The following is a 57,231-nucleotide window of genomic DNA, read 5'->3' as shown; positions in this document are numbered from 1 at the left end:
GCGCCCTCGGACACCGGCCCGGGCGCCACCGGCGGCCCGGCCGTCTCCCAGCTGCCGCAGGCCTTCCTCGGCACCTGGAAGGGCCCGATGACGGAGTCCACCACCGGGCAGCCGCACGGCGATCTGACGGCCGTGTTCAAGGCGGGCAACACCGGCGAGGACGTCCTGCGCACCTCCTCCAAGATCACGGTCCTGGGCACGACGGTGGAGTGCTTCGGGGTGGGCAGGCTGGTCTCCGGTACGGCCCAGCGGGTGACGATCGAGGAGCGCACCGACGGGACCCGGCAGAGCACGGCGGGCCTGTGCACCACGGGCACGGCCCAGCTGGTCTTCACCCGCAACTCCGACGGCACGCTCAAGTACGAGTCGAAGGAGCTGGGCGCGGGCAACCCGTACGCGACGCTGGTGAAGGAGACGGGCTGAGCGGACTCGACCGGGTGGGTTGTGCGGGTCGGGCGGGGCGGCTGTACGGGTTGTGCGGGTCGGGCGGACGGCCGGGCGGGGCGTGCGGGTCGAGCGTGCGGGCCGAGCGGGCGGGCTCGTACGGGCGAGGCCCGGTACCCGGGCCGAAGGGGGTCCGCCTCGCTGGCGTAGGCTGGTTCGGTCCGTCCGCAACCCTGCCGAAAGGGACACCCCGGTGACTGAGAAGGCCGACCTCCAGTCCGTCCTCGACCGTGCGGCGGCGGGTGGGCGCATCACCCCCGAAGAGGCGCTCGACCTCTACCGCTCGGCGCCGCTGCACGCGCTGGGCGCCGCCGCCGACGCGGTGCGCCGCCGCCGGTACGCCGGGACCGAGCACATCGCCACGTACATCATCGAGCGCAACATCAACTACACGAACGTGTGCGTCACGGCGTGCAAGTTCTGCGCCTTCTACGCGGCCCCCAAGGACACCAAGAAGGGCTGGACCCGCGACCTCGACGACATCCTGCGCCGCTGCGCGGAGACCGTCGAACTGGGCGGCACCCAGATCATGTTCCAGGGCGGCCACCACCCGGACTACGGCGTCGAGTACTACGAGAAGCACTTCAGCGCCATCAAGCAGGCCTTCCCGCAGCTGGTCATCCACTCCCTCGGCGCCTCCGAGGTCGAGCACATGGCCCGGATCTCCGGCGTCTCGGTGGAGGAGGCGATCCAGCGCATCCACGCGGCCGGTCTCGACTCCTTCGCGGGCGCGGGCGCCGAGCTGCTGCCCGAGCGGCCGCGCAAGGCGATCGCCCCGCTCAAGGAGAGCGGCGAGCGCTGGCTGGAGATCATGGAGACGGCCCACAACCTGGGCGTGGAGTCCACCTCCACCATGCTGATGGGCACCGGCGAGACCAACGCCGAGCGCATCGAGCACATCCGGATGATCCGTGACGTACAGGACCGCACGGGCGGCTTCCGCGCGTTCATCCCGTACACCTACCAGCCCGAGAACAACCATCTGAAGGGCCGGACGCAGGCGAGCGTCTTCGAGTACCTGCGGATGCTCGCGGTCGCGCGCCTCTTCCTCGACAACGTCGCCCACATCCAGGGCTCCTGGCTCACCGTCGGCAAGGAGGCGGGCCAGCTCTCGCTGCACTACGGCGCGGACGACCTCGGCTCGGTGATGCTGGAGGAGAACGTCGTCTCCTCGGCCGGCGCCAAGCACCGCTCCAACCGCATGGAGCTGATCGACCTGATCCGCAAGGCGGGGCGGGTTCCGGCGCAGCGCGCCACGACGTACGAGCACCTGCTGGTCCACGACGACCCGGCGAACGACCCGGTCGACGAGCGGGTCATGTCGCACATCTCGTCGACGGCGATCGAGGGCGGCACGGCGCATCCCGAGCTGAAGCTGCTGGCGACCAACTGACGCCGGGGTGCTGACGATCCACGCCCCTGCCGAGGGCGACGCGGTCCTGGTCGAGGGTGACCGGCTGGCCGCGATCGGGCCGTACGAGGCGCTGGTGGCGGCGCACCCGGCCGCGCGCGTGCGGCGGTGGCCGGGCCGTGTCACGCCCGGGCTCGTCGCCCCGGACGGGGTGGAGCTGCTGGAGCGCGCCTACCACCCCGACCCGCGCGAGGCGGACACCCTCGGCACGGAGCCGCTCGACCCGCCGCCGTTCGCCCTGGACGACGTGCGGCGGGGCGGGTCGGCGCGGCGGGGGGTGCAGCGGTTGCTGGCGCGGGGTGTGGTGGGGGTGACGGGGTCGCCTCGGTCGCGGGTGGTGGCGGAGGCGGTACGGCGCTCGGGGCTGGCGGTGCTGCCCGGCCCCGACCTGCCCCCACTGGCCGTGGGCGGCCCGGCCCGGTTCGCGGTCTTCGACGGCGGGGTGTGCGTGGTGACGGTGGTGGCCGGCCGCCTGGTACACCGCGAGAGATGACCCCCCACCGGCGGACGGCCGGTTCCCCACCCGCGCCCCGGTGGTGGGCTGAGCGCGCAGTTCCCCGCGCCCCTAGGCACTCAGGGGCGCGGGGAACTGCGCGAGAAGCGGCCAGGGCCCGCAGACGAGAGCGGGTTTAGGGGCGCGGGGAACTGCGCGAGCAACCCGCCACCGGGTCGCAGGGGAAAAGGGGCCGGGCCAACACGGGGGGCGTGGGCACTGGGGGCGTAGCCCCCAGGCACAATGAAGAAGTGACCCGCGCATCCCTGGACAAGCAGCCGCACGAAGTCGCCACGATGTTCGACGACGTCGCAGCGAACTACGACCGCACCAACGACGTGCTCTCGCTCGGCCAGACCCGCCTCTGGCGCAAGGAGGTCGCGAAGGCGGTGGACGCCCGCCCCGCCCAGAAGGTCCTGGACCTCGCCGCCGGCACCGCCACCTCCTCCCTCCCCTTCGCCGCCACCGGCGCGTACGTCGTCCCGTGCGACTTCTCCCTCGGCATGCTGAAGGTCGGCAAGGGCCGCCACCCCCACCTCCCCTTCACCGCCGGCGACGCCACGAAGCTCCCCTTCAAGGACGACACCTTCGACGCCGTCACCATCTCCTTCGGCCTGCGCAACGTCCAGGACACCGACGCCGCCCTGCGCGAGCTGTTCCGGGTGACCCGCCCCGGCGGCCGCGTGGTCATCTGCGAGTTCTCGCAGCCCACCTGGAAGCCGTTCCGTACGGTCTACAGCGAGTACCTGATGCGCGCGCTGCCCCCGGTCGCCACGGCGGTCTCGTCCAACCCCGACGCGTACGTCTACCTCGCCGAGTCCATCCGCGCCTGGCCCGACCAGCCCGCGCTCGCCGCCCGGCTCCAGCAGGCGGGCTGGTCCAAGGTCGCCTGGCGCAACCTCACCGGTGGCGTGGTGGCCCTGCACCGCGGCTACAAGCCCCAGTAACCGGACGCCGTACCGGAACCACCGTGGACTACCAGGCCGTCCTCCACCAGATCGCGGACGACGTCGCGCCCCTCGTGGGCCGCGGCACCCCCGCCGCGTACATCCCCGCCCTCGCCGACGTGGACCCGTCCCGCTTCGGGATGGCCGTCGCGGACCTCGACGGCAAGGTGTACGGGGTGGGGGACTGGCAGCGGCCGTTCTCCGCCCAGTCGATCACCAAGGTCTTCACCCTCGCGCTGGCGCTCGCGCGCGGCGGCGACAGCCTGTGGGAGCACGTCGGCCGCGAGCCGTCGGGCAACCCGTTCAACTCGCTGGTGCAGCTGGAGTACGAGAACGGGATCCCGCGCAATCCCTTCATCAACGCGGGCGCGCTGGTCGTGACCGACCGCCTCCAGACCCTGACCGGGGACGCCAGCAGCGAACTGCTGGAGTTCCTGCGCGAGGAGACGGGCAACCCGGAGCTGGCGTTCGACGCGGTGGTCGCGGAGTCCGAGTCCGCCCACGGCGACCGGAACGCCGCCCTGGCCCACTTCATGGCCTCGTACGGCAACATCGCCAACGACGTACCGACGCTGCTCGACCACTACTTCTGGCAGTGCGCCATCGAGATGAGCTGCGCGGACCTGGCCCTCGCGGCCCGCTTCCTGGCCCGCCACGGGCTGCGCGCGGACGGCACCCGGCTGCTGACGCGCAGCGAGGCGAAGCAGATCAACGCGGTGATGCTGACGTGCGGGACGTACGACGCGGCGGGCGACTTCGCGTACCGGGTGGGGCTGCCGGGCAAGAGCGGAGTGGGCGGCGGGATCGTGGCGGTCGTCCCCGGCCGGTGCACGCTGTGCGTGTGGAGCCCGGGGCTGGACGCGCGGGGCAACTCGGTGGCGGGCGTGGCGGCCCTGGACCGCTTCACGACCCTGACGGGCCTGTCGGTGTTCTGAGCCCCACCCCGCCCCTTCCCTAAAGCCCTCTGGCGGGCGGCCGGGTGGGGGCTTGGGGCGGGCTACCGGGGGCGCTGCCCCCGGACCCCCTGTGCTTTTGTCTGCGGACCGTGGCTGGCTGGCCGCGCAGTTCCCCGCGCCCCTAGCCACCTAGGGGCGCGGGGAACTGCGCGAGCAACCGGCCACCGGCCCGCAGACAAAGACCGGGCCGAGAAGGGGCGCGGGGAACTGCGCGAGAGGCGGCCACGGTCCGCAGACGAGAACGGGGTTAGGGGCGCGGGGAACTGCGCGCTCAGCCCACCACCGGGCCGCAGACGAACCGCACCACGACTTGGCCGAAAGACGCCCACCCCCACGGGTTTGGGGGCGCGACCAGCCCACAACGGTCCGCGGACAACAGGTCAGGTCACAGCGACAGCTGGAAGCAGTACCCGGTCCGCTTCGACGCCGGAGTCGTAAAGGTCTCCGACAGCGTCATCCCCAACCGCCGCGTCACCGCCACAGACCGCTCGTTCCGCGCGTCGACCATCGCCACCACACGCCGGACCCCGGCGCCCCGCACCCGCTCCACCGCCACCCGCGCCGCAGCGGTCGCATACCCCCGCCCCCACGCCCGCCGGGCGAGCCGCCACCCGATCTCGATCTCCCCGACCGGTCCCCACGCGTGCGGCCACGGCTGCGCCCCCGTGAAGCCGATGACCGAGTCGTCCTCGTCGAGCAGGGTCCACAGACAGAACCCCCGCTCCGCGTCATGGCGGCGCTGCCGGGCCGTCAGCTCCTCGTACACCGACAGCTCCGCCGCCGAACCCCCGTGGAACTCCATGACCTCCGGGTCGTCGAACACCTCGTGCCAGGCCCACGCGTCCTCCTCGGTCGGCACGCGCAGCCGTACGACGGGCAGGGACTTCTCCTCGGTGGAGCTCATGACGTCGGCAACCCTTCGCGATAACGATCAACACCCACCCATAGACTGCACATGTCCAGTGCTTTCCGGCACGCAAAATCGAGTCTTCGGGAGAACCCGCTGTGACCGAGCCCCTCTCCGAACACACCGCGGATGTGATCGTCGTCGGGGCCGGCCCCGCCGGGTCGACCACGGCGTACTACCTGGCCAAGGCCGGACTCGACGTACTGCTGCTGGAGAAGACCGCCTTCCCCCGCGAGAAGGTCTGCGGCGACGGGCTGACCCCGCGCGCCACCAAGCAGCTGGTGTCGATGGGCATCGACATCTCCGAAGAGGCCGGCTGGCTGCGGAACAAGGGCCTGCGCATCATCGGCGGCGGCGTCCGGCTCCAGCTGGACTGGCCCGAGCTCGCCAGCTATCCGGACTACGGACTCGTGCGCAAGCGCGACGACTTCGACGAGCAGCTGGCCCGCCAGGCGCAGAAGGCGGGCGCGCGGCTGTACGAGCGCTGCAACGTCGGCGCGCCGGTCATCGACGACCGTACGGGACGTATCACCGGCGTCCACGCCAAGCTCGGCGAGGAGAAGACCGAAGTCACCTTCCACGCGCCGCTCGTGGTCGCCGCCGACGGCAACTCCACCCGCCTCTCCCTCGCCATGGGCCTGCACCGCCGCGAGGACCGCCCGATGGGCGTGGCCGTACGGACGTACTTCCACTCGCCCCGCCACGACGACGACTACCTGGAGTCCTGGCTGGAGCTGTGGGACCGGCGCGGCCCGGGCGAGGACCGGCTGCTGCCCGGCTACGGCTGGATCTTCGGCATGGGCGACGGCACCTCCAACGTCGGCCTCGGCGTCCTCAACACCTCCGCCTCCTTCAAGGAGCTGGACTGGCGCGAGGTCCTGAAGGCCTGGTGCGCCTCCATGCCGAAGGACTGGGGGTACACCGAGGAGAACATGACCGGCCCCATCCGCGGCGCGGCCCTGCCGATGGCCTTCAACCGCCAGCCGCACTACACCAAGGGCCTGCTCCTGGTGGGCGACGCGGGCGGCCTGGTGAACCCGTTCAACGGCGAGGGCATCGCGTACGCGATGGAGTCCGGCCAGATCGCGGCCGACGTCATCGTCCAGGCCCACGCCCGCTCGACCCCCGCCCAGCGCGAACTGGCGCTGCACACCTACCCGAAGATCCTGAAGGACACCTACGGCGGCTACTACACCCTGGGCCGCGCCTTCGTGAAGCTCATCGGCAACCCGAAGGTCATGAAGATCGCCACCCAGCGCGGTCTGACCCACCCGATGCTGATGAAGTTCACCCTGAAGATGCTGGCGAACCTGACGGACCCGTCGGGCGGCGACGCGATGGACCGCATCATCAACGGCCTGTCGAAGGTGGCCCCGAAGGCCTGACCGTTCAACCGGTTCAGGTGAATGGGCTGGTCGGAGCGGATGTTCAGCCTGCGGAGCGAGTCTGCTCACTCCGTAGGCTTTCCCTCCTTCCGATGAAGAGTGCCGAGGAACGAGGGAGCGTCCTGCCTACCGCTAGCGCAGGAGTCTGCGCCGTACCGGCGGAGTAGGCCGTCTACGAGCAAAGAGCCTTCGCCAGCCGTACTGCTTGGCACTCTGCACCCTCCAGCGGAGCCTGGTGAGGTAGCGGTGGCCGGAGCGCGGGTCGCGGTAGAGGCGGCGCGAGTCGAGTTCCCGTATCCAGTCGATGCCGTCGCCATCGGTGAAGCTGATCGCCGCCGGAAAGACCTTGCGATCATTCATCCGTCTGTCGATCCGAGTCGTCGCCTCTTCTGTCGACGGAATGATGACGGCAAGCCCGAACCCCTCGAATCCGTCGAAGTCGCCGAGTCTCAGGTCAACCAGTACTGAAGCGTCGTAGATCGGTCGAGTCGAGGTGTTCAGTACGTGTACCACGTGCATGCCCTTGTCGGGCGAGTCGTCATAGCCGTACACCGACCAGCACACGACTTTGAGCGCTTCCTGTCGTTCTTCCTTCCTGCGGTCCCGCAGCAGGATGTAGAAGCCGAGGAGCAGTGATCCGCTCGTAAGGAACGCACTTGCCCATGCTGGGACGGTCCCCCAGTCCAGGTCTGTCATGGTGGGCGTTCTGCGTCCGAAGGGGGCCGGGTAAACGGCAATTGAGCGAGTTCTGAGCTGCCGATCAGCCGGGCGGCGAGGGCACAGGCGCCCTAGGTGGGCAGTGCCCAGCTCGGCCCGTGCGGTACGCGGAGCCAGACCTTTTGGGCGTCCGGGGTGATGGTCATTCCGAACTCGGACAGGAACGGCGAGCCGTTCCTCTGCCATGTGGCGATCGAGTCCTCGACCTTGTCCCAGAGGTTGAGTGGTCCGCGCTGGACCACGGTCCAGCCCTTGCCGCTGTCCGCGGTACGGGTCCGTGCCTGTGATCCGGTGGCGACATCGAGCAGCACCTGCTCGGCTCCCGCGCCGAGACGCTCCGCCGAGGGTGCGGCAAGCTGTGCGATGAACCGGCCGGTCCAGTCGTCGAGCAGGGCCGGGTCGATGCGGCTCGGGCGCTCATTCCCCGGCAGCAGCTCGAAGCGCCCGTGCGGCGGGCGGTCGTGCGGGCGGGCGATCATGAATGAGGTGTAGCCGGGAAGGAAGCGGCCTTGTGCGGCGCCGTTGTCCTCGACGGTGAGGCGCACGAGTCCGTGTGCGACGCCCCAGCCGGAGAGGGTGACGAGCAGCGTGCCGCCGGGGGCGACCTGCTGGAGCAGTCCGTACGGGACGTACCGCATGGAGCAGAAGGCGATAACGACGTCGTACGGGGCCCGGTCGGGATAGCCTCGTAGACCGTCAGCCGTGACGAGCGTGGGAGCGTAACCTGCCTCGCCGAGAGCCTTGAGGGCGCGCTCAGCCGCGTCCGGGTCGGTCTCGATCGAGGTCACGTTCTCCTCGCCGGCGACCTCGCAGACGTAGGCGGTGGAGAGGCCCGTACCCGTGCCGATGACGAGCACGCGTTTACCGCGGGCGATACCGGCCTGTTCGATCATCCACAGGACGACGCCGGGCAGGGTCGAGGACGAGGTCGGACTGCCGCCCGTAACGGGGCCGGTGGCGTTCTCGGCGAGTACGCCGTCGATCTGCGTCACCCATGTCTGATTCTCGTACGTGAGGCGCAGCCACTCGTCGGCCGGAGTGTCGTCGCGACGGGCGGCCGTCCAAACGGTGACCCCTGGGGGACTGCTCGGCCGGTAGATCGCGCTGCCGAGAAACACCTCGCGGGGCACGGCCTCAGCCGCGCGGCGCACCTCGGGATCGTGCAGCACCTCATCGGCGACGAGCTGCTCGACCAGCCGACGGCGCAGCTCGGCGGCGGTTTCCTGGGTCATGCGGTGTCGCCCTTCTGAAGGGTGTCGGCGAGTGCGCACGCGATGGCGCGGGTCGTGGACTCGTCGACGAAAGCCCATTGCCCGTTGGGGTTGCATTCGAGGAACCACCATCGGCCGTCCTCGTCCAGGGCGAAGTCAAAAGCGCCGAAGCGGAGCCCGAACGTATGAAGGAAGGTGCGCGCGGCGTCACGCACGGGGCCGGGGGCAGGGACGGGGGAGCAGGTGATCAGGCTTTGGTCCTGGCGCCAGTCGAGGTGATCGCCGTCGATGTCGATGCGGGTCGCGAATGCCTGATCTCCGACCATGGCGAGGCGGACGTCGGCGACCTTCGGCACGCAGGCTTGGAAGAGGTGAGGGCACAGGGCGATCGAGTCGTCGAGCTCGTCCGCCCGAACGGTGCGCACCCAGATGGTGCGGTTCCGGCCGTCCTCGCCTGCGAGGTGCACGCGGTGCACAGGCTTGTAGATCACGGTCTCGTGCTCGGCCGCGAACTTGGCGGCGTCCGCTGGGACGTCCGTAATGAGGGTGTTGGGGAGCGAGAAACCCAATCGGGCTGCGGTGGCAAGTTGGAGCACCTTGTTCTCGGCTTCTCGGTTTCGAGCCGGGTGGTTGACGTACGGGACCTCCGGCAGCGCGTGCAGGGCCCCCGAGTAGCCGTGGCGCGACTGCTCGACCGCGAACCGCTTTTCGGGAGTATCCGCCTGCTGCGGACTGCTGAACGGCGTCGGGCGACGCCAATAGACAGAGCGGACACTCGACAGGTCGAGGTGCCGGGTCGCGGTGGTGACCTCCCCGGTGAAGGCCCCGCCCTCGATCCGCGCACTCATGGAGGCGGTGTCGGAGAAGTCGCTGGCGGGATCGAGCCGTACGGCCGGAACGCCCCGGCCGTAGAGCTCGCCCAAAACCAGGTCTGCGGTGACGTCACCGAGTGCGGTGACGACGAGAACCGGCGCCTCGGACATGTCAGTCCGAGTCGTCGTCTGAAGTGAGGTCGGAGTCTGCGGGCGGGGGCGGGTTGGGGCCGCCACCGTCGGACGATGTCGACGTCTGGTTGGCGGTCGTGGTGCCCGTGCCGTGCTCACCCATGTCGACGCTGACGCCGTCCATGTCGAGGTAACGGGTCTTCTGGGTCTCGGGGTCTAACTCTTTTTGCGCATAAGGCACGTGGGTGAAGTTGGTGTACAGCTCCAAGCGCTGTACGCCCCAGGGCGCCGTCGCGGGATTGGGCACGGTTCTCCTCCGAGGGTAGACGTCCTCCGCGCGTAAGCGAGGACAACCGTTGGTGACTCTCCTCCAACAGGCCTGAGACTGCGGAGAGTTCTGCTGTCGCGGGGTCGATTTGCTGGACTCTCCGGACTGGCATCGCCTTGCGACCGTAGCGCTGGCTGAAGATCCGCATCAACCGTTTGTCGTCTAACGAGTGAGACGGCATATGCCATTTCGTGATACGGACCATGAAGGCCCCCGGCCGGTCGGGCGAGGGGCCAATGTCCCAAGGGGTTCGGTTACTTCGTGTAGCGATCGAACTCGCGTGCTTCCACGCCCCGGAAGAATGCGAGGAGCTTTGCCCGGCTGGTTCGGATGATCACGTCACTGTTGTCGCTCTCGCGAAGCAGTATCTCGTCACCAACCTCAGCGAGCTCCAGGCAGTTGCCCTCTGAGTCCGTTGAGAATGAGGACTTTTGCCACTGAATATCCACTATCTCCACGCCTTCATACTTGTTGTGCGATTCCGTGAATGAAGTCCCTTGACCTATCCGGAGTCAATGATCGCTCCTGTGTTCGATCAAGGACGGCCCGATAGTTCGCGAGGAGGGTTTCGGCGTCCAGGAACGCCGGGCCTGTTGGGGTGTCCATCTGCACGGTATCGAGCTGGGGTACGGGGCCATAGACGTAGAGGGTGGAGCTTCCGGCGTTCGGGAACCCGCCGATCGAGAACGGGATCACGCGCACGGTGACGTTGTCGCGCTCGGGCTCCTTGAGGAGGTGGTCGAGCTGGGCGCGGGCGATCTTCGGGCCGCCATACTGCATCCGCAACGCGGCCTCGTGAACCAGAAATGTGCACGGCAGGGGATCGGAGCGGTCGAGTACGTCGCGACGCTTCAGGCGGTGTGACAGGCGGGCACGAAGGTCGACCGGGCTGAGCGGAGGAACGGCTTCCTCGAACACGGCGCGGGCGTACTCCTCGGTCTGGAGCTGCCCGGGCATATGCATGATCGTGACGCTGCGCAACCCGCTGGCGTTGGCCTCCAACTCGGCAAGGTCGAGTGCTCCGGGCGAGAGCTTTCCCCTGTAGTCCTCCCACCATCCTCGGCCGCGTTCTTCGGCTACGGCCACCAGTGCCTCGATGTACTCCTGGGCCGGGCACTGGTACAGGCCCGCCCAGTGTCGGACGCGTTCGCCACTCACGCCGAACCGCCCGGACTCGCTGTTGCTGATCGCTGTCCGATCCGTCCCCAGAAGTGCGGCCGCGTCGGCGAGCGACAGGCCGGCGTGCTCGCGCATCTTGCGCAGTTCTGCGCCCAAGCGCCGCTGCCGTGCTGTCGGAGCCTTCCTAGGCGGCATCTGCCTCCCCTTCTGTCGGCCCTCAGTGTGGCCTCGTATCCCCACAGGGGTCCACCATGGCCCATGGTTTAGCCGAATGGGTATCACTAGTGAGACTAAGGCGCTACCTTCGGTCCAGCACCGCGTCGCATGCCGCTGAAGCGAAGTGCAGCCGCTGGGCGCTGAGTTGGCGCCCTTCAGAACGGCCATTGCCACGCCTCGCGAGCAGCGCGAGAGCAGACGATGGGAGACGATGAAGTGACGACCGCAGCCTTACCTCCCGCACCACCAGTGCCGACCTCGACAAGAACCTTGCGTGTGAGCACGGCGAACCGCGCCAGTGCGGCCGGTGAGATAAGGGTGCTGGTCGCGGCGCTGTTGACGTTCACCGGTCACCAGGGGCTCGTGGAGTCCGCGCGGTCGTGCACGAGCGAGCTGGTCGCGAACGTCTACCGCCACACGAGCGCGGTTCTGGTCCACATTGAGGTGACCGTGGCCCCCGCGTCCGTGACAGTCTACGTGTACGACGACCAACCTCGCGTACAGCCCGTGCCGCTCGAACCTCTGACGCTGCGAGAACACGGAATGGGGCTCAAGATCGTCAGCCTCATGTCCGACGAGTGGGGTGTCACGGTCTACGGCGGCATGGAACCCAGCTCCAAAGCGGTCTGGTTCACGATGAAAGCCGGCGGTAAGGGGGCGTCCGCGTGATCCGTCACCCGCTATGAAGCCGGGGGAGGGAGCCCTGCACGGCCGAAGGGCCGGTGCTCCCCCCGAGAGGAGCACCGGCCCTTCGCCGTATCTGAGAGCCTGTCTGAGCGCCGCGACTAGAGGACGCGGACCGCGCCGCTCGGGCGGTCCCAGTCCATGCTGCGCTCGACCACACCGGTCGAGGAGTTCTGCGCGCCGACGAACTTGCCGCCGCCGACGTAGATGGCCACGTGGTACGCGGAGCCCGCGCCGCCCCAGTAGAGGACGTCGCCGGGCTGGAGGTTCGAGAGCGAGACCTGGCGGCCCGCGGTCGACTGGTCCTGCGAGACGCGCGGCAGGTCGATGCCCACCTGGCGGTACGCGGCCTGGACGAGGCCCGAGCAGTCGTACGCGCTGGAGCCGGTGGCACCCGACACGTAGGCCTTGCCGACCTGGGCCAGCGCGAAGTTCACGATGGTGGCGGCGGAACCCGTGGCGCTGGAGGACGAGGTGACGGAGCTGCTGCCACCGGTCGAGGCCAGGGTGGTGCGCGCGGAGGAGCGGGAGGCGCGCTCGGAGGCCTCCGCCTTCGCCTTGGCCTCGGCTTCCGCCTTGGCCTTCTTCTCCGCCTCCGCCTTGGCGTCCGCGTCGGCCTTGGCCTTCTTGGCGACCTTGGCGGCGCTGGAGGCGGCCGCGTTCTGCTGGGCCTTCAGCTGGAGGTCGGCGGCGACCTGCTGGGTGGCCTCGGCGGAGGCGGCGGCGGTGCTCGCGAGCCCGGTCGTGAGCGTGGGCATCTCGATGGTCTCGGTCACCGGCTCGGCGGCAGTGGCCGGTCCGGCGGCGCCTGCCACCGCGATGGTGCTGAGGACGCCACCGGCAACTCCGGCACGGAGCGCGAGCTTGGAAGCGCTGCGGCGGGGCTTCCGGTGGCTGGGTATGTGAGCGGTGTGGGACATGAGAACAACCGCTATCAGGGGTTCACGGTTCCCTTCAAGAAACGTGTGCTGCGCCACAGTTGCGGCCGGAACGGACGAATCCGCTTCCTCTGAGCCCTTATTGACGCCGTAACGGGCAATACGGGCATGCGCGATCAGGGCTGTGATCATGTGGTTTTTATAAATAGTCCGAATTGCCCGTCGCCTACCATCCGTTCACACCGTTGGCCAAGCCCGGTTTCATCCGTGACCGTTTCGTGTGACGCAGGTCACTTCGTGGCCGAGCGTCGGCCGGTCCGTGACCGGGCCGTGATCAACGAGCGGCGAGGGCGGTCGGCGGGGCGGGCGCCGCGGAGTTCGTGAACGCGTGCACAGGTCCACTTCTTGGCGACGATCTCACCCGCACGAGTGAGCCGTGATCCTTTATCACCCGGACGCGTCCATCGCCAATTTGCCTGTAGGTCCCATGTCTTGATAGTGCCGCACCCCTTGCGACCAGCGGTAACAGGAGGGGATGCTACGCCTTGTGATCACTCGGCCGCTTCGGGTGTGAAGATCACTGCTCATCCGACTTCATGATCCTTCGTCAGGTGGTGGAGATCACAAAGCCGTTGGCGTACCCCGTGTCGCAGATCACAGACCACCGGGCATAGGATGCGGGGCAGTCGGGCTTGTGAACTGCCTCACATGTGCGCGATCTTCGCGCGGCGAGGAGGCGGCAGCGGTGCCCGTGTGCGGTCCAACGGTCAAGGACGACTGGAAGGAGCGAGGAGCGTGAATGCCTACGCGCCCATCCTCGTGCTCGGCGCCCTCGGGGCTGGGTTTGCGATCTTCTCCGTGGTCATGGCCACGCTTATCGGCCCAAAAAGGTACAACCGGGCGAAACTTGAGGCGTACGAGTGCGGCATCGAACCGACTCCCACGCCGGCCGGAGGCGGCCGCTTCCCCATCAAGTACTACCTGACGGCGATGCTCTTCATCGTCTTCGACATCGAGATCGTCTTCCTCTACCCCTGGGCCGTCACCTTCGACGCCCTGGGGGTTTTCGGGCTCGTGGAGATGCTGCTCTTCGTGCTCACCGTGTTCGTCGCCTACGCGTATGTATGGCGGCGCGGCGGCCTGGAATGGGACTGAGGGGCTGAGGGGCACCTATGGGACTCGAAGAGAAACTGCCGAGCGGCTTTCTGCTGACCACCGTCGAACAGGCCGCGGGCTGGGTGCGCAAGGCGTCCGTCTTCCCCGCCACCTTCGGTCTGGCCTGCTGCGCCATCGAGATGATGACGACCGGCGCCGGCCGCTACGACCTGGCCCGGTTCGGCATGGAGGTCTTCCGCGGCTCACCGCGCCAGGCCGACCTGATGATCGTGGCCGGCCGGGTCAGCCAGAAGATGGCGCCGGTCCTGCGGCAGGTCTACGACCAGATGCCCAACCCCAAGTGGGTCATCTCCATGGGGGTTTGCGCGTCCTCGGGCGGAATGTTCAACAATTACGCGATTGTGCAGGGCGTCGACCACATTGTGCCGGTCGACATCTATTTGCCCGGCTGCCCGCCCCGGCCCGAGATGCTGATCGACGCGATCCTCAAGCTCCACCAGAAGATCCAGGGCTCCAAGCTCGGTGTGAACGCGGAGGAAGCCGCCCGCGAGGCGGAGGAGGCCGCCCTCAAGGCGCTGCCCACCATCGAGATGAAGGGGCTGCTGCGGTGAGCGACGACCGTACTCCGAAGACACCGGGCGACGGCGCCCCCGGGACGCCCGAGGCGCCCGAGAGCGGCGGACTGCCCGCCCAGCGCGACGACACCGGCGACGTCATCGGCGTGCGCCGGGGCATGTTCGGCGCCGAGAAGGGCGGCGACACCACCGGCTACGGCGGCCTGGTCCGCACGGTGACCCTGCCGGGCGCCTCCTCCCGCCCCTACGGCGGCTGGTTCGACGAGGTGGCCGACGAACTCGAAGGCGCCCTGGAGGAGCAGGGCCTGCTCCCCGAGAACGCCATCGAGAAGACGGTCGTCGACCACGGCGAGCTCACCTTCCACATCGCGCGCGAGCACCTCGTCCGGGTGGCCCGGACCCTGCGCGACGACCCGGCCCTGCGCTTCGAGCTCTGTACGGGCGTGAGCGGTGTGCACTTCCCCGGCGACAAGGGCCGCGAGCTGCACGCCGTCTACCACCTGCGCTCGCTCACCCACGGCCGGCTGATCCGGCTCGAGGTCACCGCCCCGGACAGCGACCCGCACCTGCCGTCCCTGGTCGCCGTCTATCCGACCAACGACTGGCACGAGCGCGAGACCTACGACTTCTTCGGCCTGGTCTTCGACGGCCACCCCGCCCTCACCCGGATCATGATGCCGGACGACTGGCAGGGCTTCCCGCAGCGCAAGGACTACCCCCTCGGCGGCATCCCCGTCGAGTACAAGGGCGCCCAGATCCCGGCTCCGGACCAGCGGAGGTCGTACACCTGATGTCCACTTCACACGCCCACCCGTCGCCCGGCCACCGCCCCTCGACGAGTCCCTCCGGGACACCCCTGTCCTCCGCCAGGGAGACGACCGAAGGAACCGTCTACACGGTCACCGGCGGCGACTGGGACGAGGTCGCCCGCACCGCCGCCCGCGCCGACGACGAGCGCATCGTCGTCAACATGGGCCCCCAGCACCCCTCCACCCACGGTGTGCTCCGGCTGATCCTGGAGATCGACGGCGAGACGGTCACCGAGGCCCGCTGCGGCATCGGCTATCTGCACACCGGCATCGAGAAGAACCTCGAATTCCGGAACTGGACGCAGGGCACCACCTTCGTCACGCGCATGGACTATCTGACGCCGTTCTTCAACGAGACGGCGTACTGCCTCGGCGTGGAGAAGCTGCTCGGCATCACCGACCAGGTCCCCGACCGGGCCTCGGTGATCCGGGTGCTGCTGATGGAGCTGAACCGGCTCTCCTCGCACCTGGTCTGCATCGCCACCGGCGGCATGGAGCTCGGCGCCACCACGATCATGATCTACGGCTTCCGGGACCGCGAACTCATCCTCGACGTCTTCGAGCTGATCACCGGTCTGCGGATGAACCACGCGTTCGTCCGTCCCGGCGGACTCGCCCAGGACCTGCCGCCCGGCGCGGTGGACCAGCTCCGCGAGTTCGTGAAGACGATGAAGAAGAACCTGCCGGAGTACGACAAGCTCGCCACCGGCAACCCGATCTTCAAGGCCCGGATGCAGGACGTCGGCTACCTCGACCTGACGGGCTGCATGGCGCTCGGCGCGACCGGACCGATCCTGCGCTCGGCGGGCCTGCCGCACGACCTGCGCAAGACCGACCCGTACTGCGGCTACGAGAGCTACGACTTCGAGGTCCCCACCGCCGACAGCTGCGACGCCTACGGCCGCTTCCTGGTGCGCCTGGAGGAGATGCGCCAGTCGCTGCGGATCGTCGAGCAGTGCCTGGACCGGCTGGAGCCCGGCCCGGTGATGGTCGCCGACAAGAAGATCGCCTGGCCCGCCCAGCTGGCGCTCGGCCCGGACGGGCTCGGCAACTCGCTCGACCACATCAAGAAGATCATGGGCACCTCCATGGAGTCCCTGATCCACCACTTCAAGCTGGTGACCGAGGGCTTCCGGGTGCCCGTCGGACAGGCCTACGCGGCGGTCGAGTCGCCCAAGGGCGAGCTCGGGGTGCACGTCGTGAGCGACGGAGGCACCCGCCCCTACCGGGTCCACTTCCGCGACCCGTCCTTCACCAATCTCCAGGCCATGGCGGCGATGTGCGAGGGCGGCCAGGTCGCCGACGTCATCGTCGCCGTCGCGTCCATCGACCCCGTGATGGGAGGCGTCGACCGGTGACCGAGACCACGCCGACGAGCCTGGGCATGCCCCAGCTGCCCGCGCCCGACTACCCGGCCGACGTCCGAGTCCGCCTGGAGGCGGACGCCAAGGAGGTCATCGCCCGCTATCCGGGCAGCCGCTCCGCGCTGCTGCCCCTGCTGCACCTCGTGCAGTCGGAGGAGGGCCATGTCTCCCGTACCGGGATGCGCTTCTGCGCCGAGATGCTGGACCTCACGACCGCCGAGGTGACCGCCGTCGCCACCTTCTACACCATGTACCGGCGCAAGCCGTCCGGCGACTACCAGGTGGGCGTCTGCACCAACACGCTGTGCGCGGTGATGGGCGGGGACGCCATCTTCGACGAGCTCAAGCGCCACCTCGGGGTGGGCAACGACGAGACCACCCCCGACGGCAAGGTGACGCTCGAACACATCGAGTGCAACGCCGCCTGCGACTTCGCGCCCGTGGTGATGGTCAACTGGGAGTTCTTCGACAACCAGACCCCCGAGTCGGCCAAGCGCCTGGTCGACGACCTGCGCGAGGGCAGGCCGGTGGAGCCCACCCGGGGCGCCCCGCTGTGCACCTACAAGGAGACCGCCCGGATCCTGGCCGGCTTCCCCGACGAGCGCCCCGGCGCCGTCGCGGCGAGCGGTGGGGCGGGCCCGGCCTCCCTGGTCGGCCTGCGCCTGGCGAGGGGCGAGACCCCGCAGGCGCGCGTGGTCCACCCCCGTGGCGAGGGCCCGCACGCCGAAGGCCCGCACGCCGAGGGCCCGCACGCCGAAGGCCCACGCGGCGAAGGCCCCCGCGACGAGCCCCAGCCCGGCTCCCAGCACCTCAGCTCGCACGACGCACCGCAGCAGACCTCTGCGTCCGACCCCGCGCACCCGGCGGGCCCGGTCGACGAGGAGGGGGAGTGATGACCTTGGCAGCCGAACTCAGCGGCAACGGGAACGGAAGCAGCCCGGAGAAGCTGCTCGCGCCCGTACTGTCGGCCTTCTGGGACCAGCCCGAATCCTGGACCCTGGAGACCTACCGCCGGCACGACGGCTACGAGGGCCTGCGCAAGGCCCTGGCCATGTCACCGGACGACCTCATCGCGTACGTGAAGGACTCCGGGCTGCGCGGCCGGGGCGGCGCGGGCTTCCCCACGGGCATGAAGTGGCAGTTCATCCCGCAGGGCGATGGCAAACCGCACTATCTAGTTGTCAACGCCGACGAGTCGGAGCCCGGGACCTGCAAGGACATCCCGCTCCTCTTCGCCAACCCGCACAGCCTCATCGAGGGCATCGTGATCGCCTGTTACGCGATCAGGTCGTCGCACGCGTTCATCTATCTGCGCGGGGAGGTCGTCCCCGTACTGCGGAGGCTGCACGAGGCCGTGCGGGAGGCCTATGCGGCGGGCTACCTCGGCAAGGACATCCTCGGCAGCGGCCTCGACCTCGAACTCACCGTGCACGCGGGCGCGGGCGCGTACATCTGCGGTGAGGAGACCGCGCTGCTGGACTCCCTGGAAGGCCGTCGCGGTCAGCCCCGGCTGCGTCCCCCCTTCCCCGCGGTCGCCGGTCTCTACGCGTGCCCCACTGTTGTCAACAACGTCGAGTCCATCGCCAGCGTTCCCGCGATCCTCACCCGAGGAAAAGACTGGTTCAAGTCGATGGGGAGCGAGAAGTCGCCCGGCTTCACGCTGTACTCGCTCAGCGGCCACGTCGCCAACCCGGGCCAGTTCGAGGCCCCGCTCGGCATCACCCTGCGCCAGCTGCTCGACATGAGCGGCGGGATGCGCCCGGGCCACCGGCTCAAGTTCTGGACCCCGGGCGGCTCCTCGACGCCGATGTTCACCGACGAGCACCTCGACGTCCCCCTGGACTACGAGGGGGTCGGCGCGGCCGGCTCGATGCTCGGCACCAAGGCGCTCCAGTGCTTCGACGAGACCACCTGCGTGGTGCGGGCGGTCACCCGCTGGACCGAGTTCTACGCCCACGAGTCCTGCGGCAAGTGCACGCCCTGCCGTGAAGGAACGTACTGGCTGGTCCAGTTGCTCCGCGACATCGAGGCGGGCAAGGGCGCCATGGGCGACCTCGACAAGCTCAACGACATCGCCGACAACATCAACGGCAAGTCGTTCTGCGCGCTGGGCGACGGCGCCGCGGCGCCCATCTTCTCCTCGCTCAAGTACTTCCGCGCGGAGTACGAGCAGCACATCACGGGCCGGGGCTGCCCCTTCGACCCGGCCAAGTCGACCCTGTGGGCCGACAGCCCGCACCGCACCACGGAGGTGAACGCATGACGGTGACGACTGGCGCTCCCTCCAGCGGGGGAGAGGCGGCGGTGCCGCCCGAGGACCTGGTCTCGCTGACCATCGACGGCGTGGAGATCAGCGTCCCCAAGGGCACGCTGGTGATCCGGGCCGCCGAGCAGCTCGGCATCGAGATCCCGCGCTTCTGCGACCACCCGCTGCTCGACCCGGTCGGCGCCTGCCGCCAGTGCATCGTGGAGGTGGAGGGCCAGCGCAAGCCGATGGCGTCCTGCACGATCACCTGCACCGACGGCATGGTGGTCAGGTCGCAGCTGACCTCGCCGGTGGCCGAGAAGTCCCAGCGCGGGGTGATGGAGCTGCTGCTCATCAACCACCCGCTGGACTGCCCGGTCTGCGACAAGGGCGGCGAGTGCCCGCTCCAGAACCAGGCCATGCAGGTCGGCGACCCCGACACCCGCTTCGAGGGCCACAAGCGCACCTACGAGAAGCCGGTGCCGATCTCCACCCAGGTGCTGCTCGACCGCGAGCGCTGTGTGCTGTGCGCGCGCTGCACCCGCTTCTCCGAGCAGATCGCGGGCGACCCGATGATCGAGCTCCTGGAGCGCGGCGCGCTCCAGCAGGTCGGCACCGGCGAGGGCGACCCCTTCGAGTCGTACTTCTCCGGCAACACCATCCAGATCTGCCCGGTCGGCGCGCTGACCTCGGCGGCCTACCGGTTCCGCTCCCGCCCCTTCGACCTGGTGTCCTCGCCGTCGGTGTGCGAGCACTGCGCCGGCGGCTGCGCCACCCGCACCGACCACCGGCGCGGCAAGGTCATGCGGCGTCTGGCGGCCAACGACCCCGAGGTCAACGAGGAGTGGCTGTGCGACAAGGGGAGGTTCGCCTTCCGGTACGCCCAGAAGCCGGACCGGCTGACCACCCCGCTGGTGCGCGACGAGACCGGTGAGCTGGTGCCCGCCTCCTGGCCCGAGGCGCTGGAGGCGGCCGCGGCCGGTCTCTCGGCGGCCCGCGGCCGGGCCGGGGTGCTCACCGGCGGGCGGCTGACCGTCGAGGACGCCTACGCGTACGCCAAGTTCGCCCGCATCGCCCTCGACACCAACGACGTCGACTTCCGCGCGCGCGTGCACTCGGCCGAGGAGGCCGACTTCCTGGCCGCGAAGGTCGCCGGGCGCGGCCACCTCACCGGGGAGGGCGTCACATACGCCTCGCTGGAGAAGGCGCCCGCCGTGCTGCTCGTCGGGTTCGAGGCGGAGGAGGAGGCGCCCGGCGTCTTCCTGCGGCTGCGCAAGGCCTGGCGCAAGCACGGCCAGCGCAGCTACTCGCTGGCCACCCATATGACCCGGGGCCTGGAGAAGGCGGGCGGCACGCTGCTGCCGGCCGCGCCCGGCACCGAGACCGAGTGGCTGGACGCGCTGGCGGGCGGGGTCGGCCTGGACGGCGACGGCGCGGCCGCCGCCGAGGCGCTGCGGGCCGCCGGCTCCGTCATCGTGGTCGGCGAGCGGCTCGCGGCCGTGCCGGGTGCGCTGACCGCGGCCGTACGGGCCGCCGCCGCGACCGGCGCCGAGCTGGTGTGGATCCCGCGCCGGGCCGGCGAGCGGGGCGCGATCGAGGCGGGCGCCCTGGCGGCGCTGCTGCCCGGCGGACGCCCGGCCACCGATCCACGCGCGCGTGAGGAGGTGGCGGCCGCCTGGGGCGTACGCGAACTGCCGCACCGCTTCGGCCGGGACACCGGGCAGATCGTCGAGGCCGCGGCCACCGGCGAGCTGGGCGCGCTGCTGGTCGCGGGCGTCGACCCGGCCGACCTGCCGGACCCGGCACGCGCGCGTGAAGCGCTCGCCGGGGCCTTCGTGGTCTCCCTGGAGCTGCGGCCGAGCGAGGTCACCGAGCGGGCGGACGTGGTCTTCCCGGTCGCGGCCGTCGCCGAGAAGTCCGGCTTCTTCCTCAACTGGGAAGGCCGGGCGCGGATGTTCGAGGCCGCGCTGAAGCCCGAGCAGATGACCCGGCGCCTGGCGCCCGCCGACGCGCGCGTGCTGCACATGCTCGCGGACGCCATGGACGTCCACCTGGCGCTGCCCGACAACCGCGCCGCGCGCGCGGAGCTGCGGGGCCTGGGCCACTGGGACGGCCCGCGCGCCACCGAGCCGCTGGAGACCGCCCAGTCGCTGCCCCGCCCCGGCGAGGGCGAGGCGGTCCTGGCGGGCCACCGGCTGCTGCTCGACCAGGGCAGCCTCCAGGAGGGCGACGAGGCGCTGGCCGGGACCCGGCACGCGGCCCTCGCCCGGCTCTCGGCGGCCACCGCGGCCGAGACCGGCGTCAAGGACGGCGACCTGCTGGAGGTGAGCGGCCCCGCGGGCGCGGTCCGGCTGCCGCTGAAGGTCACCGAGATGCCCGACCGGGTGGTGTGGCTGCCGCTCGACTCGACCGGCGGCGGCGTGTTCGCGGACACCGGCGCCGTCCCGGGCCGGCTCGTCCGCATCGGCCCGGCGGCGCGGGACGCCGCCACCGCCGCACCGGAGGTGCAGCCGTGACCGACTTCCCCGTCCGCCCCGCGGCACCGGGCGCCGCCGTCCACGTACCGGAGGTGCGAGCGTGACCCCGACCTTCCTCGCGGCCGAGGACCTCTCCCTGTTCGGCCGCGACCCCTGGTGGCTCATCGCCCTCAAGGCCGTGTTCTGCTTCGCGTTCCTGATGGTGACCGTGCTGTTCTCGATCGTCTGGGAGCGCAAGGTCGTCGCCTGGATGCAGCTGCGCATCGGGCCCAACCGGCACGGCCCCTGGGGCATGCTCCAGTCCCTCGCCGACGGCATCAAGCTGATGCTGAAGGAGGACGTGGTCGTCAAGCGGGCCGACAAGGTGGTCTACGTCCTGGCCCCGATCGTCGCCGCGATCCCCGCCTTCATGGCGATCGCCGTGATCCCCTTCGGGCCCTCCGGCAACGAGGTCTCGATCTTCGGCCACCGCACCACGATGCAGCTCACCGACCTGCCGATCGCGATGCTCTACATCCTCGCGTGCGCCTCGGTCGGCATCTACGGCATCGTGCTCGCGGGCTGGTCCTCCGGCTCCACGTACCCGCTGCTCGGCGGGCTCCGCTCGTGCGCTCAGATGATCTCGTACGAGATCGCCATGGGCGCGGCCTTCGCCTCGGTCTTCCTCTACTCGGGGTCGATGTCGACCTCGGAGATCGTCGCCCAGCAGCACGACCGCTGGTACATCATCCTGCTGCCGGTCTCCTTCATCATCTACGTGGTCACCATGGTGGGCGAGACCAACCGCGCCCCCTTCGACATGCCCGAGTCCGAGGGCGACCTGGTCGGCGGCTTCAACACCGAGTACTCCTCGATCAAGTTCGCGCTGTTCATGCTGGCCGAGTACGTCAACATGGTCACCGTCTCGGCGGTGTCGACCACCCTCTTCCTGGGTGGCTGGCGGGCCCCGTGGCCCGTGTCCACCTTCTGGGAGGGCGCCAACCACGGCTGGTGGCCGATGCTCTGGTTCGTCATCAAGGTCCAGCTGCTGCTGTTCTTCTTCATCTGGCTGCGCGGCACGCTGCCCCGTGTCCGCTACGACCAGCTGATGAAGCTCGGCTGGAAGGTCCTCATCCCGGTCTCGGTCGTCTGGCTGATGCTGGTGGCGACCGTGCGCGCGCTGCGCAACGACGGCCACGACTTCTCCAAGATCGTGCTGTACGTCGGCGGCGCGGTCGTCGCCGTCCTGCTGATCTCGCTGGTCGCGGACGTCTTCCGGGGCCGCCAGGAGGAGTCGGCGGCCGAGGAGGCGCCACCCGCGTTCGACCCGATGGCGGGCGGGTTCCCGGTGCCACCGCTGCCCGGACAGGCCCTTCCGCCGGTGCCCAGGCGACGCCCGCGCCACCAGCGGGAGTTGGTTGTCAGTGGTGGGTCCGATACTGAGAGTGACCGTGAGGGAAGGGAGGGCGAGGGTGTCTAAGTCATCGGAACCGGCGCAGACGTCGGGCGAGCCCGGGGCTTCGTCCGAGGGCAAGTTCCAGAACCCGGTGGCCGGCTTCGGCGTGACCTTCAAGGCCATGTTCAAGAAGCGGCTGACCGAGCAGTATCCGGAACAGCAGAAGACCACGGCCCCCCGCTTCCACGGGCGCCACCAGCTCAACCGGCATCCGGACGGCCTGGAGAAGTGCGTCGGCTGCGAGCTGTGCGCCTGGGCCTGCCCGGCCGACGCGATCTACGTGGAGGGCGCCGACAACAAGGACGAGGAGCGCTACTCACCGGGCGAGCGGTACGGAATCGTCTACCAGATCAACTACGCCCGCTGCATCCTGTGCGGCCTGTGCATCGAGGCGTGCCCCACGCGCGCGCTGACGATGACCAACGAGTTCGAACTGGCCGACAGCAGTCGCGCCAATCTGATCTACACCAAGGAGCAGCTGCTCGCCGGGCTCGAAGAGGGCATGGTCGACTCGCCGCACGCGATCCACCCGGGCATGACCGAGACCGACTACTACCGGGGCCTGGTCACCGAGGCCGCCCCCGGCACGGTCCGCCAGGTCGCCGTCTCCAAGGGCGAGCAGCCGCCGGCCGCGGAGCAGCCGGTGGCCGTGGACCACCAGGAGGTGGAGGCGTGATGCAGCTCGCCGTCTCCGCCACGACGACCTCCACCGGGGAGGCGTTCCAGTTCTGGGTGCTGGGCACCGTCGCCGTCATCGGCGCGCTGTGCACCGTACTGATGAAGAAGGCCGTGCACAGCGCGCTCTGTCTGGCCGGGACCATGATCATCCTGGCGGTCTTCTACCTCGCCAACGGGGCGTACTTCCTGGGCATCGTCCAGGTCGTCGTCTACACCGGCGCGATCATGATGCTCTTCCTCTTCGTGGTGATGCTGGTCGGAGTCACCGCCGCCGACTCGCTCAAGGAGACCATCCGGGGCCAGCGCGTCTGGGCCGCGGTCTGCGGGGTCGGCTTCGGGGTGCTCCTCATCGCGGGGATCGCCAACGCCTCGCTGAAGCACTTCGACGGGCTGAAGCAGGCCAACGCCGGGGGCAACGTGGAGGGCCTGGCCGCCCTCATCTTCACCAAGTACGTGTTCGCCTTCGAGATCACCGGCGCCCTGCTGATCACCTCGGCGATCGGCGCGATGGTGCTCACGCACCGCGAGCGCACCGAGCGCGCCAAGACCCAGCGCGAGCTCTCCGAGCAGCGCGTGCGCGACGGCAAGCACCTCCCGCCGCTGCCCGCCCCGGGTGTCTACGCCCGGCACAACGCGGTGGACATCGCGGGCCTGCTGCCCGACGGCACGCCGTCCGAGCTCACCGTCAACCAGACGCTGCGCGGCCGCGGTCAGATCCGTGACGTGTCCAGTGAGGCGCTGTCCGACCTGAAGGCGCTGGAGCAGCGCTCCGCCGAGCGGCTCGGCCGTGAAGAGGAGGCCGCGAAGTGAACCCCGTCAACTATCTCTATCTGTCCGCCCTGTTGTTCACCATCGGCGCGGCCGGCGTGCTCATCAGGCGGAACGCGATCGTGGTCTTCATGTGCGTCGAGCTGATGCTCAACGCCTGCAACCTCGCGTTCGTGGTCTTCTCCCGCATGCACGGCAACCTCGACGGCCAGATCATCGCCTTCTTCACGATGGTCGTCGCCGCCGCGGAAGTCGTCGTCGGGCTCGCGATCATCGTGTCGCTCTTCCGTTCCCGCCACTCGGCCTCGGTCGACGACGCCAGCCTGATGAAGCTCTGAGGGGTCGCTGAATCGTGGAGAACCTGATTGCGCTGCTCATCGCGGCGCCTCTGCTCGGAGCGGCCGTCCTGCTGTGCGGCGGGCGGCGGCTCGACGCCGTCGGACACTGGCTGGGCACCCTGCTCGCCGCCGTCTCCTTCGGCCTCGGCGTGGCGCTCTTCGCCGACATGCTGGGCCGCACGGCCGACGACCGGGCGGTGCACAAGCACCTGTTCAGCTGGGTCCCGGTGGAGGGCTTCCAGGCCGACGTCGGCTTCCAGCTCGACCAGCTGTCGATGACCTTCGTCCTGCTGATCACCGGTGTGGGCACCCTGATCCACATCTACTCGATCGGCTACATGGAGCACGACGAGAACCGCCGCCGCTTCTTCGGCTATCTCAACCTGTTCCTCGCGGCGATGCTGCTCCTGGTCCTCGCCGACAACTACCTGCTCCTGTACGTGGGCTGGGAGGGCGTGGGTCTGGCGTCCTACCTGCTCATCGGCTTCTGGCAGCACAAGCCGAGCGCGGCGACCGCGGCCAAGAAGGCCTTCCTGGTCAACCGGGTCGGCGACATGGGCCTGTCGATCGCCATCATGGTCATGTTCACCACCTGGGGCACGTTCGCCTTCTCGACCGTCTTCAACGAGGTCGGCGAGACGGGCGACGGCCGCAACACCACCATCGGCCTGATGCTGCTGCTCGCCGCGTGCGGCAAGTCGGCCCAGGTGCCGCTGCAGTCCTGGCTGGGCGACGCGATGGAGGGCCCGACCCCGGTCTCGGCCCTGATCCACGCGGCGACCATGGTGACGGCGGGCGTCTACCTGATCACCCGCTCCGGCGTGATCTTCAACGCGGTGCCGGACGTGCAGACGGTCGTGGTGGTCGTCGGCGCGGTCACGCTCCTGTTCGGTGCGATCGTCGGTTGCGCCAAGGACGACATCAAGAAGGCCCTGGCGGGCTCCACCATGTCGCAGATCGGCTACATGGTCCTCGCCACCGGCCTCGGCCCCATCGGCTACCCCTTCGCGATCATGCACCTGGTCACCCACGGCTTCTTCAAGGCCGGGCTCTTCCTCGGCGCGGGCTCCGTGATGCACGGGATGAACGACGAGGTCGACATGCGCAAGTACGGCGGCCTGCGCAAGTACATGCCGGTCACCTTCATCACCTTCGGCCTCGGCTACCTCGCCATCATCGGCTTCCCGGGCCTGTCCGGCTTCTGGTCCAAGGACAAGATCATCGAGGCGGCCTTCGCCAAGGGCGGCACCGAGGGCTGGATCCTCGGCGCGGTCACCCTCCTCGGCGCGGCCATCACCGCGTACTACATGACGCGCGTGATGCTGATGACGTTCTTCGGAGAGGAGCGCTGGCGCAACGCCCCGACCCCGTCCCCGGCCGAGCCCAGCGTGGAGCCGGCCGCTGAGCACCGAGGCGAGCACGCCGAGCCGCACCCGCACGAGTCGCCCGGCACCATGACGATCCCGATGATCGTGCTGGCCTTCGGCTCGGTCCTCGCGGGCGGTCTGTTCAGCATCAACGAGTCGTTCGTGAAGTGGCTGGAGCCGGTCACGAGCCTCTCGCACGGCGACTCCCCGGTGAGCGAGGGCGTGGTCACCGCGGCCACCGTCACCGTGCTGCTGATCGGCGTCGGCCTCGCGTACGCGCAGTACGGCCGCAAGCCGGTCCCGGTGGTCGCCCCGCGCGGCTCGCTGCTCACCCGGGCCGCCCGCCGCGACCTCCTCCAGGACGACTTCAACCACGTGGTCCTGGTCCGCGGCGGCGAGCACCTCACCCGCTCGCTGGTGTACGTGGACCACACCCTGGTCGACGGCGTGGTCAACGGGACCGCGGCCGGGTTCGGCGGGCTCTCCGGCCGACTGCGCAAGCTGCAGAACGGCTTCGCCCGGTCGTACGCGGTCTCGATGTTCGGAGGTGCGGCGGTGCTCATCGCCGCGACCCTGCTGATGAGGGCGGTGTAAGGCATGTCGTTCCCCCTCCTTACCGCGACGGCGGCGCTCCCGGCGGTCGGCGCGATCGCCACCGCCGCCGTCCCGGCCGAGCGGCGCACCGCGGCCAAGTGGCTGGCGCTGCTGGTCTCGCTCGGCACCCTGGTCCTGGGCGCCGTCCAGCTCGTACGGTTCGAGCCCGGCGGAGACCGCTACCAGCTCACCGAGTCGCACGCCTGGATCAAGGACTTCGGCGTCCGCTACGAACTGGGCGTGGACGGCATCGGGGTGGCGCTGATCGCGCTCACCGCGCTGCTGATCCCGTTCGTCATCGCGGCGGGCTGGCACGACGCGGACCCCCTGGAGACGCACAGCAGCCGCTGGCGGCCCACCCAGGGCTTCTTCGCCCTGATCCTCGCCGTCGAGGCGATGGTGATCCTCTCCTTCGAGGCCACCGACGTCTTCCTCTTCTACATCCTGTTCGAAGCCATGCTGATCCCGATGTACTTCCTGATCGGCGGCTTCGGCGACCGCGCCCATGAGCACGGCGACGAGGCGGCGGCCACCCAACGGTCGTACGCGGCGGTCAAGTTCCTGCTCTACAACCTGGTCGGCGGGCTGATCATGCTGGCCGCGGTGATCGGCCTCTACGACGTCGCCGGGACCTTCTCGCTGGACGAGATCGCGGCGGCGCGCGCGAACGGCTCACTGGACATGGCGACCAACACCGAGCGGCTGCTGTTCCTCGGCTTCTTCTTCGCCTTCGCGGTGAAGGCCCCGCTGTGGCCGCTGCACACCTGGCTGCCCAACGCGATGGGCGAGGCCACGGCCCCGGTCGCGGTGCTGATCACGGCGGTGGTCGACAAGGTCGGCACCTTCGCGATGCTCCGCTTCTGCCTCCAGCTCTTCCCAGAGGCGTCCAAGTGGGCGACGCCGGTGATCCTGGTCCTCGCGGTGATCAGCATCATCTACGGGGCGCTGCTCGCGGTCGGCCAGCGCGACATCAAGCGCCTGGTGGCGTACGCGTCGATCTCGCACTTCGGCTTCATCATCATGGGCATCTTCGCGATGACCACCCAGGGCCAGTCCGGCGCCACGCTCTACATGGTCAACCACGGGATCTCGACGGCCGCGCTGATGCTGGTGGCGGGCTTCCTGATCTCGCGCCGCGGCTCGCGGCTGATCGCGGACTACGGAGGGGTGCAGAAGGTGGCGCCGCTCCTCGCGGGCACCTTCCTGGTGGGAGGCCTCGCGACCCTGTCGCTGCCGGGACTCGCGCCCTTCGTCAGTGAGTTTCTGGTCCTGGTGGGCACGTTCAGCCGCTATCCGGCGATCGGCGTGATCGCCACGCTGGGCATCGTGCTGGCCGCGCTGTACGTGCTGGTGCTCTACCAGCGCACGATGACCGGCCCGGTCAAGGCCGAGGTGCGGGGCATGCCGGACCTCAAGGTCCGCGAACTCCTGGTGGTCGCCCCGCTGATCGCGATCCTGGTCTTCCTGGGGGTCTACCCGAAGCCGCTGACGGACATCGTCAACCCGGCGGTGCAGCACACCATGTCCGACGTACACAAGAAGGACCCCAAGCCCGTGGTGGAGGCGGCCCAGTGAGCACAGCAGCAGCTGTCCACAGCCTGTGGACGACGGCGGCCGACGGCAAGGTCGACAAGATCCCGGCCCCGCACATCGAGTACGCCCAGCTCTCGCCCACGCTGATCGTGGTCGGCGCGGCGGTGGTGGGCGTGCTGGTCGAGGCGTTCGTCCCGCGCAAGAGCCGTTACTACGCCCAGGTGTTCCTCTCCGTCGTCGCGCTCGCCGCCGCCTTCGCCGCGGTCGTCGGGCTCGCCGCCGGGGGGTACGGCACGACGAAGGCGCACATCGCGGCGATGGGCGCGGTGGCCGTCGACGGTCCCGCGCTCTTCCTCCAGGGCACCATTCTCCTCGCCTCGATCGTCGCGATCTTCACCTTCGCGGAGCGCCGCCTCGACCCCGACGCGCACGGCAACCGGGTCGACTCGTTCGCTGCGCAGGCTGCGTCCGTACCGGGCAGCGACAGCGAGAAGGCCGCGGTCAAGGCCGGTTTCACCACCACCGAGGTCTTCCCGCTGGCGCTCTTCGCGATCTCCGGGATGCTGGTGTTCCCGGCGGCCAACGACCTGCTGACGCTCTTCGTGGCGCTCGAGGTCTTCTCCCTGCCGCTGTACCTGCTCTGCGCGCTGGCCCGCCGCAAGCGGCTGATGTCGCAGGAAGCGGCCGTGAAGTACTTCCTGCTGGGCGCGTTCTCCTCGGCGTTCCTGCTGTTCGGCATCGCGCTGCTGTACGGGTACGCGGGCTCCGTCCAGTACGCGACGATCGCGGACGTCGTCGACGGCACGGTCCAGACCGTGGACCCGGCGCTCGCGGGCACCATGGGCAACGACGCGCTGCTCTTGATCGGCGGCGCGATGATCCTGATGGGGTTGCTGTTCAAGGTCGGCGCGGTGCCGTTCCACATGTGGACGCCCGACGTCTACCAGGGCGCGCCCACCCCGGTCACCGGCTTCATGGCGGCCGCCACCAAGGTCGCGGCCTTCGGCGCGCTGCTGCGGCTGCTGTACGTGGTGCTGCCCGGGATGCGCTGGGACTGGCGGCCGGTGATGTGGGGCGTCGCCATCGTCACCATGGTCGGCGGCGCGATCGTGGCGATCACCCAGACCGACATCAAGCGGCTGCTCGCGTACTCGTCGATCGCGCACGCGGGGTTCATCCTCGCCGGTGTGATCGCGACCAACGCGGACGGCATCTCCTCGGTGCTGTTCTACCTCGGGGCGTACTCGTTCGTAACGATCGGCGCCTTCGCGGTGGTCACGCTGGTGCGCGACGCGGGCGGCGAGGCGACGCACCTGTCCAAGTGGGCGGGCCTGGGCCGCCGTTCGCCGCTGGTGGCGGCGGTGTTCGCGGTCTTCCTGCTCTCCTTCGCCGGCATCCCGCTGACCTCCGGGTTCACCGGGAAGTTCGCGGTCTTCAAGGCGGCGGCGGAGGGGGGTGCGGGTGCGCTGGTCGTGGTCGGTGTGATCTCGTCGGCGATCGCCGCGTTCTTCTACATCCGGGTGATCGTGCTGATGTTCTTCAGCGAGCCGAAGCCGGACGGGCCGACCGTGGCCGTTCCCTCGCCGCTGACGATGACGGCGATCGGGGTCGGGGTCGCGGTGACGCTGGTGCTGGGTGTGGCGCCGCAGTACTTCCTGGACCTGGCAGGCCAGGCGGGGGTGTTCGCCCGCTAGCCCCACCCCCTGCTGCGCCCGGCCTTCGTCTGCGCCCCGGTGGCCGCCTCCCGCGCAGTTCCCCGCGCCCCTGAAAACCGTCGTTCGTCCGCAGACCGTGGATGGCTGGTCGCGCAGTTCCCCGCGCCCCTTAGGTAGTAGGCCGCAGCCAGAGAAGTCGGCTCAGCCACAGGCCTTTAGGGGCGCGGGGAACTGCGCGATCAACCGGCCACGGCCCGCAGACGAAAGAGGGTTTAGGGGCGCGGGGAACTGCGCGAGAAGAGGCCACGGCCTGCAGACGAAAGAGGGGTTAGGGGCGCGGGGAACGGCGCGAGCAACCCACCACTCAGCCGCAGACAAAAGCCGGGCCTCGCGCGCGCAACCCACCACTCAGCCGCAGACAAAGACCGGGCACTTAGCTTCGCGTCGCATAAGCCCGTACATCCGCGTCCGGATCCGACGTCGCCGTGGTCAGGGCCTCCCGCGCGGGCGGGGTCGGATGGGCCCGCAGGGACAGGACCGCCGCCTTGCGGACGTCCGCGTTCGGGTCGCGCAGGGCGGTCGCCAAAGCCGGGACCGCCACAGAAGCCGACGCCGTCGACAGCGCCGTCGCCGCGCCCGCCCGGACCTGCCAGGCCTCGTCCCCGAGGGCCGCGACCGCCCGGTCCGCCAGCGGCCCGGGGCAGGGCCCGGCCCCCAGGGACGTGAAGGCCGCCCCCCGCACCAGCGCGTCCGCGTCGTCCAGCAGCGGGGCCAGCAGGGCGGGCGCGGTCAGGCCCCGGGCCGCCGCCACCCGTACCTCGCGGGCCGGGTCGTCCACCGCCCTGGCCACCTCCGCGTACGCGTCGACCGAGACCAGCGCCCGTACCGCGGCGATCCGCACCTCCCGGTCGGGGTCGTTCAGGAGCCCGGCGTAGTGGCCGGCCTCGCCCAGGCGCAGCGCGCGCAGGACGTCCAGGACGGTGGCCCGTACCGCCGCGTCCTCGCTCGTCGTCGCGGCCAGCAGCCCGTCCGCCAACCGGGAGTCGGCGGGCAGCACCTCGACCAGCTCCAGGAGCGAGCGGGCCGCGGCCGCCCGTACCCCCGCGTCCGGGTCCGCGAGCCGCGCGGCCAGCGCCGGGCCCGCCCCGGCCGGGACGGTCTCGGTGAGGGCGGCCACGGCCGCGGCCCGTACGGCCGGATCGGGGTCGGCCAAGTACCCGGCGAACGCGTCGAGTCCCGCCTCCGCGTCGGTCAGTGCCAGCACCTCCAGGATGCGCGGGGAGCGGGAGGCGAGGGGGGCGGGCGGAGAGGGCGTGCGCGCGGGCGCGCCCGAGCCGATCGGAGCGCGGTCGCGTGAACCCGCCGTCGCCACCTGCTCCGGGTGCACCTCCCCGAGGTGGCGCGGGGCCCCGCCGGTGGGGGCGTATCCCTCGACCGGGACCAGGTAGGGCGCCACCGGACGGGCCGTGAACTCCATCGCCCCGGACGGGGACTTGCGCAGGTCCAGGTGGTGCAGCCAGCCCTCGTCGTCGCGCTCGGGGTGGTCGGTCCGCTCGTGGTAGAGGCCCCAGCGCGACTCCGTACGGGCCAGGGAGGAGCGCGCCGCCATCTCCGCGCAGTCCCGGATGAACGTCACTTCCGCGCACCGCATCAACTCGTGCGGGGTGTGCGCGCCCATCCGCTCGATCTCCGTGCGCATCCGCTCGAAGTGCTCGACGGCCAGGGACAGCCGGGCGCCCGACTTGGGCGGTGCCACATAGTCGTTCACGAACCGGCGCAGCTTGTACTCGACCTGCGGCTGCGGCGGTCCCGTCGGGTTGCGCAGCGGCCGGTAGACCAGCTCGTGGGCGGCCCGCAGCTGGTCGGGCGGCAGCTCGCCCTCGTACGGGGTGAAGCGCGCCGCGTCCGCCCCCGCCAGATCGCCGAAGACGAACGCGCCGATCATGTAGTTGTGCGGCACACAGGCCAGGTCGCCCGCCGCGTACAGCCCGGGGACGGTGGTGCGCCCGTGGTCGTCGACGCGTACGCCCGACGCCGAGTGGCCGCCGCAGAGGCCGATCTCCGAGATGTGCATCTCGATGTCGTGGGTGCGGTAGTCATGGCCCCGGTTCGCGTGGAAGGTGCCGCGGGTGGGGCGCTCGGTGGAGTGCAGGATCGTTTCGAGGGCGGAGACCGACTCCTCGGGCAGATGGCTGAGCTTGAGGTAGACCGGACCGCGGTCGCTGGCCACCTCGGCCGCGAACTCGGCCATCATCTGCCCCGACCAGTAGTCGGAGTCGACGAACCGCTCGCCGTGCCGGTTGACCTGGTAGCCGCCGAACGGATTCGCCACGTACGCGCAGGCCGGGCCGTTGTAGTCCTTGATCAACGGATTGATCTGGAAGCACTCGATGCCGGTCAGCTCGGCGCCGGCGTGGTACGCCATGGCGTAGCCGTCGCCCGCGTTGGTGGGGTTCTCGTAGGTGCCGTAGAGGTATCCGGAGGCGGGCAGGCCCAGGCGCCCGCAGGCGCCGGTCGCCAGGATCACCGCGCCGGCGCGGACGGTGACGAACGCGCCGGTACGGGTGTGGAAGCCCGCCACCCCGACCGCCCGGCCGCCGGCCGTCAGGACGCGGACCGGCATCACCCGGTTCTCGATCCGGATGCGCTCGCGCATCTCCCGCCGCCGCAGCTGCCGGTAGAGGACCTTCTTGACGTCCTTGCCCTCGGGCATGGGCAGGACGTACGAGCCGGAGCGGTGCACCTGGCGGACCGCGTACGCGCCGTGCTCGTCCTTCTCGAACTTCACGCCGTACGACTCCAGGCGCTGGACCATCGCGAAGCCGCGGGTCGCGGTCTGGCGGACCGTGCTCTGGTCGACGACGCCGTCGTTGGCGCGGGTGATCTCCGCGACGTAGTCGTCGGGTTCGGCGCGGCCGGGGATCACCGCGTTGTTGACGCCGTCCATGCCCATGGCCAGCGCGCCCGAGTGACGGACGTGCGCCTTCTCCAGGAGCAGGACGTTCGCGCCCCGCTCGGCGGCGGTGAGCGCGGCCATGGTGCCCGCGGTGCCGCCCCCGACGACGAGGACGTCGCAGGTCAGCTCCTCGGCGTCGGCGAGTGCGGGGATCTGCATGGGGGCCTCTCAGCGGCTGTCGGCGGGCAGGGGGAGGGGGTGGGCGCGCTCCCCGAGGGAGGCGAGCACCTCGTGGCGCAGGGCGGTGGTCGCCGGGTCGCCGTGGGCGCGGCGGTCGCGGGGCCGGGGCACGGTCAGGACCCGTCCGGTGCCCAGCAGCGCGACCCGGTCGGCCAGGAACAGGGCCTCGTCGACGTCGTGCGTGACGAAGACGACGCTCGCGCCGGTACCGGCGAGGACCTCGACGAGCAGCTGCTGCATCCCGGCGCGGGTCCGGGCGTCGAGCGCGCCGAACGGCTCGTCCATCAGGACCGCGCGCGGCCGTCCCGCCAGCGCCCGGGCCAGCTGGGCGCGCTGGCGCTGGCCGCCGGAGACGCGGTGGGGCAACTGCTTGGCGTGGGCGGCGAGTCCGACCCGGTCGAGCCAGTCCTCGGCGCGGGCGCGGCGCTCGGCGCGGGGCACGCCCTGGATGGCCAGCGGCAGTTCGACGTTGGCCCGCAGGGTGCGCCACGGCAGCAGGGCGTCCTCCTGGAACACCAGCGCCCGCTCGGCGGACGGGCCCGCGAGGGGCGCCCCGTCCTGGGTGACGCGCCCCCCGAGCGGCGGCAGCAGCCCGGCCAGGGTCCGCAGCAGCGTCGACTTGCCGCAGCCGGAGGGCCCCACGACGGCGAGCACCTCGCCCGCGACCACGTGGAGGCCGACGCCGTCGAGGACGGGCGCGCCCCGGTGGCCGAGCACGGCGTCGTGCAGGGCGAGCGCGGCGCCCGGGGCGCCGGACGGCTCAGACGAGCTGGTCATGGGGGGCCTCGGTGGGGGTCGCGGAGGGCGTGGGGGAGGGAGCGGCGGCGCGGTCGGCACGGGTGCGGGCGCCCGCCCCGTGCACGGGGCGCGGCAGCCAGTGGGTGAGGCGGCGGCCCAGGAGTTCCACGGCGCCGGCGGTGAGCCGGCCGAGGATGCCGATGGTGGCCATGCCGACGAGAACCCCGGGGTAGTCCACGACCGTGTAGTCCTGCCAGGTGCGGTAGCCGACCCCGTACTCGCCGGAGATCATCTCCGCCGAGATCACACAGATCCACGAGACGCCGATGCCGACCGAGAGGCCGCCGAACACGCCGGGGAGCGCACCAGGCAGCACCACCGAGCCCAGCACGCGCCACCGGCCGCCGCCCAGGGTGCGCACCGCCTCCTCCCAGACGGGCGTGAGCGCGGCCACCGCGTGGCGGGTCGCCACCACGACCGGGAAGAAGGCCGCGGTGCAGGTGATGAAGACGATGCCCTGCTCGTTGGAGGGGAAGAGCAGGATCGCGACCGGGACCAGCGCGATGGCCGGGATGGGCCGCAGGACTTCGAGCAGCGGCCCCAGCAGGTCGGCGGCGAGCCGGGAGCGGGCGAGCGCGACGCCCGTGGCCACGCCCGCCACGGAGGCCAGGGCGAAGCCGGTGAGGATGCGGGTCAGGCTCTGGGTCACGTCCTGCCAGTACGTTCCCTCTCCGAGCCGGTGGCCGAACTCCCGGGCCACCTCGGTGACCGTGGGGAACTGCGCGAAGCGCAGCCAGAGGTCGACGTCGTACGTGGTCAGCAGCTGCCACAGCGCCAGGGCGGCCAGCAGGGACAGGGCCCGGGTCAGACGCCGGGTCATGAGGCGGCGGCCGCGGCGAGCGCGGTGGCGTAGGCGAGGGTGCTCGCGCCGGGGTGGGCCGTGACGTACCGCGCGGCGACCGAGGGCGTGACGAAGGCCCGCAGCCCTTGGCCGTCGCGCACCCAGACGGCCCGGTCGGCGAACCAGGAGGTGCCGGTGGTGGCGTCGGGGACGTAGACGGCGCGCACGGTGTCGCGGTGGGCGGCCGCGAAGCGCAGCGCCAGGGCGGGCGTGTCGAACGTGTCGGTCTTCTGGGCCCCCTTCAGCCACACCTCGCTGCGCGGCGCGGGGGCGGTGGCCGCCGACTGGCGCCCGTAGTCGGCGCCGTACGCCTTCTTCACGAAGCGGTCGTCGACGAAGGCGTCCACATCCACGTCCCCCACCAGCTTCGCCGTCTTCAGGACCGGCACGTCCTGCTTGAGCGCGTCGACGAGCCGGGGCTTGAGCGTGGGGTCGAAGGTGGCGATGCCGTGCGCCCCGTTGTAGAGGTAGACCACCTCGGCGGGCAGACCGGTGGCCGCGGCCACCTTCTCGGCCGCCTGGACGGGGTGCTCGCGCAGATACGCCGTCGCGGTGAGCTGCGCCTTCAGGAAGGCGTCGAGCACGGTGGGGTGCTTCTCGGTGAAGTCCTGGCGGGCGGTGACGCCGTGGAAGGTCGCCAGGTCCAGTTCGGCGCCGTCGTAGAGGGCCTTCGCCTTGCCCTGGAAGGCGAGCAGCCCGGGCCAGGCGACGAACTGCGACAGGGCGTCGACACTGCCCGCGCCGAGCGCCGAAGCGCCCACGGCGGGCTGCTGGTTGACCTTGTGGACGTCCTTGGCGGGGTCCAGTCCGCTGCGCTGGAGCGCCCGTACGAGAGTGCCGTCGGCGGCCGATCCGATACTGGTCGACACCTTCTTGCCGCGCAGTTCACCCAGATCGGTGAGTTTGGAATCGGGCGTCGTCATAACGGTGTTGAGGCCGCCACGCAGGTTGTAGCCGGTGACGGAGACCAGGTGCGTGGGGCGTCCGAGCTGTTTGCCGCGTGCCGCGTTGAGCAGCAGCGGGAAGTCGCCCATCGACCCGATGTCGACCTTCCCGGCGGTCATCTGCGCGGTGATGGGCGCGCCCGTCGCGTAGTCCTCCCACTTCACCTTGTAGGTGACGCCGTCCTTCTCGCCGCGCGCCGCGAGCTCCCGCTCGAAGGCCCCCAGCGAGCGCAGCAGGATGCCCGCGGTCACGGTGTTGATGGTCTTGGACTGGTAGCCGACGGTCACGGTGACCGTGGCGGAGCCACCCGCCTGCGCGTCGCCGCCGCAGCCGGTGAGGGGCAGGAGCAGGGCGGCGGCCGCGAGGCCGGCGGTCGTGGTGCGTTTCATCGGGGTTCGGCCTCTCACCTGAGCAGATAGGGCATGTTGACCGTGACGGCTCCGGTGGGACACCGGGCCGCGCAGGGGCCGCAGTACCAGCACTCGTCGACGTGCATGTACGCCTTGCCGCTCGCCGGGTCGATCGCGAGCGAGTCGAGCGGGCACATGTCGACACAGAGGGTGCAGCCGTCGATGCACTTCGACGCGTCGACGGTCACGGGCACGTCGGCCCGCTGGGGCGCCAGGGGCATGGCTGTCTCCAGGGAAGGGGTACGGAAGGGGTACGGCGGTGGCGGGGGACGGGGCCGCTGGGGGCCCGGCGGGCTCAGACGGACCGGTGGAGCAGGCCGCTCATGCTGATGCGGTCACCGCGGAACCGGATGAACTCCAGGTCCACCGGGCGGCCGTCGCACAGGTGAGTGAGCCGTTCCAGCATGAGGAGGGCGGCCCCGCGCGGGGCCTGGAGGACGGCGGCGGAGTGCGCGTCGGCGTTGACGGCCTCCAGGGTGATGTCGGCGGTGCCGAGCCGGGTGCCGGTCAGGGTCTCGATCAGCCGGAAGACATCGGTGTTCTCCAGGTCGCAGCCGATCAGCTCGGCTCCGATGTCCATGGGGACGTAGGTGAGGTCGAGGGAGAGCGGCAGCCCGTTCAGCAGCCGCAGCCGTTCGATGTAGAGCACGTCGCTGTGCTCGGGCACCCGCAGCCGTCCGGCGACCGGCGCGGGCGCGGGGACGGGACCCGCGGTCCGCACCACGTTGCTGACCGCGCCGTGCTCGCGCAGGGTCTCGGCGAGCCCCTGAAGCCGGTCGAGGCCGTGCGCGTACTTCTCGCAGACCACCACCGTGCCGACGCCCGGCTGGCGTTCCACCAGGCCCTCCGCCCGCAGCAGGTCGAGTGCCTGGCGGACGGTGTTGCGCGAGACCCGGAAGTCCGCGCCGAGGGTGTCCTCCAGCGGCAGGACGCCCCCGGGGAAAGTCCCCGAGAGCACCTGGCGCCGCAGCAGGTCGGCGAGCTGCCGCGCCTGGTCCGCGCGCAGCCTGCGCCGACGCGCGGCGGAGACCGGCGCGGTGCGTTCACGGGTGCGTTCGGCTGGCATGCGGTGGACCATACCGACGGCCGGGGCGCGGTGGTGTTGCCGCAGTGTTGCGCCACCTGTGGATAACTTTGCGGCCCCTTTGACCTGCGGTTTCGTACGAGAACGAGGAAGATCTGCCAGCAGCGCGGCAGAGCCTGTCCGCCCCGGCCCCTATCGTGGCTGGGGTGGCGGAGTCAACGGGACGACGGTGGGGGACGGCGGCATGAGCGGGACGGAAGGGGCGGTCGAGGTGGTGGACCAGCCGAGGGCCGGGGCAGCGGTCGGAGCAGCGGTCGAGAGCGAGGCGCTGCGGACGCTGAACCGGGTGTTCGGCTACGAGACCTTCCGCGGCGACCAGGGCGCGGTCATCGAGCACGTGGTCGCGGGCGGCGACGCCGTGGTGCTCATGCCGACGGGCGCCGGAAAGTCGCTCTGCTACCAGATCCCCTCCCTGGTCAGACCCGGTACGGGGGTCGTGGTCTCACCCCTGATCGCCCTGATGCAGGACCAGGTGGACGCGCTGCGGGCGCTCGGCGTGCGCGCCGGGTTCATCAACTCCACGCAGGACTTCGACGAGCGCCGCACGGTGGAGGCCGAGCTGCTGGCCGGCGAGCTCGACCTGCTCTATCTGGCCCCGGAGCGGCTGCGCGTGGAGGCCACGCTCGATCTGCTCTCCCGGGCCAAGATCGCCCTTTTCGCGATCGACGAGGCGCACTGCGTGGCCCAGTGGGGCCACGACTTCCGCCCGGACTACCTGGCGCTGTCGATGCTGGGGGAGCGCTGGCCGGACGTGCCGCGCATCGCCCTGACGGCGACGGCGACGCGGGTCACCCACCGGGAGATCACCGACCGGCTCGTGATGCCGAAGGCCCGCCACTTCGAGGCGAGCTTCGACCGGCCGAACATCCAGTACCGGATCGTGCCGAAGAACGACCCCAAGAAGCAGCTCCTCGGCTTCCTGAAGGAGGAGCACGAGGGAGACGCGGGCATCGTCTACTGCCTCTCGCGCGCCTCGGTGGAGAAGACCGCCCAGTATCTGAGCGACAACGGCGTGGCGGCCGTGCCGTACCACGCGGGGCTGGACGCGGCCACGCGCGCGCTGCACCAGTCGCGCTTCCTGCGGGAGGACGGCCTGGTCGTGGTGGCGACCATCGCGTTCGGCATGGGCATCGACAAGCCGGACGTGCGGTTCGTGGCCCATCTGGACCTGCCCAAGTCGGTGGAGGGCTACTACCAGGAGACCGGCCGCGCGGGCCGCGACGGCCTGCCGTCCACCGCGTGGATGGCGTACGGCCTCCAGGACGTGGTGCAGCAGCGCAAGCTCATCCAGGGCGGCGAGGGCGACGAGGCGTTCCGGCGTCGGGCGGCCTCGCACCTGGACTCGATGCTGGCGCTCTGCGAGACCGCCGGATGCCGCCGCGCCCAGCTCCTCGGCTACTTCGGCCAGGAGGCCCCGGCCGACCACTGCGGCAACTGCGACACCTGTCTGAACCCGCCGGAGACCTGGGACGGCACGGTGGCCGCGCAGAAGGTGCTCTCCACGGTGGTCCGGCTGGAGCGGGAGCGGCGCCAGAAGTTCGGCGCGGGCCAGATCATCGACATCCTGCTCGGCCGCAAGACGGCGAAGGTCATCCAGTTCGACCACGACGGGCTGTCGGTGTTCGGCATCGGCGAGGAGCTCACCGAGGCGCAGTGGCGGGGCGTGGTGCGGCAGTTGCTCGCCCAGGGCCTGCTGGCGGTGGAGGGCGAGTACGGGACGCTGGTGCTGACCGACACGAGCGGCGAGGTCCTCGGGCGCAGACGCGAGGTCCGGTTGCGCTCGGAACCGGCGAAGCCGGAGCGCGCGCCCCGCGCCCGGGCCGCGGCCAAGGCGAAGGCAGCCCCGGCCGACTTCCCGCAGGAGGCGGCGCCGCTCTTCGAGGCGCTGCGCGCCTGGCGGGCCGCGCAGGCCCGCGAGCAGGGCGTCCCCGCGTATGTGATCTTCCACGACGCCACCCTGCGGGAGATCGCCGTGGCCCGCCCCGCCTCGGTGGAGGAGCTGGGCACGATCGCCGGCGTGGGCGAGAAGAAGCTGGCGACGTACGGAGAGGGCGTACTGGAGGTGCTGGAGGAGCGGGAGGCCGTGGGGGAGCAGGAGTAGCCGGGGGGGCGGCGGCCGCCCGGCCGGGCGGCGGGGGCCGGGGGCCCGCCTGGCCCCTGGCCCCGGCCTCGGCTCCCGGCCCTGGCCCCGGCCCTGGCCCCGGCCTCGGCTCCCGGCCCTGGCCCTGGCCCCGGCCCTGGCCCTGGCCCCGGCCCTGGCCCTGGCCCCGGCCCTGGCCCTGGCCCCGGCCCCGGCCCCGGCCCTGGCCCTGGCCCTGGCCCTGGCCCTGGCCCCGGCCCTGGCCTCGGCTCGGCCCCCGCCCCCAATACCCCCTAAGACCCCACGATCCGCCCCGTGACCTCGCCCAGGCCCACTCGGACGCCGTCCGGGCCCGGGGCCCAGGCGGTCATGGTGACGACGTCGCCGTCCTCCAGGAACGTGCGCTTGCCGGTGGGCAGTTCGATCGGCTCCGTGCCGTTCCAGGTCAGCTCCAGGAACGAGCCGCGCTGGTCGCGCTCGGGGCCGCTGACCGTGCCCGAGCCGTAGACGTCACCGGTGCGCAGCGAGGCGCCGTTCACCGTCATATGGGCGAGCTGCTGGGCGGCGGTCCAGTACATGCCGGCGAACGGCGGCTCGGCCACCACCTGGCCGTTGAGCGCGACGGAGATACGGATGTCGAAGCCGCCCGGCACCTCGGCGTCCGCGTCGTCGAGATAGGGCAGCAGCGGGAAGTCCCGCGCGGGCGGCGCCACCCGGGCGTCGGTGAGCGCCTCGAGCGGCGTGACCCACGCCGAGACGGAGGTCGCGAAGGACTTGCCGAGGAACGGGCCGAGCGGCACGTACTCCCAGGCCTGGATGTCCCGCGCCGACCAGTCGTTCAGCAGGAAGAGCCCGAAGACGTGGTCCTCGAAGGAGGCCAGGTCCACCGGCTCGCCCAGCGGCGAGGGGGTGCCCACCACGAAGCCCACCTCGGCCTCGATGTCCAGCTTCACCGAGGGGCCGAACACCGGCGCCGGGTCGCTGGGCGCCTTGCGCTGCCCGTGCGGGCGCACCACCTCCGTACCGGAGACCACGATCGTGCCGGAGCGGCCGTGGTAACCGATCGGCAGATGCTTCCAGTTGGGGGTGAGCGCGTCCCCGTCCGGCCGGAAGATCCTGCCCACGTTGGTGGCGTGGTGCTCGCTCGCGTAGAAGTCGACGTAGTCCGAGACCTCGTAAGGCAGATGCAGGGCGACCGTGTCCAGCGGGTGCAGCAGCGGCTCTATGTCGGGCCGGTGCGCGGGCACCGTCACCCACGCGGTGAGCGCGCGCCGCACATCGCGCCAGGCCGTGCGCCCGGCCGCGAGCAGCGGGTTCAGCGTCGGCCTGGCGAGCAGCGCCGCGTACGGCGAGCCGAGCGCGTGCGCGGCGGCCCCCGCGTCCAGGACGTGGTCGCCGATGCGGACGCCGACGCGGCGGTGGTCGGGCGCGTCGGGCGTGGAGAAGACGCCGTACGGAAGGTTGTGCGGGCCGAAGGGGTCGCCCTCGGCCAGGTCGAGCGGGCTCTGCTCGGACATCTGTGCCTGCCTCGCTTTCCACGGGTGTGGAGGACACGTTACGTCGGCGATGGTTGCGCAGGCAGTGTCTAAAGAGTTCGTAATGTCCGGAAACTCCGTCTCCGGAAGGGGTGGTTCCCCCTCTACCGTCCTTGCCGGGACCCAGCGTGGCGAGGGGGCCGCGCGTCCCGAGGGGGGACTGGTGTCGAACAGGGACACGCTGTTCACGGCCGACCGGACCGTGCCCGCGCTGATCGTCAAGATCGGGAACTATCCGCTGCACCACGGGGGCGTCGGCGCCATCCGCAGCCTCGGCAGACTCGGTGTGCCGATGTACGCGATCACCGAGGACCGCTGGACTCCGGCCGCGCACTCCCGCTATCTGCGCCGTGCCTTCGCCTGGCCCACCACCGGCCGTGAGGACCCGGACGCCCTGGTGGAGGGGCTGCTGCGGATCGGGCGGCGGATCGGCCGCCCCACCGTGCTGGTGCCGACCGACGACGAGGCGGCCGTGCTGATCGCCGAGCGCCACAAGGAGCTCGCCGGGCCGTTCCTCTTCCCGTCCGTGGCCCCCGAGTTGCCCCGCCGCCTGGCCAGCAAGCGCGGGCTGCACGAGCTGTGCGTCGAGCACGGGGTGCCCTCGCCCGCGTCCGCGTTCCCCGACACGTACGAGGAGGTCGAGGACTTCGCGCGGCACGCCCGCTTCCCGGTGGTCGTCAAGAACCGCGAGGCGTTCGTCCGCAGGAGGCGGCCCGCGGTGCACGGCACCACCCGGGTGCGCGGCGCCGCCCACCTGCTCGCCCTCGCCCGTGGCTGGGGCGCGCGGCCGGGGGTGGTCCTCCAGGAGTACCTGCCGCGCGAGGAGGCCGAGGACTGGATCGTGCACGCCTACTTCGACGAGAACGCGGCGCCACTGGCGATGTTCACCGGGGTCAAGGTCCGCTCCTGGCCGCCGCACGCCGGGATGACCGCCACCGCGTACGCCGTCGGCAACCAGGAACTCGCGCTGCTCGCCGAGCAGTTCGTGAAGCGGATCGGCTTCAGCGGGATCGTCGACCTCGACCTGCGCTTCGACCGCCGTGACGGCCGGTACAAGCTGCTGGACTTCAACCCGAGGATGGGCGCCCAGTTCCGCCTCTTCGAGAGCGCGGCGGGCGTCGACGTGGTCCGCGCCCAGCATCTGCACCTCACCGGCCGCGCGGTGCCCGAGGGCGAACAGCGGGCCGGGCGGCGCTATGTGGTGGAGAACATCGACCTGCCCGCGCTGCTGGCCTACCGGCGCAGCGGCTACACCACCCCGCACGCGCCCGCGCGCCCCTCGGGCACCGAGCTCGCCTGGCTCGCCCGCGACGACCCGAGGCCCTTCTTCACCATGCTCGCCCGCTTCGTACGACCGGGGGCCGAGCACCTGTACCAGCTCTGGCGCAGCTCCCGCCGCGCGATCGCCGAGTAGCCGGAGGGGAGGGCCGGCGCGACCCGTACGACCAGCACACGCGCACCACCCTGGGGAGGGACCTTCACGTGATTCGTCCGGTAGCTGTCATCGGGGCGGGGCCCTACGGTCTGTCCACCGCCGCGCATCTGCGCGGACGCGGCCTCCCGGTCCGCGTCTTCGGCTCGCCCATGGTGAGCTGGCGCGCGCACATGCCCGCGGGCATGGTCCTCAAGTCGACCCCGTCCGCGTCCGGCATCGACGCGCCCCGCCCCGGCCACACCCTGGTCGACTTCTGCGCCGACACCGGGATCCGGCGGTACGAGTCGGACTGGGACCTCATCCCCGTCGAGGACTTCGCCGCGTACGGGCAGTGGTTCGCGCGGAAGCTGCTGCCGGACCTGGAGGACGTCCGGGTGGTCTCCGTGGACCGCACCCGGGCGGGCCACTTCGCGCTGAAGCTGGACTCCGGCGAGGCGTTCGAGGCGCGTGCGGTGGTGGTGGCGACGGGGCTCGCCGGGCTGGCCCGGATGCCGCGCGAGCTGGCGGCCGCCGTCCCCGACGGCCCGTCCGCCACCGGCCCCGTCTCGCACGCCGCCCAGCACACCGACCTCTCCCGGTTCGCCGGGCGCGAGGTGCTGGTGGTGGGCGCGGGCCAGTCGGCCATCGAGAGCGCGGTGCTGATGGCGGAGGCGGGCGCGAGCGTACGGATCGTGGCCCGCCGGACCGGAGCCGTCCGCTTCGGCGCGGCCCCCGACTGGCAGCCCCGGCTCAGCCCCGACTCGCCCTTCGGCCGCGCCTGGTCGCTGTACGCCTTCTCGTACCACGCCACCCGCTTCCGGCATCTGCCCGCGCCCACCCGGCACTATCTGGTGCGCCGGGTGCTCGGCCCGCTGGGGGCGTGGTGGCTGCGCGACCGGTTCACCGGGAAGGTCGCGGTGACCGACGGCCGCCGGGTGGTCCGCGCGCGGGTCGAGTCGGGCCGCCCGGTCCTGACGCTGAGCGGCGGGACCGGCGCCGCGCGCGAACTGTCCGCCGACCACGTGCTGGCGGCGACCGGCTACCGCATGGACGTGGCCGCCCTGGGCTACCTCGGCCCGGGGCTGCGCACCGGGCTCACCACCTCGCGCGGGGCGCCGGTCCTGGACGGCGGGTACCGGTCGAGCGTGCCGGGCCTGTACTTCACGGGTCTGCCGGCCGCGGCGTCGTTCGGGCCGGTGATGCGGTTCGTGTGCGGGACGGCGTACGCCTCGCCCCGCCTCGCGGCCTCGGTGGCGGCGGGCCGCTGAGGGCCAGCCAGGGCCGCTGAGGGGGCGGCGAGGGCCGCTGAAGGGCGGCGGGGTGTCAGCCCGCCGTCCGGGGGATCCGCTTCTCCCAGGTCCGGTGGAAGACGACCTCGTCGCCGTCCCGGCACACCACCTCGTCCGAGGTCAGGAAGTCCGCCGCGTCACAGGCGACCTCGGACCGGGTGGTCACCGTGACGTTCCAGCCGAGCTCCGGCCGGTGCAGCCGGATCGTCCAGTCGGTCCGGGCGCGCGCGGACTGCGGGTCCGCCTCGTCGATCGTGTACGTCTCCCGGGCGTCCTCGGCCGTCTCCAGACCGTCGGGGTGGACCCGCGTACCGCAGTGCGGCGGGACCACTTCGAGGCGCCACTCGCCCTTGGCCACATCGCGTACGACCAGCCGCTCAGGGCGCGGCTCGTCCAGCGGTTCCGGGCAGACCACGCCGAGCGGCGCGGCCTGCTCGGGCTCCTCGAAGGCGATCGCGTCGGCCGTCGGCTCCCGTACCGGAAGGCTCAGCGAGCTGCCCTCGGGCAGCAGGGTGAAGCCCACCGAGTCCGCCTGCGGCCAGATCCACGGCCAGTACGCCGAGGAGACGGCCAGCCGGACGCGGTGGCCCGGCGGGAAGCTGTAGCCGGCGCCGCCCAGGGGAAACGTCACGTCCTGGGTGGCGCCCAGCGGCCAGGCGTCCGCGCGGTCCGCGCCCTCGCGCGCACAGAGGTTGAGCGCGCCCCGGGTGACCAGCGTGGACGAGCCGTCCGGCGCCACGTCGCAGAGCCGTGCGACCGCCTGCCCGAACGGCACGTCCATCCGCAGCCGCAGCGTCACCTCCGGGCGCCCCAGGACCTCCAGCGGCGCCCCCTCGGCCGGGACCGCGAAGTCGAACGCCGCCGAGTGGGCGTCCTCGGCGCGCTGGTCGGGCGGCAGGTCGCCGGCGCCGCCCAGCGGGCGGTAGCGGCCCGCGTCGAGGCCGGTGTGCTGCGGCGAGTCGACCCGGACCGGGTCGCCCCCGAGCGCGTACGGCACCGGGGTGACGTGCGGCGACGGCCATGCCGGGTCACCGACCCAGCGGCCGGGCAGCTCCTGGTACACCGTGGCGGGCCGGTGCGAGTCGCTGATCCAGGAGCGCAGCAGCGGCTCGTCCATGACCCCGCTGTCCTCGCCCCTGAGCCAGTGGTCCCACCAGCGCAGTGTCTCCTGGAGGAAGCCGACGGCCGGGCCGGGCGGGCGCCCCCGGTCCGGGTACTGGTGCGGCCAGGGCCCGAGCAGCCCGCGCACCCGGTCGGCGGGCAGCCGCTCCACCAGGCGCAGCACGGTGTCCCGGTGCGGCTCGTGCCAGCCGCCCACCGCCAGCACGGCCGCGCCGATCGCCCCGAGCTCCTCGCCGACGCCGTGCCGGCGCCAGTGGTCGTCGCGGGTCTGGTGGGCCAGCCAGGTGTGCAGCGGCGGCTCCAGGGACTCCAGCCGGGTCTGCCACATCTCCCGCCACCGCTCGCCGACGTACGCGGGGTCCGGCGGGCGCGCCGTCAGCGCCAGCGTCGACGCCGCCCGGGCGTGCGTCTCCCCCGCGAGGACGGAACCTCCCAGGTAGTGCCCGTCGTTGTCGTAGTGGTCGTCCGACGCGCAGACCGCGACGACCGCCTTGAGCGGCTCGGGCGCGAGGGCCGCGATCTTGAGGGAGTGGGAGCCGCCCCAGGAGATCCCGAACATGCCCACCGTGCCGTCGCACCAGGGCTGCCCGGCGAGCCAGTCGACGACCGCGACCCCGTCCGCGAGCCCGGTCGCGTCCCAGCCGTCGCCCGGCAGGCCCTCGCTGTTGCCGTGCCCGCGCTGGTCGACGCGTACGGACGCGTAGCCGTGCCCCGCGTACCAGGGGTGGCGCTGGCGGTCGCGCGGCGCGGTCGCGTCGGTGAGCCCGCAGGGCAGGTACTCGAGCAGCGCGGGCACCGGCTCCTCGGTCACCGGGCGCCAGACCCGGGCGTACAGCAGCGTCCCGTCCGGAAGCGGAATCTGAACATCCGCACGCGTGGTTTCGTACGGGAAGTCGGTGCGGATCCGCATGGTCATCCTCCCTCCGGTGCCGGGACCGGTGGGTCGCGGTGGCAGTGGTGGGTGCCGACAAAAGGGCTGTTTATGTTCGTATGAGCTGATCACGAACATACCGGGGTCCATCGGGCTGTGCGCGGGGGGTGACGGGAAGGCGCCAGCGGTGATCGAACAGCGACCGGATACGCTGACTTGAGTGAAGGCAGCGACACATCGACAATCCGTGTGATCGTCAGCAGACAGGAGTACCCCTCGTGACCGTCGTCGGGCCGTTCGGGCTGAGCGTGCGGGACCAGGCTCTTGAAGCCGATGTCCAGACCGGATTGGCGGCAGTCGAGGCGGGCCTGCTCGACGCCACCAAGAGCGAGGTCCCCTTCATCACGGAGGCCGCGCAGCACCTCGTGCGCGCGGGTGGCAAACGCTTCCGGCCGCTGCTCGTGATGCTCGCCGCGCAGTTCGGCGACCCGTACGCGCCGGGTGTCGTGCCCTCGGCGGTGGTGGTCGAGCTGACGCATCTGGCGACGCTCTACCACGACGACGTCATGGACGAGGCCGAGGTGCGGCGCGGGGTGCCCAGCGCCAACGTCCGCTGGGGCAACTCGGTGGCGGTCCTGACCGGCGACTTCCTGTTCGCCCGCGCCTCGCACATACTGGCCGACCTGGGCCCGGAGGCCGTCCGCATCCAGGCCGAGGCGTTCGAACGGCTGGTCACCGGCCAGATCCTGGAGACCGCGGGCCCGCGCGACGGCCGCGACCCGGTGGACCACTACCTCGACGTGCTGGCGGGCAAGACCGGTTCGCTGGTGGCCGTCTCCGGCCGGTTCGGCGCGATGATGTCGGGCGCCGACGAGTCGGTCGTGGACATCCTCACGCAGTACGGCGAGCGGCTCGGCACCGCGTTCCAGCTGGCCGACGACGTGCTGGACATCGCCAGCGACTCCCACGAGTCCGGCAAGACCCCCGGCACCGACCTGCGCGAGGGCATCCCCACGCTGCCGGTCCTGCACCTGCGGGCGCAGGCCGCCCAGTACGGCCGCCCGGACGACCTGGAGCTCGTGGCGCTGCTCGACGGCGATCTGACGGACGACGCCCGGCACGCCGAGGCGCTGCGCCGGCTGCGGGTGCACCCGGCGCTCGAACAGGCCCGCAGGGACACCGTCCGGTACGCGGAGGAGGCCCGCGCCACGCTGTCCCCGCTGCCGGAGTGCTACGCGAAGGCGGCTCTGGAGGAGCTGTGCGACGCGGTGGTGCACCGGGCGGGCTAGATCCCGTCCGCGTCGGCCGGTCCTAGTACCCGGAGCCGCCCGGCGGCGTGCTGACGCCGCCGGAGGTGGTGCCGCCGCCCGTGTCGGCGGTGGCCTTCCCGCCGGTCGGGGTGATCGCGAACCAGGTGCCTCCGGCGCCCTGTCCGTACGCCTCGTGGGGCTCGTCGTCCTTGGCGTACCGGTAGAGCGGCCAGCCCGCGAGGGTCAGCTGGGTGCTGCCGTCCGGGCGGGCGACCGTGCCGACCAGGGCCTTGTCGACGCCCTTGACCGTCAGCGCGTCGGTGGCGGGGACCGGGGGCCAGATCGCGGCGCAGGCGGCCAGGCAGTTCGAGTGGGACGGCTTGGCGGTGTCCTTGTCGAACCGGTACAGGACGTATCCGCCGCCGTCCGTGACGACCGTGCCGACCTTGTCGACCTCGGCGGCGCTGAGGGTGGGGGCGGTCGGGCGCGGGGCCGCCGGTGCCGTCGTGGACGGCTTCTCGGTCTTGCTGCTGTCGTTGCTGCTTCCGCACCCCGTGGCGGCGAGCGCGAGGACGGCTGTCCCGGCGGCCGCGCCGACGGCGATGCGGTGGACGCTGAGCATGGCGATCCCCTTTGGTGGTGCCGGTTGCTCTTACTCAGGTGTACGGATTCCGGCCCAAAGCGACTCGAACACCCGAACTGTCGATAGTGTGACCCAGGTCACACTATTGAGTGCCGGTGGCACTGTGCAGACAGTCGCATACCTGGCGAAACGGCGGGCGATCGGGAGCGCGGGGTCCCGCACCGCCGCCCGGGCCCCGGCGGCCGGATCGGAGCGCTGCGCCCAGCGGGCGGTTTTGTGCGCCGGGCGCGCAGGGAGGGCGCTCAATCCGGGCGGTCTCGAAGGGCGTTGACGCCCTGCCGCTGGCAATCGCGCGTGGCCTCGGCGGAGTTGACGCTTCTGACAGGTACGCGACGTACAACCCCTACTGGTCGGGGGAGGTTGTACGGGCCCGTGTCATCCCAGAGAGGTACACGAGGTTGCTCCCGAGGGGGGACGCCCGGCGGCGGCTGATTTGGTCAGATTGAGAACACCACTCCTGACCAATTCGGGTGAGAATGGCGGCGCGGGGTGGACAGAGCGCAGCACTACGGACGGACGCCGCCGACCACGGAGGTAAGGCACACATGGCACCGAACGACAGCGCACACACCACCGAGGAGGCCGGGGACCTCGTCGCGGGCCGGCGCAAGGCCGCGCGGTATCTGGTCCCGGTCGGGGTGGCGGGGGTGGCGGCCGCGACCATCGGGCTGGTCCCGGCGCTCGCGGCTTCAGGTGACCCCGATCTGCCGAAGATCAGCGCACAGCAGCTCATCGAGAAGGTCGCCGCGTCGGACGCCCAGCAGCTCTCCGGCACGGTGAAGATCAAGACGGACCTGGGCCTCCCGTCCTTCGGCGGCCTCGGCTCCTTCGCCCCCAAGGGCGGCGGCAAGGGCGGCTCCTCCGCCTCGCCCGACAGCAAGCTGATGGAGCTCGCCTCCGGCTCGCACACCCTGCGCGTCGCCGCCGACGGCCCGGACAAGCAGAAGCTGTCGGTGCTCGACAAGGCGTCGGAGTACAGCGTCGTCCACAGCGGGGACGACGTGTGGGCGTACGACAGCGCCTCGAACGAGGTGTACCACTCGAAGCGGGCCGGTGACGGCAAGAAGGAGCTCGGGGGCGGCCCGGCCAAGGGCCACGGCAAGGTCCCGGAGTCCCTGCCGACCACGCCCAAGGCGCTGGCCGAGCAGGCCCTGAAGTCGGTCGACCCGACCACCTCGGTGACCGTCGACGGCACCTCGCACGTGGCCGGCCGGGACGCGTACCAGCTGGTGATCAAGCCGAAGCAGTCCGGCTCGACCATCGGCGCGATCCGGATCGCGGTGGACGCCAAGAGCGGTGTGCCGCTGAAGTTCACGCTGGCGCCGGCCGGCGGGGGCAGGGCGGTGATCGACGCGGGCTTCACCAAGGTCGACTTCGGCAAGCCCGCGGCCTCGACGTTCGACTTCACCCCGCCCAAGGGGGCCAAGGTCACCGAGGACGACGGCAAGGCGCACGGCGGCCGGGGCGAGCGCGGCTTCAAGGGCGCCGAGGGCAGCGGGTTCAAGGGCCTCGATGTCCTCGGGAAGGGCTGGAACTCCATCGCCCGCCTCGACGTTCCAGGAGGTAAGGGCATCCCGTCCGCTCACTCCGGCAAGGGCGGCAAGGGCGATGTCCCGCCGGAGGCCCAGAAGTTCCTCAACTCGCTGGGCGACAAGGTCACGGGCAAGTTCGGCTCGGGCACGGTCTTCAAGACCCGCCTGGTCAACGCGCTGGTGACGGACGACGGCAAGGTGTTCGTGGGCGCGGTGACCAAGGACGCGCTGGTGAACGCGGCGAACGCGGCGAAGTAGGCGAAGAAGCAGCAGCGGATGAGGGGGACCCGGGCTCCGAGGGTTCGTCCCGAGGGCCCGGGCCCCCCTTTTCCACCCGTGTCGGCACACGGGAGCACGGTCCGCAGACGAACGGAGGTCTGGGGCGAAGCGCCAGGCAAGGGAAGGGGCGGGGTGGGGAACTCTCCATCGGTCATCGAGACCCGCGGTCTCACCAAGAAGTACCGAGGCGGCCAACTGGCCGTGGACGGCCTCGACCTCACCGTCCCCAGCGGCAGCATCTTCGGCTTCCTCGGCCCCAACGGCTCCGGCAAGACGACCACGATCCGCATGCTGATGGGCCTGATCGAGCCGACCTCCGGCACGGCCCGGGTCCTCGGCAGCCCGATGCCCCGCGCCGGGCGCACGGTCCTGCCGCAGGTGGGCGCCCTGATCGAGGGCCCCGCGCTGTACGGCTTCCTGTCCGGCCGCGACAACCTCGTACGGTACGACTCGGCCGACCCGACCGCCGACCCCCGCACCCGCGCGCGCCGCGTCGCCCACGCCCTGGACCGGGTCGGGCTCGCCGCCGCGTCCGGCAAGAAGGCGCGGGCGTACTCGCTGGGCATGAAGCAGCGGCTCGGGCTGGCGTCCGCGCTGCTCCAGCCCCGCAAGCTGCTGGTCCTCGACGAGCCGACCAACGGCCTCGACCCGCAGGGCATGCGGGAGATCCGCGCCCTGGTGCGCGAGCTCGCGGCCGACGGCACCACGGTCTTCCTCTCCTCGCACCTCCTCGACGAGATCGAACAGGTCTGTACGCACGCGGCGGTGATGACCCAGGGCCGCCTGGTCGTCCAGGGCGAGGTCGCCGAGCTCGCGGGCGGCGACCGGGGCCGGCTCGCGGTCACCACGCCGGACCCGGCCGACGCGGCCCGGCTGCTCAAGGAGCGCGGGATCGCGGACGTGACCGTGGACGGCGACAGGGTGACGGGCGAGGTCCCGCCGGCCGAGGTGGAACTGGCGGAGCTCAACGCCGCGCTGGTGCACGGCGGCGTACGGGTGAGGGCCTTCGGGGTCGAACGGGCCTCGCTGGAGGACGCGTTCGTGGCGCTGACGGGGGAGGGGTTCGATGTCGCGGGCTGAGGTGAACACTGCGGAGGACGTACCGACGTCGGTGGCCTCCGACACCGCGCCCGCCGAGCACGCGGGTGTCGAGCTTCGGCGGCCCAGTGTCCTGTGGACGCTCGGCCTCTTCCGGTCCGAGCTGGTCACCGTCGTGCGGCGGTGGCGCACTCTCGCCCTGCTCGGGGTGCTGGCGGCCGTCCCGATCCTGATCGGCATCGCCGTGAAGATCGAGACGCGCGGCGGCGGTACGGCGGGCCCCGGCGGCGGTGACGGGCCGGCCTTCATCTCGCAGATCACCAACAACGGTCTCTTCCTCGTCTTCGCCGGGCTCGCCGCGACCCTGCCGGTCTTCCTGCCGATGGCGATCGGCGTGGTGGCGGGTGACGCGATAGCGGGCGAGGCCAACAGCGGCACCCTGCGCTATCTGCTGGTGGCCCCGGCGGGGCGCACCAGACTGCTGCTCGCCAAGTACGCGTCGACCCTCGCGTTCTGTCTGCTGGCGACGCTGGTCGTGGCGGCGTCCGCGCTCGCCGTCGGGGCGCTGCTCTTCCCGCTCGGCGAGGTCACGACCATTTCCGGTACGCGGATATCGTTCGCGGAAGGGCTGGTGCGCGCGCTGGGCGTCGCCGGGGTGGTGGCCCTGTCGCTGACCGGTGTGGCCGCGCTGGGCCTGTTCGTCTCCACCCTCACCGGCAGCGGTGTCGCGGCGATGGCGGCGACGGTCGGCCTGCTCATCACCGTGCAGATCCTGGACCAGATCCCCCAGCTGCACGCGATACAGCCGTATCTCTTCCCGCACTACTGGCTGTCCTTCGCGGACCTGCTGCGGGTGCCGGTCTACTGGGACCAGCTGGTGAAGAACCTGGAGCTGCAAGCGCTGTACGTGGTGGTGTTCGGCTCGGCGGCCTGGGCGCGCTTCACGGCGAAGGACATCACGGCCTGACCGGGCGGAGCAGCCGACAGGGGCGGTCCCCGGAAGAAGGACGGAACGGTCGTGCGAGCCGACCCCCGTGGCGGCTCGACACGACACGTACCGTTTCCTCGGCACATTCTTGGAGCAGACCATTCCGCTGTCAATACGCTACGGACCGTCCTCGTAGACTCGCCCCGTGACCGAGTCGCCACGCGCAGCCCCCAACCCCCGGCGCCGGAGCGAGAGATCGCGCCGCGCGATCCTCTCCGCGGCCCTCGAACTCTGCGCGGAAAACGGCTACGGGCGCGTGACGATCGAGGGCATCGCCGCTCGTGCGGGGGTGAGCAAGAAGACGATCTACCGCTGGTGGGCGACGAAGGGCGCGGTGCTCCTGGAGGCCGTGATCGAGGCCGTGGTCAGCACCTCGCCGCTGCCCGACACGGGGGACGTCGACGCGGACATCGTGACGCATGTCACCAGCGTGATGCGGGCCTTCACCTCACCGGTGATCGGCCCCGCGTACACCGGGATCCTGTCCGAGCTGCTCCACGACGAGGCGCTGGCGCGGGCCGTCAACGAGGAGCTGGTCAGACCGCGCGTCGCGCTGGTGCACGAGCGGCTGGCCGCCGGGCAGCGCGCGGGCCAGCTGCCGCCGGACGCCGATCTGGAGCTGGCAGTGGAGATGCTGTACGGGCCGCTGTACTACCGGCACGCGCTGAAGCGGCCGTTCCACGAGCCGGACAGGATCGCCGTGCTGGTGGCGCACGTCATGCGTGCGTTGCGAGCTCCGGCCGCGAGCTGAAGAAGGACTTGGCGCGGACCGTTGCCTCGGTGTCCTCGCCGATGGTGCCGGGCCGGTTGGCCGAGCCGAGCAGTACGCCGCCCCAGCGCATCTCCATGTACGCGGCGGTGTGGCGCAGGGTCCCCACCAGCGGGTCGGCCACGGACTGGTCGGCGCCGGCGAGCGCGGTCACGCCCCACAGGGTGCGCCCGGCCATCCGCGGCCGGAAGTCGAGCCCCGGCACCCGCATCCACCCCGACCAGTGGTCGAGGTAGCGCTTGACCGAGGTGGAGACGCTGTACCAGTACAGCGGCGAGGCGATGACGAGGTCGGTGGCCTCCAGGGTCGCCTCCAGCAGGGTGGCCGCGTCTCCGCTCGGGTCGGCGTACAGCCCCTCGCCGTCGTGGCGCCGGTCGGTGAACTCGGGCAGCCGCAGCTGCGAGAGGTCCAGCCAGCGCTGCGCCGCGCCGTCCGGCAGCTGCTCGGCGGCCAGTCTGGCCAGCTCCTCGGTGTTGCCGCCGGGGCGGGTGCTGCCGAGCAGGAAGAGGAAGGTGCGAGTGGCGGCGCGTGCGGTGGCCATGGTTCCCCCAGGAATGAAGTATGCGCGTGCAGTATATGCACGCGCATACTCATTGGGGTAGACCGAGTCCGAGTAGACCCGGTCCTCGGGTCAGAAGGTCAGCTTCCAGCTGTTGATGTACCCGGTGTCCTGCGGCCCCTTGTCCTGGACCTTCAGCTTCCAGGTGCCGTTCGCCGTCTCGGTGGAGGCGTTGACCGTGTACGTGGTGTTGATGTTGGGCGTGGAGTCCGACGAGGAGTTGTGCAGCCGGTACGCCTTGCCGCTCGGGCCGATCAGATCGACCACCAGGTCACCGCTGTAGGTGTGCACGATGTCCACGCCGACCTTCAGCGCGGAGGGCGCGTTGCCCGTACGCCCGGTCACCGAGACCGACGAGGTCACGGCCGCGCCGGGGGAGTCCGGGATGGTGACGTCGGTGGTGTTCTCGTAGACGTCGCCGGTGGGCGGGGTGGTGGTGCCGGTGGACAGCTGCCACAGCGCGTACGCGATGGCGTCGCTGTTGTGGTCCAGCGCCGTGTCGTTGATGTTGGTGCTGGTGTCGCAGGAGGAGTGGTAGCAGGCGTCGAACGCGCGGCCCGCCGTGCCGCCCCACTTCTGGGCCTGGGCCGAGGTCTTGGTGTAGTCGGCGCCGGAGAAGAGGCCGCCGACGCGTATGCCGGCGTTCTTGAACGGCGCGTGGTCGGAGCGGCCGTCGCCCTCCGTCTCGATCTCGGTGGGTATGGAGAGGGTCGCGAAGTAGTCCTTGAAGACCTTCTCCAGGGCCGGGTCGTCGTCGTAGACGAAGTAACCCGGGTTCGGCGAGCCGATCATGTCGAAGTTCAGATACGCGGAGATCTTGCCGCGGTCGGCCGTCGACAGGCTGTTGACGTAGTACTTCGAGCCGACCAGGCCCAGCTCCTCGGCGCCGAACCAGCCGAACCGCAGGTGCTTGTCGGGCTTGAGCTGGGCGCGGGAGACGGCGAGCGCGGCCTCCAGGACACCGGCGGTGCCGGAGCCGTCGTCGTTGATGCCGGGGCCGGCGGTGACCGAGTCGAGGTGCGCGCCGGTCATCACGGTCTGCGAGGTGTCGCCGCCGGGCCAGTCGGCGATCAGGTTGTAGCCGGTGGCGCCGGAGGAGGTGAACTGCTGGACGGAGGTGGTGAACCCGGCGGCGTCCAGCTTGCCCTTGACGTAGTCGAGCGAGGCCTTGTAGCCGGCCCGGCCGTGGGCGCGGTTGCCGCCGTTGGCGTTGGCTATCTGCTGGAGCTGGGTGAGGTGCGCCTTGACGTTGGCGAGCGGTATGTCCGGGGCGGCGGCGACCGCGGGGGGCGCGGCCTGTACGGCGGGGGCGCCGAGGCCGAGGCCCAGTGCGAGGGCGGCGGCGGCCGCGAGGGTTGTTCTGGTGCGCATGTGGGGGCTCCGTACTCCGTTCGGGGATGGGACGGAAACGCGAGCCTGATGTTCAGGGAGGGTTTGATTCACCGTCAAGAACGGATTTCGGTCACGGGTGTCCGGTGACCGGTCGGTGGCCGAATTTTCGTACCCCACCCCACCCGTTCCCTTAAGTCCTCTGGCGGACGGCCGGGGGCTCCACCCCGGGCGGGGTGTTCGTCTGCGGGCGGCGGCGGGTTGCTCGCGCAGTTCCCCGCGCCCCTGGAAACCCTCGTTCGGCTGCGGACCGTGGCCGGTTGCTCGCGCAGTTCCCCGCGCCCCTAAAGGCCTGTGGCTGAGCTGGGTTCTCCGGCTGCGGCCGACCCCCTGGGGGCGCGGGGAACTGCGCGACCAGCCCACCACTCAGCCGCAGACGAAGGCCGGGCGCAACAGGGGTCCGGGGACGGGGACTAGTCCTCGCCCACCCTCACCCCCGGAGGGTTTAGGGAAGGGGCGGGGAGGGGCTCCGCCTCCACGAGCAACCCGGCCGCCGCCAACGCCACCCTCCCCCGCCGCGCAACCCGCAACGCATCCCACGTCAGCAACGTCAACGCCAGCCACACCAACGAGAACCCGGCCCACCGCTCCACCGGCATCGCCTCGTGGAAGTACAGAATGCCCAGCCCGAACTGGAACACCGGCGCCAGATACTGAAGCAGCCCCAGCGTGGACAGCGGCACCCGTATCGCCGCCGCCCCGAAGCAGACCAGCGGCGCCGCCGTGACCACCCCGGTCGCCGCGAGCAGCGCCCCGTGCCCGACGCCCTCGGACGCGAACGTCGCCGACCCGCTCGCCCCGAGCCACACCAGATACCCCAGCGCCGGCACGAACTGCATCGCCGTCTCGGCCGCCAGCGACTCCAGCCCGCCGAGGTTCACCTTCTTCTTCACCAGCCCGTACGTGGCGAAGGTCAGCGCGAGGGTGAGCGAGATCCACGGCGGCCGCCCGGCGCCGACGGCCAGGACCACCACCGCCACCGCGCCCGTCGCCACCGCCACCCACTGCACCGGCCGCAGCCGCTCCTTGAGCAGCAGCACGCCCATCGCGATGGTGACCAGCGGGTTGATGAAGTAGCCGAGCGACGCCTCCACGACATGGCCGGAGTTCACCGACCAGATGTAGACGCCCCAGTTGACCGTGATCACGGCCGCGGCGAGCCCGATGAGCGCGAGCCGGCGCGGCTGGCGCACCAGCTCGCCGATCCACGCCCAGCGGCGCAGTACGAGGAGCGCGGCGCCGACGAAGACCAGGGACCACACCATCCGGTGCGCCAGGATCTCGACCGCCCCGGCCGGCTTCAGGAGCGGCCAGAAGAGCGGGACCAGCCCCCACATCCCGTAGGCGCCGATTCCGTAGAGCAGTCCTGCCCGCTGCTCACCGGCAGCGGTTCCCGGTTCCTCGGCCACTGGCCCTCCCTGCGCGCACGTCGACGCGCGCACGTCGACGCAGTCGACGGTAGCGCCAGGCAACCACACCTGTCATGCCCTATATCCGAAAACGGTCCTGACCACAGAGCGACGGATTCAGGCCACGGCCTACACCACGGCCCCCACCACCGTCTCCACCACAGTCCCCACCACGGCCCCCACCACCGTCTCCTCCGCCGTCTACGCCACCGCCGCCGCGATCGTCTCCGCGATCGGCGTCGTCGGCCGGCCGATCAGCCGCGACAGCTCCCCGGACGTGCCCGCCAGGCGCCCCCGCTCGATCGCCAGGTCCACGTCGACCAGGATCTCGGCGAACGGCGCCGGGACCCCCGCGCCGGTGAGGATGCCGAGGTGCACCTCGGGCGCCACGGCCTGGTACGCGATCTCCTTGCCGGTCGCCCGCGCGACCTCCGCCGCGTACTCCGCGAAGGACCACGCCACATCGCCGCTCAGCTCGTACGCCCGGCCCAGATGGCCCTCGCCGGTCAGCACCGCCGCCGCGGCCGCCGCGTAGTCGGCGCGCGCGGCCGAGGCCACCCGGCCCTCGCCCGCGTTGGACACGACGGCCCCGTGCGCCAGGACCGGCTCCAGGTGGGCGGTGTAGTTCTCGGTGTACCAGCCGTTGCGCAGGAAGGTGTACGGCAGCCCCGAGTCGAGGATCAGCTGCTCGGTGGCCCGGTGCTCGTCCGCGAGGCGGAAGTCGGCCTCCGGCCCGCCGAGGATGCCGGTGTACGCGAGCTGCGCCACCCCGGCCTCCTTCGCGGCGGCGACCACCGCGGCGTGCTGCGGCACCCGCTGGCCGACCTCGCTGCCGGAGATCAGCAGCACCCGGTCACCGGCGCGGAAGGCCCCGGTCAGCGTCTCGGGCGCGCTGTAGTCGGCCACCCGCAGCTCCACACCGCGTTCCGCGAGGGCGGCGGCCTTCTCCTTGTTCCGTACGACGGCGGCTATCCCGTCCGCGGGCACCCCCGTGGCGAGCAGCTCGTCGATGACGAGACGGCCGAGGGCTCCGGTGGCTCCGGTGACGACGATGCTCATGGCTGCTGACTCCTGTGGCTCCGGGTTCCCGTGCGGAACCCCGTGCCACTCACCGTACGGATGGCGCTAACCTTTCGTAAGTACCCACTTTGAAGTAAGGTACTGGTATGGCGGTAAGTATCCCGGGCGGCACCCAGCCCGCAGCAGAGGACCTCCGCGAGGCCATGTGTCCGCACCGGCTCGTGCTGGAGCACGTCACCAGTCGGTGGGGAGTCCTGGTTCTGCTCGCGCTGTCGGAACGGTCATTCCGGTTCAGTGAGCTGCGCCGGCACGTCGGCCGGGTCAGCGAGAAGATGCTGACCCAGACCCTTCAGACGCTGGAGCGCGACGGCTTCGTGCACCGCGACGCCAAGCCGGTCATCCCGCCGCGCGTCGACTACTCACTGACCCCCATGGGCCGCGAGGCCGCCGAGCGCGTACGGGCCCTCGCCGAGTGGACCGGCGTACGGATGGACCAGGTGGAACAGGCCCGCGCCGCGTACGACGAGGCCAGGAGCCGGAGCCGGGCCGGCTGAGGCCCGCGCCGCTCCGGCTCCGCGGTCCTAACCGGCGACGGTCCAGGTGTCGTTGCCGGTGAGCAGGGCGCCGAGGTCGCCCTTGCCGCGCTGTTCGATGGCCTGGTCGAGCTGGTCGGCCATCTGGGTGTCGTAGACGGGCCGGTCGACACTGCGCAGGACGCCGATGGGCGTGTGGTGCAGGGTGTCGGGGTCGGCGAGGCGGGAGAGGGCGAAGGCGGTGGTGGGGGAGACGGCGTGCGCGTCGTGCACCAGGATCCCCGCCTCGTTCGCCGGTGTGACGTCGACGATCCGCAGGTCGCCGGTGGCCGGGTCGCGGACCACGCCCTTGCGGCCTTCGGCGCCGAAGCGGATCTGCTCCCCGTGTTGGAGGCGGATGACGGCGTCCTGCGCCTGCTCGTGGTCCTTCAGTGTGTCGAAGGCGCCGTCGTTGAAGATGTTGCAGTTCTGGTAGATCTCGATGAGGGCGGTGCCGGGGTGGTCGGCGGCTTGGCGCAGGGTTTCGGTGAGGTGTTTGCGGTCGGAGTCGATGGTGCGGGCGACGAAGGAGGCCTCGGCTCCCAGTGCCAGCGACACCGGATTGAAGGGCGCGTCCAGGGATCCCATCGGCGTGGACTTGGTGATTTTGCCGGTTTCTGAGGTGGGGGAGTACTGGCCTTTGGTGAGGCCGTAGATGCGGTTG

At 71.2% G+C, this 57,231-nt stretch carries 51 protein-coding genes and 1 pseudogene (1 of these 52 only partly in view); 30 read left to right on the top strand and 22 right to left on the bottom strand.

Annotated elements, in window-relative coordinates; all coding sequences use genetic code 11:
* The 5 genes from ABD236_RS29275 to ABD236_RS29255 form a co-directional block, all read left to right on the top strand.
* A protein-coding gene (locus ABD236_RS29275) for a serine/threonine-protein kinase (protein WP_344078764.1) crosses the window boundary here: on the top strand, positions 1-423 show its 3' portion. Its footprint begins 1,323 nt before the window's first position; only the last 423 of its 1,746 coding nucleotides appear in the window; its start codon lies beyond the left edge, outside the window; the stop codon is at positions 421-423.
* Between the two features lie 214 nt (positions 424-637).
* Positions 638-1,837, top strand: a complete 1,200-nt coding sequence (gene mqnC / locus ABD236_RS29270) for a cyclic dehypoxanthinyl futalosine synthase (RefSeq protein WP_344078762.1) — start codon at positions 638-640, stop codon at positions 1,835-1,837.
* A 7-nt stretch (positions 1,838-1,844) separates the two neighbouring features.
* Complete coding sequence (locus ABD236_RS29265) at positions 1,845-2,348, top strand: imidazolonepropionase-like domain-containing protein (RefSeq protein WP_344078760.1); 504 nt, start codon at positions 1,845-1,847, stop codon at positions 2,346-2,348.
* A gap of 251 nt (positions 2,349-2,599) precedes the next feature.
* Positions 2,600-3,295, top strand: a complete 696-nt coding sequence (locus ABD236_RS29260; RefSeq protein ID WP_344078758.1) for a demethylmenaquinone methyltransferase — start codon at positions 2,600-2,602, stop codon at positions 3,293-3,295.
* Between the two features lie 23 nt (positions 3,296-3,318).
* Positions 3,319-4,230: a glutaminase gene (locus ABD236_RS29255; RefSeq protein ID WP_344078756.1), complete on the top strand. Its 912-nt coding sequence runs from the start codon at positions 3,319-3,321 to the stop codon at positions 4,228-4,230.
* A 406-nt stretch (positions 4,231-4,636) separates the two neighbouring features.
* Here ABD236_RS29255 and ABD236_RS29250 read toward each other — a convergent pair whose 3' ends face one another.
* Entirely contained in the window at positions 4,637-5,155 is a 519-nt protein-coding gene (locus ABD236_RS29250; protein WP_344078754.1) for a GNAT family N-acetyltransferase, read from the bottom strand.
* A 101-nt stretch (positions 5,156-5,256) separates the two neighbouring features.
* On the opposite strand from ABD236_RS29250, the gene ABD236_RS29245 reads away from it, so the two are divergent.
* On the top strand, positions 5,257-6,543 hold the full coding sequence (locus ABD236_RS29245; protein ID WP_344078752.1) for a geranylgeranyl reductase family protein: 1,287 nt from the start codon (positions 5,257-5,259) through the stop codon (positions 6,541-6,543).
* 132 nt (positions 6,544-6,675) lie between these two features.
* On the opposite strand, the gene ABD236_RS29240 is transcribed toward ABD236_RS29245, so the two are convergent.
* From ABD236_RS29240 to ABD236_RS29215, 6 genes are all read right to left on the bottom strand, one after another.
* A complete protein-coding gene (locus tag ABD236_RS29240; RefSeq protein WP_344078750.1) occupies positions 6,676-7,239 on the bottom strand; it encodes a hypothetical protein in 564 nt (187 codons plus the stop codon).
* A gap of 92 nt (positions 7,240-7,331) precedes the next feature.
* On the bottom strand, positions 7,332-8,492 hold the full coding sequence (gene tgmC / locus ABD236_RS29235) for an ATP-grasp peptide maturase system methyltransferase (RefSeq protein ID WP_344078748.1): 1,161 nt from the start codon (positions 8,490-8,492) through the stop codon (positions 7,332-7,334).
* Positions 8,489-9,454 carry an ATP-grasp ribosomal peptide maturase gene (gene tgmB, locus ABD236_RS29230; protein WP_344078746.1) on the bottom strand — a complete coding sequence of 322 codons (966 nt, stop codon included), beginning with the start codon at positions 9,452-9,454 and terminating at the stop codon, positions 8,489-8,491. Before tgmB ends, tgmC begins: the two co-directional genes overlap by 4 nt.
* Position 9,455: 1 nt before the next feature.
* Positions 9,456-9,722, bottom strand: a complete 267-nt coding sequence (gene tgmA / locus ABD236_RS29225) for a putative ATP-grasp-modified RiPP (protein ID WP_344078744.1) — start codon at positions 9,720-9,722, stop codon at positions 9,456-9,458.
* Between the two features lie 275 nt (positions 9,723-9,997).
* Positions 9,998-10,192 carry a DUF397 domain-containing protein gene (locus tag ABD236_RS29220; protein WP_344078944.1) on the bottom strand — a complete coding sequence of 65 codons (195 nt, stop codon included), beginning with the start codon at positions 10,190-10,192 and terminating at the stop codon, positions 9,998-10,000.
* Positions 10,193-10,205: 13 nt separating this feature from the next.
* The gene (locus tag ABD236_RS29215) at positions 10,206-11,057 is read right to left on the bottom strand and encodes a DUF5753 domain-containing protein (protein ID WP_344078742.1); all 852 of its coding nucleotides are present in this window, start codon (positions 11,055-11,057) and stop codon (positions 10,206-10,208) included.
* A gap of 297 nt (positions 11,058-11,354) precedes the next feature.
* Between ABD236_RS29215 and ABD236_RS29210 the strand changes: the two genes are divergently transcribed.
* Positions 11,355-11,747: an ATP-binding protein gene (locus tag ABD236_RS29210; RefSeq protein WP_344078740.1), complete on the top strand. Its 393-nt coding sequence runs from the start codon at positions 11,355-11,357 to the stop codon at positions 11,745-11,747.
* Positions 11,748-11,863: 116 nt separating this feature from the next.
* Here the strand turns inward: ABD236_RS29210 and ABD236_RS29205 are convergent, their stop codons facing one another.
* Complete coding sequence (locus tag ABD236_RS29205) at positions 11,864-12,682, bottom strand: C40 family peptidase (protein ID WP_344078738.1); 819 nt, start codon at positions 12,680-12,682, stop codon at positions 11,864-11,866.
* A gap of 753 nt (positions 12,683-13,435) precedes the next feature.
* Here ABD236_RS29205 and ABD236_RS29200 point away from each other — a divergent pair.
* The 14 genes from ABD236_RS29200 to nuoN all read left to right on the top strand — a co-directional run bounded on the left by ABD236_RS29200 (position 13,436) and on the right by nuoN (position 29,633).
* Positions 13,436-13,795 (top strand): NADH-quinone oxidoreductase subunit A, encoded by a 360-nt coding sequence (locus ABD236_RS29200; RefSeq protein ID WP_007383963.1) that lies wholly within the window; start codon positions 13,436-13,438, stop codon positions 13,793-13,795.
* Between the two features lie 17 nt (positions 13,796-13,812).
* Complete coding sequence (locus tag ABD236_RS29195; RefSeq protein WP_067163033.1) at positions 13,813-14,367, top strand: NuoB/complex I 20 kDa subunit family protein; 555 nt, start codon at positions 13,813-13,815, stop codon at positions 14,365-14,367.
* 71 nt (positions 14,368-14,438) lie between these two features.
* The gene (locus tag ABD236_RS29190) at positions 14,439-15,122 is read left to right on the top strand and encodes an NADH-quinone oxidoreductase subunit C (protein WP_344078942.1); all 684 of its coding nucleotides are present in this window, start codon (positions 14,439-14,441) and stop codon (positions 15,120-15,122) included.
* Entirely contained in the window at positions 15,122-16,498 is a 1,377-nt protein-coding gene (locus ABD236_RS29185) for an NADH-quinone oxidoreductase subunit D (RefSeq protein WP_344078735.1), read from the top strand. Before ABD236_RS29190 ends, ABD236_RS29185 begins: the two co-directional genes overlap by 1 nt.
* Before the next feature lie 26 nt (positions 16,499-16,524).
* Positions 16,525-17,397, top strand: coding sequence for an NADH-quinone oxidoreductase subunit NuoE (nuoE, locus tag ABD236_RS29180; protein WP_344078940.1), 873 nt, complete (start codon positions 16,525-16,527; stop codon positions 17,395-17,397).
* The gene (gene nuoF / locus ABD236_RS29175) at positions 17,397-18,767 is read left to right on the top strand and encodes an NADH-quinone oxidoreductase subunit NuoF (protein ID WP_283142119.1); all 1,371 of its coding nucleotides are present in this window, start codon (positions 17,397-17,399) and stop codon (positions 18,765-18,767) included. Before nuoE ends, nuoF begins: the two co-directional genes overlap by 1 nt.
* A complete protein-coding gene (locus ABD236_RS29170) occupies positions 18,764-21,265 on the top strand; it encodes an NADH-quinone oxidoreductase subunit G (RefSeq protein WP_344078732.1) in 2,502 nt (833 codons plus the stop codon). The genes nuoF and ABD236_RS29170 overlap by 4 nt, the downstream gene beginning before the upstream one ends.
* Positions 21,266-21,326: 61 nt before the next feature.
* Positions 21,327-22,685: an NADH-quinone oxidoreductase subunit NuoH gene (gene nuoH, locus ABD236_RS29165; protein WP_344078730.1), complete on the top strand. Its 1,359-nt coding sequence runs from the start codon at positions 21,327-21,329 to the stop codon at positions 22,683-22,685.
* A complete protein-coding gene (gene nuoI, locus ABD236_RS29160; RefSeq protein ID WP_344078729.1) occupies positions 22,678-23,337 on the top strand; it encodes an NADH-quinone oxidoreductase subunit NuoI in 660 nt (219 codons plus the stop codon). Before nuoH ends, nuoI begins: the two co-directional genes overlap by 8 nt.
* Positions 23,337-24,149 carry an NADH-quinone oxidoreductase subunit J gene (locus ABD236_RS29155; protein ID WP_344078938.1) on the top strand — a complete coding sequence of 271 codons (813 nt, stop codon included), beginning with the start codon at positions 23,337-23,339 and terminating at the stop codon, positions 24,147-24,149. The genes nuoI and ABD236_RS29155 overlap by 1 nt, the downstream gene beginning before the upstream one ends.
* The gene (gene nuoK / locus ABD236_RS29150; RefSeq protein WP_067163047.1) at positions 24,146-24,445 is read left to right on the top strand and encodes an NADH-quinone oxidoreductase subunit NuoK; all 300 of its coding nucleotides are present in this window, start codon (positions 24,146-24,148) and stop codon (positions 24,443-24,445) included. Before ABD236_RS29155 ends, nuoK begins: the two co-directional genes overlap by 4 nt.
* A gap of 14 nt (positions 24,446-24,459) precedes the next feature.
* On the top strand, positions 24,460-26,406 hold the full coding sequence (nuoL, locus tag ABD236_RS29145) for an NADH-quinone oxidoreductase subunit L (RefSeq protein WP_344078726.1): 1,947 nt from the start codon (positions 24,460-24,462) through the stop codon (positions 26,404-26,406).
* 3 nt (positions 26,407-26,409) lie between these two features.
* Entirely contained in the window at positions 26,410-27,981 is a 1,572-nt protein-coding gene (locus ABD236_RS29140; RefSeq protein ID WP_344078724.1) for an NADH-quinone oxidoreductase subunit M, read from the top strand.
* On the top strand, positions 27,978-29,633 hold the full coding sequence (gene nuoN / locus ABD236_RS29135; protein WP_344078722.1) for an NADH-quinone oxidoreductase subunit NuoN: 1,656 nt from the start codon (positions 27,978-27,980) through the stop codon (positions 29,631-29,633). The genes ABD236_RS29140 and nuoN overlap by 4 nt, the downstream gene beginning before the upstream one ends.
* Positions 29,634-30,027: 394 nt before the next feature.
* On the opposite strand, the gene ABD236_RS29130 is transcribed toward nuoN, so the two are convergent.
* The 6 genes from ABD236_RS29130 to ABD236_RS29105 all read right to left on the bottom strand — a co-directional run bounded on the left by ABD236_RS29130 (position 30,028) and on the right by ABD236_RS29105 (position 36,790).
* The gene (locus tag ABD236_RS29130) at positions 30,028-32,709 is read right to left on the bottom strand and encodes a fumarate reductase/succinate dehydrogenase flavoprotein subunit (protein WP_344078719.1); all 2,682 of its coding nucleotides are present in this window, start codon (positions 32,707-32,709) and stop codon (positions 30,028-30,030) included.
* Between the two features lie 9 nt (positions 32,710-32,718).
* Positions 32,719-33,507 carry an ABC transporter ATP-binding protein gene (locus tag ABD236_RS29125; RefSeq protein WP_344078717.1) on the bottom strand — a complete coding sequence of 263 codons (789 nt, stop codon included), beginning with the start codon at positions 33,505-33,507 and terminating at the stop codon, positions 32,719-32,721.
* Positions 33,491-34,348 (bottom strand): ABC transporter permease, encoded by an 858-nt coding sequence (locus ABD236_RS29120; protein ID WP_344078715.1) that lies wholly within the window; start codon positions 34,346-34,348, stop codon positions 33,491-33,493. Before ABD236_RS29120 ends, ABD236_RS29125 begins: the two co-directional genes overlap by 17 nt.
* Positions 34,345-35,703: an ABC transporter substrate-binding protein gene (locus ABD236_RS29115; protein WP_344078713.1), complete on the bottom strand. Its 1,359-nt coding sequence runs from the start codon at positions 35,701-35,703 to the stop codon at positions 34,345-34,347. The genes ABD236_RS29120 and ABD236_RS29115 overlap by 4 nt, the downstream gene beginning before the upstream one ends.
* 14 nt (positions 35,704-35,717) lie before the next feature.
* Positions 35,718-35,945: a 4Fe-4S dicluster domain-containing protein gene (locus tag ABD236_RS29110; RefSeq protein ID WP_344078711.1), complete on the bottom strand. Its 228-nt coding sequence runs from the start codon at positions 35,943-35,945 to the stop codon at positions 35,718-35,720.
* A 74-nt stretch (positions 35,946-36,019) separates the two neighbouring features.
* Positions 36,020-36,790: a GntR family transcriptional regulator gene (locus ABD236_RS29105; RefSeq protein WP_344078709.1), complete on the bottom strand. Its 771-nt coding sequence runs from the start codon at positions 36,788-36,790 to the stop codon at positions 36,020-36,022.
* 202 nt (positions 36,791-36,992) lie between these two features.
* Here ABD236_RS29105 and recQ point away from each other — a divergent pair.
* Positions 36,993-39,070 (top strand): annotated as a pseudogene (gene recQ / locus ABD236_RS29100) (DNA helicase RecQ); the annotation flags it as partial.
* A 111-nt stretch (positions 39,071-39,181) separates the two neighbouring features.
* Here the strand turns inward: recQ and fahA are convergent.
* Positions 39,182-40,405 carry a fumarylacetoacetase gene (fahA, locus tag ABD236_RS29095; protein ID WP_344078703.1) on the bottom strand — a complete coding sequence of 408 codons (1,224 nt, stop codon included), beginning with the start codon at positions 40,403-40,405 and terminating at the stop codon, positions 39,182-39,184.
* A 181-nt stretch (positions 40,406-40,586) separates the two neighbouring features.
* Here fahA and ABD236_RS29090 point away from each other — a divergent pair, with 181 nt between their 5' ends.
* A complete protein-coding gene (locus ABD236_RS29090) occupies positions 40,587-41,837 on the top strand; it encodes a carboxylate--amine ligase (RefSeq protein ID WP_344078701.1) in 1,251 nt (416 codons plus the stop codon).
* 68 nt (positions 41,838-41,905) lie between these two features.
* Positions 41,906-43,105: an FAD-dependent oxidoreductase gene (locus tag ABD236_RS29085; RefSeq protein WP_344078699.1), complete on the top strand. Its 1,200-nt coding sequence runs from the start codon at positions 41,906-41,908 to the stop codon at positions 43,103-43,105.
* A 55-nt stretch (positions 43,106-43,160) separates the two neighbouring features.
* Here the strand turns inward: ABD236_RS29085 and ABD236_RS29080 are convergent, their stop codons facing one another.
* Complete coding sequence (locus tag ABD236_RS29080) at positions 43,161-45,158, bottom strand: CocE/NonD family hydrolase (protein WP_344078697.1); 1,998 nt, start codon at positions 45,156-45,158, stop codon at positions 43,161-43,163.
* A 239-nt stretch (positions 45,159-45,397) separates the two neighbouring features.
* Between ABD236_RS29080 and ABD236_RS29075 the strand changes: the two genes are divergently transcribed.
* Entirely contained in the window at positions 45,398-46,408 is a 1,011-nt protein-coding gene (locus ABD236_RS29075; RefSeq protein ID WP_344078695.1) for a polyprenyl synthetase family protein, read from the top strand.
* 22 nt (positions 46,409-46,430) lie between these two features.
* Here ABD236_RS29075 and ABD236_RS29070 read toward each other — a convergent pair whose 3' ends face one another.
* Positions 46,431-46,991, bottom strand: a complete 561-nt coding sequence (locus ABD236_RS29070) for a hypothetical protein (protein ID WP_344078693.1) — start codon at positions 46,989-46,991, stop codon at positions 46,431-46,433.
* Between the two features lie 566 nt (positions 46,992-47,557).
* Here ABD236_RS29070 and ABD236_RS29065 point away from each other — a divergent pair.
* From ABD236_RS29065 to ABD236_RS29050, 4 genes are all read left to right on the top strand, one after another.
* Positions 47,558-48,802, top strand: a complete 1,245-nt coding sequence (locus ABD236_RS29065) for a LolA family protein (RefSeq protein WP_344078691.1) — start codon at positions 47,558-47,560, stop codon at positions 48,800-48,802.
* An 18-nt stretch (positions 48,803-48,820) separates the two neighbouring features.
* Positions 48,821-49,903: an ABC transporter ATP-binding protein gene (locus tag ABD236_RS29060; RefSeq protein ID WP_425543985.1), complete on the top strand. Its 1,083-nt coding sequence runs from the start codon at positions 48,821-48,823 to the stop codon at positions 49,901-49,903.
* Positions 49,890-50,828: an ABC transporter permease gene (locus ABD236_RS29055; protein WP_344078687.1), complete on the top strand. Its 939-nt coding sequence runs from the start codon at positions 49,890-49,892 to the stop codon at positions 50,826-50,828. Before ABD236_RS29060 ends, ABD236_RS29055 begins: the two co-directional genes overlap by 14 nt.
* Positions 50,829-50,994: 166 nt before the next feature.
* On the top strand, positions 50,995-51,600 hold the full coding sequence (locus tag ABD236_RS29050) for a TetR/AcrR family transcriptional regulator (RefSeq protein WP_344078685.1): 606 nt from the start codon (positions 50,995-50,997) through the stop codon (positions 51,598-51,600).
* Here the strand turns inward: ABD236_RS29050 and ABD236_RS29045 are convergent.
* The 4 genes from ABD236_RS29045 to ABD236_RS29030 form a co-directional block, all read right to left on the bottom strand.
* The gene (locus tag ABD236_RS29045) at positions 51,566-52,159 is read right to left on the bottom strand and encodes a flavodoxin family protein (protein WP_344078683.1); all 594 of its coding nucleotides are present in this window, start codon (positions 52,157-52,159) and stop codon (positions 51,566-51,568) included. The genes ABD236_RS29050 and ABD236_RS29045 overlap by 35 nt on opposite strands.
* 90 nt (positions 52,160-52,249) lie before the next feature.
* Complete coding sequence (locus ABD236_RS29040; protein WP_344078681.1) at positions 52,250-53,548, bottom strand: M28 family metallopeptidase; 1,299 nt, start codon at positions 53,546-53,548, stop codon at positions 52,250-52,252.
* A gap of 431 nt (positions 53,549-53,979) precedes the next feature.
* Complete coding sequence (gene rarD / locus ABD236_RS29035; RefSeq protein ID WP_344078936.1) at positions 53,980-54,903, bottom strand: EamA family transporter RarD; 924 nt, start codon at positions 54,901-54,903, stop codon at positions 53,980-53,982.
* A gap of 273 nt (positions 54,904-55,176) precedes the next feature.
* On the bottom strand, positions 55,177-56,034 hold the full coding sequence (locus tag ABD236_RS29030; RefSeq protein ID WP_344078679.1) for an NAD(P)H-binding protein: 858 nt from the start codon (positions 56,032-56,034) through the stop codon (positions 55,177-55,179).
* Between the two features lie 107 nt (positions 56,035-56,141).
* On the opposite strand from ABD236_RS29030, the gene ABD236_RS29025 reads away from it, so the two are divergent.
* Positions 56,142-56,549 (top strand): winged helix-turn-helix transcriptional regulator, encoded by a 408-nt coding sequence (locus ABD236_RS29025; protein WP_344078677.1) that lies wholly within the window; start codon positions 56,142-56,144, stop codon positions 56,547-56,549.
* Between the two features lie 27 nt (positions 56,550-56,576).
* Here the strand turns inward: ABD236_RS29025 and ABD236_RS29020 are convergent.
* Positions 56,577-57,231, bottom strand: a 655-nt coding sequence (locus ABD236_RS29020) for a thiamine pyrophosphate-dependent enzyme (RefSeq protein WP_344078675.1), incomplete at its 5' end; no start/stop codon positions are given.

The sequence above is a fragment of the Streptomyces crystallinus genome (genome assembly GCF_039521265.1).
GTDB classification, from domain to species: domain Bacteria; phylum Actinomycetota; class Actinomycetes; order Streptomycetales; family Streptomycetaceae; genus Streptomyces; species Streptomyces crystallinus.
This window is presented reverse-complemented; position numbering and strand designations above follow the sequence as displayed.

Bases quoted from the DNA above. Each gene is read 5' to 3' on its own strand.
- ABD236_RS29250 (WP_344078754.1), bottom strand. From the start codon at position 5,155: ATGAGCTCCACCGAGGAGAAGTCCCTGCCCGTCGTACGGCTGCGCGTG.
- ABD236_RS29240 (WP_344078750.1), bottom strand. From the start codon at position 7,239: ATGACAGACCTGGACTGGGGGACCGTCCCAGCATGGGCAAGTGCGTTC.
- tgmC (WP_344078748.1), bottom strand. From the start codon at position 8,492: ATGACCCAGGAAACCGCCGCCGAGCTGCGCCGTCGGCTGGTCGAGCAG.
- tgmB (WP_344078746.1), bottom strand. From the start codon at position 9,454: ATGTCCGAGGCGCCGGTTCTCGTCGTCACCGCACTCGGTGACGTCACC.
- ABD236_RS29215 (WP_344078742.1), bottom strand. From the start codon at position 11,057: ATGCCGCCTAGGAAGGCTCCGACAGCACGGCAGCGGCGCTTGGGCGCA.
- ABD236_RS29205 (WP_344078738.1), bottom strand. From the start codon at position 12,682: ATGTCCCACACCGCTCACATACCCAGCCACCGGAAGCCCCGCCGCAGC.
- ABD236_RS29195 (WP_067163033.1), top strand. From the start codon at position 13,813: ATGGGACTCGAAGAGAAACTGCCGAGCGGCTTTCTGCTGACCACCGTC.
- ABD236_RS29185 (WP_344078735.1), top strand. From the start codon at position 15,122: ATGTCCACTTCACACGCCCACCCGTCGCCCGGCCACCGCCCCTCGACG.
- nuoE (WP_344078940.1), top strand. From the start codon at position 16,525: ATGCCCCAGCTGCCCGCGCCCGACTACCCGGCCGACGTCCGAGTCCGC.
- nuoF (WP_283142119.1), top strand. From the start codon at position 17,397: ATGACCTTGGCAGCCGAACTCAGCGGCAACGGGAACGGAAGCAGCCCG.
- ABD236_RS29170 (WP_344078732.1), top strand. From the start codon at position 18,764: ATGACGGTGACGACTGGCGCTCCCTCCAGCGGGGGAGAGGCGGCGGTG.
- ABD236_RS29155 (WP_344078938.1), top strand. From the start codon at position 23,337: ATGCAGCTCGCCGTCTCCGCCACGACGACCTCCACCGGGGAGGCGTTC.
- ABD236_RS29140 (WP_344078724.1), top strand. From the start codon at position 26,410: ATGTCGTTCCCCCTCCTTACCGCGACGGCGGCGCTCCCGGCGGTCGGC.
- ABD236_RS29130 (WP_344078719.1), bottom strand. From the start codon at position 32,709: ATGCAGATCCCCGCACTCGCCGACGCCGAGGAGCTGACCTGCGACGTC.
- ABD236_RS29125 (WP_344078717.1), bottom strand. From the start codon at position 33,507: ATGACCAGCTCGTCTGAGCCGTCCGGCGCCCCGGGCGCCGCGCTCGCC.
- ABD236_RS29120 (WP_344078715.1), bottom strand. From the start codon at position 34,348: ATGACCCGGCGTCTGACCCGGGCCCTGTCCCTGCTGGCCGCCCTGGCG.
- ABD236_RS29115 (WP_344078713.1), bottom strand. From the start codon at position 35,703: ATGAAACGCACCACGACCGCCGGCCTCGCGGCCGCCGCCCTGCTCCTG.
- ABD236_RS29110 (WP_344078711.1), bottom strand. From the start codon at position 35,945: ATGCCCCTGGCGCCCCAGCGGGCCGACGTGCCCGTGACCGTCGACGCG.
- ABD236_RS29105 (WP_344078709.1), bottom strand. From the start codon at position 36,790: ATGCCAGCCGAACGCACCCGTGAACGCACCGCGCCGGTCTCCGCCGCG.
- fahA (WP_344078703.1), bottom strand. From the start codon at position 40,405: ATGTCCGAGCAGAGCCCGCTCGACCTGGCCGAGGGCGACCCCTTCGGC.
- ABD236_RS29080 (WP_344078697.1), bottom strand. From the start codon at position 45,158: ATGCGGATCCGCACCGACTTCCCGTACGAAACCACGCGTGCGGATGTT.
- ABD236_RS29070 (WP_344078693.1), bottom strand. From the start codon at position 46,991: ATGCTCAGCGTCCACCGCATCGCCGTCGGCGCGGCCGCCGGGACAGCC.
- ABD236_RS29065 (WP_344078691.1), top strand. From the start codon at position 47,558: ATGGCACCGAACGACAGCGCACACACCACCGAGGAGGCCGGGGACCTC.
- ABD236_RS29060 (WP_425543985.1), top strand. From the start codon at position 48,821: ATGAGGGGGACCCGGGCTCCGAGGGTTCGTCCCGAGGGCCCGGGCCCC.
- ABD236_RS29055 (WP_344078687.1), top strand. From the start codon at position 49,890: ATGTCGCGGGCTGAGGTGAACACTGCGGAGGACGTACCGACGTCGGTG.
- ABD236_RS29045 (WP_344078683.1), bottom strand. From the start codon at position 52,159: ATGGCCACCGCACGCGCCGCCACTCGCACCTTCCTCTTCCTGCTCGGC.
- ABD236_RS29040 (WP_344078681.1), bottom strand. From the start codon at position 53,548: ATGCGCACCAGAACAACCCTCGCGGCCGCCGCCGCCCTCGCACTGGGC.
- rarD (WP_344078936.1), bottom strand. From the start codon at position 54,903: ATGTGGGGGCTGGTCCCGCTCTTCTGGCCGCTCCTGAAGCCGGCCGGG.
- ABD236_RS29030 (WP_344078679.1), bottom strand. From the start codon at position 56,034: ATGAGCATCGTCGTCACCGGAGCCACCGGAGCCCTCGGCCGTCTCGTC.
- ABD236_RS29025 (WP_344078677.1), top strand. From the start codon at position 56,142: ATGGCGGTAAGTATCCCGGGCGGCACCCAGCCCGCAGCAGAGGACCTC.